Source organism: Phenylobacterium sp., from assembly GCF_035944335.1.
GTDB lineage: Bacteria > Pseudomonadota > Alphaproteobacteria > Caulobacterales > Caulobacteraceae > Phenylobacterium.
Genome location: NZ_DASZBG010000086.1, coordinates 1 through 48529 on the forward strand (window position 1 = coordinate 1; position 48529 = coordinate 48529).

General features: G+C 70.5%; 44 protein-coding genes and 3 tRNA genes. 19 read left to right on the forward strand and 28 right to left on the reverse strand.

The features are described from left to right. Positions 1–271 precede the first annotated feature (271 nt). Positions 272–1099, forward strand: coding sequence for a transglycosylase SLT domain-containing protein (locus VGT80_RS14515; protein WP_327457002.1), 828 nt, complete (start codon positions 272–274; stop codon positions 1097–1099). Between the two features lie 21 nt (positions 1100–1120). On the opposite strand, the gene VGT80_RS14520 is transcribed toward VGT80_RS14515, so the two are convergent. From VGT80_RS14520 to VGT80_RS14535, 4 genes are all read right to left on the reverse strand, one after another. After that, entirely contained in the window at positions 1121–2104 is a 984-nt protein-coding gene (locus VGT80_RS14520; protein WP_327457003.1) for a hypothetical protein, read from the reverse strand. A 161-nt stretch (positions 2105–2265) separates the two neighbouring features. Then, positions 2266–3162 carry an SDR family oxidoreductase gene (locus VGT80_RS14525; RefSeq protein ID WP_327457004.1) on the reverse strand — a complete coding sequence of 299 codons (897 nt, stop codon included), beginning with the start codon at positions 3160–3162 and terminating at the stop codon, positions 2266–2268. A 42-nt stretch (positions 3163–3204) separates the two neighbouring features. Next, positions 3205–4407, reverse strand: a complete 1203-nt coding sequence (locus tag VGT80_RS14530; RefSeq protein ID WP_327457005.1) for a CoA transferase — start codon at positions 4405–4407, stop codon at positions 3205–3207. Positions 4408–4479: 72 nt separating this feature from the next. After that, the gene (locus VGT80_RS14535; protein ID WP_327457006.1) at positions 4480–6282 is read right to left on the reverse strand and encodes an ATP-binding response regulator; all 1803 of its coding nucleotides are present in this window, start codon (positions 6280–6282) and stop codon (positions 4480–4482) included. A gap of 181 nt (positions 6283–6463) precedes the next feature. On the opposite strand from VGT80_RS14535, the gene VGT80_RS14540 reads away from it, so the two are divergent. Beyond that, complete coding sequence (locus VGT80_RS14540) at positions 6464–7609, forward strand: DUF2336 domain-containing protein (protein WP_327457008.1); 1146 nt, start codon at positions 6464–6466, stop codon at positions 7607–7609. A gap of 26 nt (positions 7610–7635) precedes the next feature. Here VGT80_RS14540 and VGT80_RS14545 read toward each other — a convergent pair whose 3' ends face one another. Further along, on the reverse strand, positions 7636–8709 hold the full coding sequence (locus VGT80_RS14545) for a sensor histidine kinase (RefSeq protein ID WP_327457010.1): 1074 nt from the start codon (positions 8707–8709) through the stop codon (positions 7636–7638). A gap of 136 nt (positions 8710–8845) precedes the next feature. Between VGT80_RS14545 and VGT80_RS14550 the strand changes: the two genes are divergently transcribed. Then, entirely contained in the window at positions 8846–9643 is a 798-nt protein-coding gene (locus tag VGT80_RS14550; protein WP_327457012.1) for an NUDIX hydrolase, read from the forward strand. 19 nt (positions 9644–9662) lie between these two features. Here the strand turns inward: VGT80_RS14550 and VGT80_RS14555 are convergent, their stop codons facing one another. The 3 genes from VGT80_RS14555 to VGT80_RS14565 form a co-directional block, all read right to left on the reverse strand. After that, positions 9663–10166, reverse strand: a complete 504-nt coding sequence (locus VGT80_RS14555; RefSeq protein WP_414693912.1) for an Hpt domain-containing protein — start codon at positions 10164–10166, stop codon at positions 9663–9665. A gap of 89 nt (positions 10167–10255) precedes the next feature. Beyond that, the gene (locus VGT80_RS14560) at positions 10256–11035 is read right to left on the reverse strand and encodes an NAD kinase (RefSeq protein WP_327457016.1); all 780 of its coding nucleotides are present in this window, start codon (positions 11033–11035) and stop codon (positions 10256–10258) included. Positions 11036–11091: 56 nt separating this feature from the next. Then, positions 11092–12210, reverse strand: coding sequence for a DUF2336 domain-containing protein (locus tag VGT80_RS14565; RefSeq protein ID WP_327457018.1), 1119 nt, complete (start codon positions 12208–12210; stop codon positions 11092–11094). Between the two features lie 160 nt (positions 12211–12370). On the opposite strand from VGT80_RS14565, the gene glpK reads away from it, so the two are divergent. The 4 genes from glpK (at position 12371) to VGT80_RS14585 (ending at position 19403) form a co-directional block, all read left to right on the forward strand. Continuing rightward, complete coding sequence (gene glpK / locus VGT80_RS14570) at positions 12371–13864, forward strand: glycerol kinase GlpK (protein ID WP_327457020.1); 1494 nt, start codon at positions 12371–12373, stop codon at positions 13862–13864. A 63-nt stretch (positions 13865–13927) separates the two neighbouring features. Continuing rightward, on the forward strand, positions 13928–14698 hold the full coding sequence (locus VGT80_RS14575; protein WP_327457022.1) for a class II aldolase/adducin family protein: 771 nt from the start codon (positions 13928–13930) through the stop codon (positions 14696–14698). Between the two features lie 401 nt (positions 14699–15099). After that, positions 15100–16152, forward strand: a complete 1053-nt coding sequence (locus VGT80_RS14580; RefSeq protein ID WP_327457024.1) for an efflux RND transporter periplasmic adaptor subunit — start codon at positions 15100–15102, stop codon at positions 16150–16152. Then, a complete protein-coding gene (locus VGT80_RS14585; protein ID WP_327457075.1) occupies positions 16152–19403 on the forward strand; it encodes an efflux RND transporter permease subunit in 3252 nt (1083 codons plus the stop codon). Before VGT80_RS14580 ends, VGT80_RS14585 begins: the two co-directional genes overlap by 1 nt. Positions 19404–19643: 240 nt before the next feature. Here the strand turns inward: VGT80_RS14585 and VGT80_RS14590 are convergent, their stop codons facing one another. Continuing rightward, positions 19644–20159, reverse strand: coding sequence for a cytochrome c family protein (locus VGT80_RS14590; RefSeq protein ID WP_327457026.1), 516 nt, complete (start codon positions 20157–20159; stop codon positions 19644–19646). A gap of 128 nt (positions 20160–20287) precedes the next feature. Here VGT80_RS14590 and VGT80_RS14595 point away from each other — a divergent pair, with 128 nt between their 5' ends. Both VGT80_RS14595 and VGT80_RS14600 read left to right on the forward strand, forming a co-directional pair. After that, the gene (locus tag VGT80_RS14595; RefSeq protein ID WP_327457028.1) at positions 20288–20755 is read left to right on the forward strand and encodes a hypothetical protein; all 468 of its coding nucleotides are present in this window, start codon (positions 20288–20290) and stop codon (positions 20753–20755) included. Further along, complete coding sequence (locus VGT80_RS14600) at positions 20748–20951, forward strand: helix-turn-helix transcriptional regulator (RefSeq protein ID WP_327457030.1); 204 nt, start codon at positions 20748–20750, stop codon at positions 20949–20951. The genes VGT80_RS14595 and VGT80_RS14600 overlap by 8 nt, the downstream gene beginning before the upstream one ends. A gap of 13 nt (positions 20952–20964) precedes the next feature. Here VGT80_RS14600 and VGT80_RS14605 read toward each other — a convergent pair whose 3' ends face one another. Further along, the gene (locus tag VGT80_RS14605; protein ID WP_327457032.1) at positions 20965–21417 is read right to left on the reverse strand and encodes a YaiI/YqxD family protein; all 453 of its coding nucleotides are present in this window, start codon (positions 21415–21417) and stop codon (positions 20965–20967) included. Between the two features lie 13 nt (positions 21418–21430). Continuing rightward, the gene (locus VGT80_RS14610) at positions 21431–22843 is read right to left on the reverse strand and encodes a M20/M25/M40 family metallo-hydrolase (RefSeq protein ID WP_327457034.1); all 1413 of its coding nucleotides are present in this window, start codon (positions 22841–22843) and stop codon (positions 21431–21433) included. A gap of 143 nt (positions 22844–22986) precedes the next feature. On the opposite strand from VGT80_RS14610, the gene VGT80_RS14615 reads away from it, so the two are divergent. From VGT80_RS14615 to VGT80_RS14625, 3 genes are all read left to right on the forward strand, one after another. Further along, a complete protein-coding gene (locus tag VGT80_RS14615) occupies positions 22987–24240 on the forward strand; it encodes a TetR/AcrR family transcriptional regulator (RefSeq protein ID WP_327457036.1) in 1254 nt (417 codons plus the stop codon). Positions 24241–24351: 111 nt separating this feature from the next. Next, the gene (locus tag VGT80_RS14620; protein WP_327457038.1) at positions 24352–26253 is read left to right on the forward strand and encodes a di-heme-cytochrome C peroxidase; all 1902 of its coding nucleotides are present in this window, start codon (positions 24352–24354) and stop codon (positions 26251–26253) included. A 5-nt stretch (positions 26254–26258) separates the two neighbouring features. Then, positions 26259–27920: a hypothetical protein gene (locus tag VGT80_RS14625; protein WP_327457040.1), complete on the forward strand. Its 1662-nt coding sequence runs from the start codon at positions 26259–26261 to the stop codon at positions 27918–27920. A gap of 4 nt (positions 27921–27924) precedes the next feature. On the opposite strand, the gene VGT80_RS14630 is transcribed toward VGT80_RS14625, so the two are convergent. From VGT80_RS14630 to VGT80_RS14665, 8 genes are all read right to left on the reverse strand, one after another. Beyond that, positions 27925–29850: a TIR domain-containing protein gene (locus VGT80_RS14630; RefSeq protein ID WP_327457042.1), complete on the reverse strand. Its 1926-nt coding sequence runs from the start codon at positions 29848–29850 to the stop codon at positions 27925–27927. Between the two features lie 63 nt (positions 29851–29913). Beyond that, positions 29914–30339, reverse strand: a complete 426-nt coding sequence (locus VGT80_RS14635) for a hypothetical protein (RefSeq protein ID WP_327457044.1) — start codon at positions 30337–30339, stop codon at positions 29914–29916. Continuing rightward, positions 30336–31949, reverse strand: a complete 1614-nt coding sequence (locus VGT80_RS14640; protein WP_327457045.1) for a hypothetical protein — start codon at positions 31947–31949, stop codon at positions 30336–30338. Before VGT80_RS14640 ends, VGT80_RS14635 begins: the two co-directional genes overlap by 4 nt. Further along, the gene (locus VGT80_RS14645) at positions 31946–32989 is read right to left on the reverse strand and encodes a hypothetical protein (protein WP_327457046.1); all 1044 of its coding nucleotides are present in this window, start codon (positions 32987–32989) and stop codon (positions 31946–31948) included. Before VGT80_RS14645 ends, VGT80_RS14640 begins: the two co-directional genes overlap by 4 nt. Next, positions 32982–33650 carry a hypothetical protein gene (locus tag VGT80_RS14650; protein ID WP_327457047.1) on the reverse strand — a complete coding sequence of 223 codons (669 nt, stop codon included), beginning with the start codon at positions 33648–33650 and terminating at the stop codon, positions 32982–32984. Before VGT80_RS14650 ends, VGT80_RS14645 begins: the two co-directional genes overlap by 8 nt. Before the next feature lie 68 nt (positions 33651–33718). Then, positions 33719–34579 carry a hypothetical protein gene (locus VGT80_RS14655; RefSeq protein ID WP_327457048.1) on the reverse strand — a complete coding sequence of 287 codons (861 nt, stop codon included), beginning with the start codon at positions 34577–34579 and terminating at the stop codon, positions 33719–33721. A 61-nt stretch (positions 34580–34640) separates the two neighbouring features. Further along, positions 34641–34838, reverse strand: a complete 198-nt coding sequence (locus VGT80_RS14660) for a hypothetical protein (RefSeq protein WP_327457049.1) — start codon at positions 34836–34838, stop codon at positions 34641–34643. A gap of 79 nt (positions 34839–34917) precedes the next feature. Continuing rightward, positions 34918–34993: transfer RNA gene (locus VGT80_RS14665), tRNA-Thr, on the reverse strand. Positions 34994–35091: 98 nt separating this feature from the next. Here VGT80_RS14665 and VGT80_RS14670 point away from each other — a divergent pair. Continuing rightward, positions 35092–36498, forward strand: coding sequence for an amidase (locus VGT80_RS14670; RefSeq protein ID WP_327457050.1), 1407 nt, complete (start codon positions 35092–35094; stop codon positions 36496–36498). A 9-nt stretch (positions 36499–36507) separates the two neighbouring features. Here the strand turns inward: VGT80_RS14670 and VGT80_RS14675 are convergent, their stop codons facing one another. The 6 genes from VGT80_RS14675 to VGT80_RS14700 all read right to left on the reverse strand — a co-directional run bounded on the left by VGT80_RS14675 (position 36508) and on the right by VGT80_RS14700 (position 41986). Then, positions 36508–36903, reverse strand: a complete 396-nt coding sequence (locus tag VGT80_RS14675; RefSeq protein ID WP_327457051.1) for a hypothetical protein — start codon at positions 36901–36903, stop codon at positions 36508–36510. 84 nt (positions 36904–36987) lie between these two features. Then, positions 36988–37785: an ABC transporter permease gene (locus tag VGT80_RS14680; protein WP_327457053.1), complete on the reverse strand. Its 798-nt coding sequence runs from the start codon at positions 37783–37785 to the stop codon at positions 36988–36990. Then, entirely contained in the window at positions 37782–38657 is an 876-nt protein-coding gene (locus VGT80_RS14685; protein ID WP_327457055.1) for an ABC transporter permease, read from the reverse strand. The genes VGT80_RS14680 and VGT80_RS14685 overlap by 4 nt, the downstream gene beginning before the upstream one ends. Beyond that, complete coding sequence (locus VGT80_RS14690; protein WP_327457057.1) at positions 38654–39634, reverse strand: ABC transporter ATP-binding protein; 981 nt, start codon at positions 39632–39634, stop codon at positions 38654–38656. The genes VGT80_RS14685 and VGT80_RS14690 overlap by 4 nt, the downstream gene beginning before the upstream one ends. Then, positions 39631–40728, reverse strand: coding sequence for a polyamine ABC transporter substrate-binding protein (locus VGT80_RS14695; RefSeq protein ID WP_327457059.1), 1098 nt, complete (start codon positions 40726–40728; stop codon positions 39631–39633). Before VGT80_RS14695 ends, VGT80_RS14690 begins: the two co-directional genes overlap by 4 nt. Before the next feature lie 67 nt (positions 40729–40795). Beyond that, on the reverse strand, positions 40796–41986 hold the full coding sequence (locus VGT80_RS14700) for a glycosyltransferase family 4 protein (RefSeq protein ID WP_327457061.1): 1191 nt from the start codon (positions 41984–41986) through the stop codon (positions 40796–40798). A 78-nt stretch (positions 41987–42064) separates the two neighbouring features. Between VGT80_RS14700 and VGT80_RS14705 the strand changes: the two genes are divergently transcribed. After that, positions 42065–42682: a class I SAM-dependent methyltransferase gene (locus VGT80_RS14705; RefSeq protein WP_327457063.1), complete on the forward strand. Its 618-nt coding sequence runs from the start codon at positions 42065–42067 to the stop codon at positions 42680–42682. A 33-nt stretch (positions 42683–42715) separates the two neighbouring features. Here VGT80_RS14705 and VGT80_RS14710 read toward each other — a convergent pair whose 3' ends face one another. After that, complete coding sequence (locus tag VGT80_RS14710) at positions 42716–43144, reverse strand: DUF1761 domain-containing protein (protein ID WP_327457065.1); 429 nt, start codon at positions 43142–43144, stop codon at positions 42716–42718. A gap of 224 nt (positions 43145–43368) precedes the next feature. On the opposite strand from VGT80_RS14710, the gene VGT80_RS14715 reads away from it, so the two are divergent. Beyond that, the gene (locus VGT80_RS14715) at positions 43369–44526 is read left to right on the forward strand and encodes a glycosyltransferase family 9 protein (RefSeq protein ID WP_327457067.1); all 1158 of its coding nucleotides are present in this window, start codon (positions 43369–43371) and stop codon (positions 44524–44526) included. Between the two features lie 104 nt (positions 44527–44630). Continuing rightward, complete coding sequence (gene metG, locus VGT80_RS14720) at positions 44631–46445, forward strand: methionine--tRNA ligase (protein ID WP_327457069.1); 1815 nt, start codon at positions 44631–44633, stop codon at positions 46443–46445. 4 nt (positions 46446–46449) lie between these two features. Here the strand turns inward: metG and VGT80_RS14725 are convergent, their stop codons facing one another. Together VGT80_RS14725 and rlmB are read right to left on the reverse strand one after the other, a co-directional pair. Further along, complete coding sequence (locus VGT80_RS14725) at positions 46450–47175, reverse strand: TerC family protein (RefSeq protein ID WP_327457071.1); 726 nt, start codon at positions 47173–47175, stop codon at positions 46450–46452. Between the two features lie 9 nt (positions 47176–47184). Continuing rightward, a complete protein-coding gene (gene rlmB, locus VGT80_RS14730) occupies positions 47185–47991 on the reverse strand; it encodes a 23S rRNA (guanosine(2251)-2'-O)-methyltransferase RlmB (RefSeq protein WP_327457073.1) in 807 nt (268 codons plus the stop codon). Between the two features lie 135 nt (positions 47992–48126). Here rlmB and VGT80_RS14735 point away from each other — a divergent pair. The 3 genes from VGT80_RS14735 to VGT80_RS14745 form a co-directional block, all read left to right on the forward strand. Beyond that, positions 48127–48212: transfer RNA gene (locus VGT80_RS14735), tRNA-Tyr, on the forward strand. A gap of 60 nt (positions 48213–48272) precedes the next feature. After that, positions 48273–48346: transfer RNA gene (locus tag VGT80_RS14740), tRNA-Gly, on the forward strand. Positions 48347–48388: 42 nt separating this feature from the next. Continuing rightward, positions 48389–48529 (forward strand): GTP-binding protein (locus tag VGT80_RS14745; protein ID WP_327457077.1); only part of this gene is annotated, 141 nt, incomplete at its 3' end.

Sequence of the window (48529 nt, forward strand, 5' to 3'; positions counted from 1 at the left end):
GGCGCCGGCGGGGCGAAGCGCATGTAGGCGAGGTAGAGACCGGCGGCCAGGTGGACGGCTAGACTTACGCCCACCGCCATCCGCAAGTGCGAGGACTTTGGCTTTCCCCTGCCGGTCTCGAAGCCGATGGGAAGGCTCTCGCGGATGACCATGACTGGCTTCCTACGCTCAGGCTACACGCGTAAGATATTACACGCGTCACAGAGAAGATCAAGCGGGCTGCAATCATGGTTAGCGACACGTTAACCATGCCGGACCGACTCCTAGCGCCATGGCGGCGATTCAGGGCATCCGGGGCGTGGTGGAGGCGGCGATCGAGCGCGCCTCCAAGGCGACGGGCGTCGACTTCTCGTTCCTGATGAAGACCGCCGGTCGCGAAAGCGGCATGAACCCCGGCGCCAAGGCCGGCGGATCGTCGGCGGCCGGGCTCTTCCAGTTCGTCGAGCAGACCTGGCTTTCCACCCTCAAGCAGCATGGCAGCAAATATGGCTACGCCCGCTACGCCGAGCTGATCTCCAAGGGCTCCGACGGCCACTATCACGTGAGCGGCGACGAGGCGAAGAAGGCGGTGATGGACCTGCGGCTCGACCCGCACGCCGCCTCCCTGATGGCCGGCGAGCTGGCGTCCGACTCGGCGGCCTATCTGAAGGGCCGCATGGGCCGCTCGCCCACCGCCGGCGAACTCTACGCCGCCCATTTCCTGGGCCCCCAGGGTTCGGCCAAGCTGATCGAGGCCAAGCAGACCACCCCCGGCGCCACCGCCGCGCACCTGTTCCCCGACGCCGCGCGGGCCAACAAGGCGATCTTCTTCTCCGAGGGCCGAGCCAAATCGGTGGCCGAGGTCTACGAAAACCTGACCAAGGCCGGCGGGCCGGGCGGGGCGGTGGATCACACAACGCCGGCCAGCGACGACGGCTTCCTGCAATATGCCTCGGCCCGGCGCGAGGACCGCATGCGCGCGCAGGACGAGCTCGTGGCGATGATCCTGCGCGGCTCCCAGCCGGCCGACGAGATCGGGGTCGGCACGCGGCTGACCGGGTCGATGTTCACCTCGGAGATGCTGAAGCTGCTCTCCGACGCCCGGGGCGGCCAGAGCTGAGGTCGATGCGGCCGCGGCCGGCTACCGCTCGCGGACGGCCTCGGCGGTCGCCGCCTTCAGCTGTTCGATGCGCCTCAGGTATAGCCGCGCGAGCTGGTCCGGGCTGGAGACAGCGTTGCGGCCGTCGCGCCACGCGAGCTGGCGCTGGCGCAGCAGGCCGCGATCCTCATGCGCGGCCAGGGCCTCGGCGTAGGCGCGCCGAAGTTCCGCCTGCAGACGCCGCAGCCGCGGTTCACGACAGATGACCGTGTCCGCCGGGGTCGGCTCGCCGCTGCACGCCGTCTCGCTGGCCGACGCGGCCTCGGCGACCCGCTCCTGCGATCCTGGGACCACGGCATGGGCCTCGGTTGCGGCGGTGCGGGATGGCGCGGATTCCGCGGCGACAGGGGCCGGCTCGGGGGGTGACGCGGTCGCGGCGGCGGTGGTCGACGCGTCGGCCGGGCCCGCCGCTGAGGCAAGCTGGGTTTCGGCGACGACAGGCCCCGCCACGGCGGGCGCCGCAGCGATGGCGGGCTCGGAGCCGACGACCACGGGCAAGGGCCGCCGCGGCGTGGCGTGAGCCGCCGAGGCGAGCGCGGGCTGCGGCGGCGCCCACGAGCCGCCTCCGGCCGCCCACCAGCCGGCGGCGACCCCGCCCGCGAGACCCATGGCGAAACACAGCGCGCCCCAGTGGCCCCAGCGCGACCGCGCCGGCGCGGGCGCCGCCGCCGCCAAGGTCGGTTGCGCAGTCTCGTGCCCGAGGGTCAGCGGCGGCTCGTCATCCGGTGACAGAAACACCTCGTCGGGCGCCGCCAGCGGGTCGCCAAGTTGCAGCTCGACGAGGCGGGGTTCGCGGCGCGAGGACCGCCGCCACGCCTTGGCCTTCGCCGGCGCAGGCCGCGCCCGCCGCGCGTCCATCTCCCGCAGTATCTCATACGACTGAGCCGCCTGCCCACGGTTGCGCGCGCTGTCGAGCAATTGCCGGAGCTCCTGCGCGGGCAGGGTGGATAGATCGATCTTCGACATCACGAGCTTCTCGGGCGCCTCTAACACATTCGCGCGAGCGCCCGTCACCTCACTCGCCCCGCCAGACTGACCCGTCCGGGCCGCCAAGGGAACACCCATTGTTGTCGCAGCAGCGTTGGGACGTTCTTCAGGTTGGGTCAGGACGGCGTCGCAACGGCCTCTCAGTACTTGCTGCCGCTCTGGTAGTAGGCGTCGGTGGCCAGGCCCGCGAGCAGGCCGGGCTCGCGAGGCGCCCAGCCCAGTTCGGCATGGGTGACGTGGGCGGTGGCCGGCGCGTCGATGCCGAAGAACATGCCGAGGAAGCCGAAGTGCTCGGCGGCCTTTTCGGCGGGCAGGCTCTGCACCGGTAGGTTCAGATGCCGGCCGATGGCCTCGGCGATCTGGCGCGTCGGCACGCCTTCGTCGCCGACCGCGTGGTAGCGGGCCCCGGGCGATCCCTTCTCGAGCGCCAGACGATAGAGGCGCGCCGCGTCGAGGCGGTGCACGGCCGGCCAGCGGTTGGCGCCGTCACCGATGTAGGCCGCCACGCCGCTGCGGCGCGCGACGTCGATCAGGCGCGGCGTGAAGCCCCGGTCGTCCTTGCTGTGCACCGTGGGCGCCAGGCGGATGGCGGCGGTTCGCACCCCGCGCTGGGCCGCGGCCGCCACGAGGTTTTCGGTGCCGCCACGCCCGAAGTCCGCCCCGACGTCGGTTTCGGTGAGGACCGCCCCCGGCCGCATCATCAGGAGCCCGGAGCTGATCACCAGGGGCTTGTCCGAGCCCGCCAGGGCCTCGAGAATCGCTTCCACGGCGACGCGCTCGATCTGGGCGTTCTCGGCGAAGCGGGAGAAATCGTGGATGAAGGCCGTGTGGACGACGCCGTCGCAGGCTCGCGCCGCCTCGGCCAGCGCCTCCGGCTCGGTCAGATCGCCGCGGCGGACTTCGATCCCTCGCGACGCCAGCGCGTTGGCGCCCTCGTCGGAGCGCGCGACACCCAGCACGGTGTGCCCCGCCGCGACCAATTCGGCGATCACGGCCGTGCCGATGTAGCCCGTGGCGCCGGTGACCAGAACGCGCATGCGAGACAATCCTCTTGCGTGAAAGCAGCCTTGCAGACGGCCCTAGGCTGCCGCGCCGGCCTCGAACATGGCCTCGATGGTCTGGGCGTCGTAGCCCAGTTCGCCGAGCACCTGGCGGGTGTGTTCGCCCAGCGTCGGCGAGCGGGGGCGGACGGCGACGTCGGCGCCGGGGAAGCGCATGGGGGCGGCGGGCGAGGGGTAGGAGCCGCCTTCGCCGTCCTCCACCTGCACCAGGGCCCCGGAGGCGGCCACCTGTGGGTCGGCGGCGACGTCGGCCGGAGTCTGCAGCGGCGACCAGACAAGGTCCGCCGCGTCGAGGCGGCGGGCGATCTCCTCATAGGGCAGCTCGGCGAAGGCGACGTCGAGCTCGGCGATCAGGGCCGGGCTGTTGGCGCGGCGGTCCTTGCCGGTCGCGAAGCGCTCGTCCTCCGCCAGGTCCGGACGGCCGGCCACGTCGCAGAACTTGATCCAGTCGCCACCGCCCCCGCCACCGCGCGGGTTGTGCAGGAACCAGCGGCCCTCGGCGCTCTTGAACATGTTGCCGATCGGGTTGATCGACTGGTCCCGCGTGCGCATGGAGGCGACGCGGCCGAACTTCAGCTGCACCGAGAGGTCCGAGCCCATGGTGTAGACGCCGCTGGCCAGTAGGGAGGTGGCGACGAGGCGGCCCTGACCGGTGCGCTCCCGGTCGAACAGACCGGCCATGATCGCCGCGACGGTCGAGAGCGCGGTGATGTGGTCGCCGAAGCCCGAGCGGATCATGAACGGATCCATGCCCTTGGGCGTGGTCATGCTGGCGACGCCCGAGCGCGCCCAGAAGGCGGTGACGTCGAAGCCCGGCTTGTGGGCGTCCGGCCCCTCCAGCCCGTAGCCGGTGACCATGGCGTAGACCAGTCGCGGATTGGCCGCGCGCAGCGTATCGGCGTCGAGGCCTGCGCGCTTCAGGGCGCCGGCGCGCACATTGGTGATGAACACATCGGCGTCGGCGGCCAGTTTGGCCAGCGCGTCGCGGCCCTCGGGCTTGCCGATATCGAGCACGACGGCGCGCTTGCCGCGGTTGTCCATGTCGAAGGTCGGGTTGCCTTTTAGCTCGGACTTTACGTCGGCGAAGGCCGCGCGCATGGCGTCGCCACCCGGCCGCTCGACCTTGATGACGTCGGCGCCCCAGTCGCCCAGCATGCAGGCCGCGGCGGGGGCTGCGATGTAGGACGCGAATTCGACGACCTTGACGCCTCTCAGCAGCACGCGCGTTTCCCCGCTCCGGTTTAGCGCGCCACCTTAAACAGCTGTTTGGTCGGCGTCTAAGGGCTTGGGGACCTAGGCCACGTCGCGGTCGTTGGCGCAGGCCTTTACGGCGAGCGCATCGGCGAGCGCGCGGGCCAGCGCCGGCATGGTGAAGGGCTTGCGCAGCACCGCGCTGGCGCCGGCCGCCAGGCTCTCCTCCGCCTCGCCGGGATCACCGCCGATCAGGGCCACCAGCGGCGTGCGGCCCGCGGCGCCGTCCAGCTTGCGGATCTGGGCCATGATGTGCGGACCGTCCGAAGCCGCGGAAGCGGCGACCATCAGCACGTCGAAGTCGCAGACCCGGTTCAGCTCCACGGCGCGGCCGCCGTCGGCGGCGTGGGCCACCTTGTGACCGAGCTGTTCGAGGTGGCTGCGCAGCGTCGCGGCCGAAAGGCCGTCGTCCTCGGCCACCAGGATGCGCAGCCGCGGGCGGTCGGCGGCCAGCGCCTGGTCCTCCGCGGAGAGCGGCGGCGGGATGGACGCCTGCGCCTCGTAGGGCAGCTCGATGGTGAAGCAGGAGCCGACGCCGGCGGCGGAGTGTGCGCTCAAGCCGCCGCCCATCAGGCGCGCCAGCTGCCGGGCGAGCGTCAGGCCGAGCCCCGCGCCCGAGGTCCCGGCGCTGGTGCGCGCGATGCGCTGGAAGGGCTGGAAGGCGAGCGCCAGCTCGTCTTCGGAGAGCCCCGGTCCGGTGTCGGCGATCTCGATGGCGAGGCGCCCGCCGGCCGGCAGGCCGATCCGCACCTCCACCCGGCCGCGCAGGGTGAACCTCACCGCGTTGCCGATCAGGGCGGCCAGCACCTGGCGCACCCGCGCCGGATCGCCGATCGCCGCCCCGAGATCGGCGGACGGGTGGAGGGTTGGGGCCAGGTCGGCGCCCAGGTGCAGCGAGATCTCCAGTCCCTTGGCGGCCGCCGCCAGTCGGTGGGCCGAGACGAGGTCGCGGGCGATGGCCACGACGTCGATGGGCTCCAGCTGTACGGAGAGGCGGCCCGCCTCGGCGGTTTCGGCGTCGAGCGTGGTGTTGAGCACGCTCAGCAGGTCGTTGACCGCGTCGAGGCCGGCGGCGAGCTGTTCGCGCGACGGCGCGGCGCGGCCGCCCCGGCCCGCGGCGGCGGCCAAGACATGGGCGACCCCGGTCAGGCCGTTGCGGATCTCGTCGGAGAGCGTCGCCACCAGATCGGACTTCGAGCGCGCGAGGCGGCGGGCGGCCTCCGCCTGCTCGGCGCGCTCGGCCATCAGCCCCTCGCGCTCGGCGGCCAGGGCGAACTGGCTCCTGAGGATGCGGTTGACCATCAGGGCCAGCGCGAAGGCCAGCGCCGTGCCACCCCAGGCGAGGTGCATCGCATCGGCGTTGGTCGCGCGCCAGGTCAGGGCGAACAGCGGTCCGGCGACCGCGGCCGTACCCACCACCAGCAGCGAGGGCAACCAGGGCGCGGTGAACACCAGGCACATCACGCCGGCCGCCAGCGAGATCATCAGCAGAGTCTCGCGCGCCGGCCCCGCGGCCTCGGCGAAGGCGGCGAGCTGCAGGGGGGCGGCGGCCCAGATCAGGCCGGCCAGCAGCTGCACCCGGGCGCGGCGGCGAAGGTCCTGCGCCGCCGGCTCCTTCAGCCAGTTGACCACCGCATAGAACATCCCCCAGGCAATGGCGAAGACCACGAAGGAGGCGCTCATCCAGGCCGCGTTCGGCGCATGGCCGCCCGCCCAGACATAGATCGGCAGCGACACGGCAAAGGCCATCAGGGCGTAGGGCAGCAGGCCGGTCTGCGCCTGCAGCGCCTGCTGGCTGAGCGACGCACCGCCGCGGGCGGTCTCGGGAGGGGGAACTGCGGTCACCTCGGCCTCGCGACTGTTCGGGCCAAGCCTAGGCTCCGACCCATTGGCGCGGAGTTAGGAGAAATCGTTAATCCACAGCTTCACCGTAAAGCCCTCGTTAAGCATGACGGCGCAAAGTCAGACTCGTGGGACTCTGAATCCCTGAGGATTCGGGGCTGAGTTTGGGGGGTTTCGCTTAGCCATGGCGACGACGCGCGCGGCGTTGACGGACGAGGACATCCGTACGCTGCTCAAGGGCGTGACCGCCGACGAGCGGGCCGCGGCCGCGCAGAAGCTCTGCCAGACCATTGAGCGCGCGCCGCTCACCGATGACGACCGCGCCATGGCCGCCGAGATCGTGCGCGTCATGGCCGCCGACGCCTCCGAGCTGGTCCGCCGGGCGCTGGCCACCACCCTGAAGGCCTCCCCGCTGCTGCCGCGCGACGTCGCCCTGAAGCTGGCCCGCGACGTCGAGAGCATCTGCCTGCCGGTGCTGGCCTTCTCGCCGGCCTTCACCGACGACGACCTGACCGACATCGTGCGGCTCGGCGGGCCGGTGCGGCAGCTGGCCATCGCGCGCCGTCCGACGCTCGCCAGGCCGGTGACCGACGCCTTGGCCCGGCACGGCTCCGAGAAGGCGGTGGCGGCGGCCTGCACCAACGACAAGGCCGACTTCGGCGAAGCCGCGCTGCAGCGCATCGTCGACCGGTTCGAGGAATCCGAGCGGGTGCTGACGGCCGTGGCCTACCGCGCGGTGCTGCCGTTGTCGGTGACCGAGCGGCTGGTGGCCCTGGTGAGCGAGCAGGTCCGCGAACACCTGGTCGCCAAGCATGCGATCTCGCCCGAGGTGGCGATGGAGCTGGCCTTCGGGGCCGCCGAGCGGGCGACGGTGGACCTGGTCGACCAGGCCGGCCGGACGGCCGACGTCAAGGGGTTCGTGGCCCACCTGCACAAGGCCAAGCGGCTGACGGCGTCCGTGCTGCTGCGCGCGCTCGCCCAGGGGCACATGACCTTCTTCGAGTGGGGCGTCGCGGAGCTGGCCGGGGTGCCGCACCACCGCACCTGGCTGATGATCCACGACGCCGGGCCGCTGGGCCTGAAGGCGATCTATGAGCGGGCGGGCCTGCCGGCGCGGCTGTTCACCGCTTTCCGGGCCGCCGTGGACACCTACCACTCCATGGAATTCGACGGCGGGGCCCGCGACCGCGAGCGATTCCAGCAGAAGATGCTGCAGCGGTTCCTGACCAGCCCGCAGCCGGCCGCGCGCGAGGACGTCGACTATCTGGTCGAAAAAATGGACGAGGTCGCCAAGGTGCTCCGCGAAGAGGACATGGCGCAGAGCGCCTGAGGCGCCGGGATCCCCGGATCCAGGCGTCAGTCGGTCGGCCGGACGGAGCCGTCTGTCTCGGACAGCACCATGGTGGCGACCGGCGCGCGGAATTCGAAGATCAGGCCGCTGGACGCCCAACCATAGGTCACACGACCTTCGAGCTGGGCCGCGGCGCGTTCGATCACGGTGGATCCGACGCCGCGCCGGTCGGGCGGCGAAACCTCCGGGCCGCCTTCTTCGCGCCAGCGGATCAGGATGTCCTCCTTGCCGCGACGCCATTCGATCTGGACCCGACCGCCGCTATTGGAGAGCGCGCCGTACTTGGCGGCGTTGGTGACCAGTTCGTGGACGATCAGGGCGACGGACTGCGCCGCCGAGGGCCGCAGGGGCAGCATGGTGCCGCTCACCCAGGCACGGGCCTCCTCGCCCATGTAGGGGGCCAGTTCTTCGCTGACGAGGCGCTGCAGGTCGGCGCCCAGCCAGCGGCTCTTGGCCAGCAGGCTGTGGGCGCGGGCCAGCGCCTGGATGCGGCCGTTGATGGAATCGCGCAGGCTGTCGACGTCGTCGCTGCGCGTCAGGCGCACGATCGACTGCACCACCGAGAGCAGGTTGTTGGCGCGGTGGTTCACCTCGTTGGTGAGCAGCTCCTGCCGTTCCTCGGCGTTCTTCCGGTCGGTGATGTCGACCAGCATGTTGACCGCGCCGACCACGGCGCCGGCCTGGTCGTAGAGCGGGGTCGGATAGGGGGCGAACGCCACGCGCGAGCCGTCGGGCCGCTCGGCGATCGCCTCGGCGCCGCGCACCGCACGGCCTTCCTTGAGCGCCACGGCCATGGGGCATTCGTCGTGCGGCAGCGGCGAGCCGTCGAGGTGGAAGAGCTTCCAGGTGACGCACCACATGTCGCCGAGCGCCGGGCGGCGGCCGGCGAACTGGACCGCGGCCTCGTTGTAGAAGGTGATCCGGCCCTCGGCGTCGGTCGTATAGATGGCGGCGGGCAGGGCGTTCAGCAGGTCGCGATACCAGACCTCGCGTCCGAAGAACTCCTCCTGCGCCGCCGAGAGCTCGACGACCTGGGCTTCCGCGGAGCGGCGGCGGGGTGTTTCGGCGCGTTCGGACATTCGAGATTCTCCGCGGCGGGCTTCCCTCGGGGCCCGACGCCAACTGGTCCTAACGCGCCAAAACGTCATCCGGCTATCGCAAATCTCGGAAAATCATTGGCTTGCCCAGGCCCGACCCACGTCCCAAGCTGGCGCCATGACCGACGTCCGCCCTGCGCCAAAGACCGATCCCGAGATCAAACCGGCCGCCACCATCCTCCTGCTGCGCGACCAGCCCGGCCTCGAGGTGCTGATGGTCAAGCGCCATCACCAGATCGACTTCGCCTCGGGCGCCCTGGTGTTCCCGGGCGGCAAGAGCCACGCCGGCGACCACGATCCGGCCTGGGCCGAGCACTCGCTGGGCTGGGACGAGCACGACGCCGAGCAGCGGGGCCTGCGCATCGCGGCCATCCGCGAGGTGTTCGAGGAGGCCGGCATCCTGCTCGCCAAGCGCCGCAACGGCGAGCCGATCGGCGGCGAGGCTTGCCCGCTCTCCGTGCGCCAGGCGGTGGACGCCGGGACCACGCATTTTCTCGATGTGGTGAGCGGGCTCCAGGCGCGGCTGGACCTGTCCATGCTGACCACCTTCGCGCGCTGGATCACCCCGCCGCTGACGCCGAAGCGGTTCGACACCTGGTTCTATGTGGTCAAGGCGCCCGACGACCAGCTGGCCGCCTGCGACGGCCGCGAGACGGTGGACGCGGAATGGATCGCGCCCGGGGAAGCCCTGCGGCTGGCCGAATCCGGCGAGCGCAAGGTGATCTTCCCGACGCGGATGAACCTGAAACTGCTGGCCGAGGCGGGCCATGCGGCCGACGCGGTGGCCCGCGCGGCGGCCCGCAGCCTGGTCACCGTCCAGCCGCAGATCCAGGAGCGCCCGCACGGCCGCGTACTGGTCCTGCCGCCCGACGCCGGCTACGGCGCGGTGGAGGAGAAGCTGGAAAACGTGATGTAGGAGCCTGGGAGGGGCCGGATTAGCAGCCCATCTCCTTCACGCGGCGCTCGAGTTCGGAGATCAGGGCGGCGCCGAGCGGATGGTCGTCGGCCTTCATGTCTTCGCGGACGGCGGCCTTGATGGCGTCGATATGGGCGTCCACCAGGGTCATCGGGGCGCTGAGGCGCTTGTCCTTCTCGTCGATCAGCCGGCACAGCGAGCCGGCGATGCGGGTGATCAGCTGATAGCCGTAGGTGGTGCCCAGGCCCTTCAGGTCGTGCGAGCGGAGATAGAGGTTCTCCATGGTCTCGGGGGTCAGGCCGGCGGTCTTCACCTGCAGGCGGGCGGCTTCGAGCTTGCTGATCTCGTCCTGCAGCCACTGGCCGAAGTTGCCGGAGAGGCTTTTCAGGGCGGCTTCGGCCTTGGCGATCGCCGCGGCGTCGATGGAGCCCAGGCGGCCCCCGCCGACCTTCAGGCGCAGCTGGCTCGGCGCCGGGATCATCTGGCTCGGATTTTGTTGGCTCACGGAAGCCCCCTTCCTCATGCGGAGCGAAGTCGTAAACCCAACCCGTTAATAAGCGGTGAGCCGCAACCTCCGGTTTCCAGAGGCTTTTCCGCAATCAGCGATCGCGCCTAGCCGGAAAACTGCTCGGCCAGGACGCGTTCTTCCAGGCTGCGGCCGGCGTCGAACAGCATGGTCAGGCCGATCTCCCGATCCTCGGCGATGTCCACCCGGACGACGTCGCGCACCTCGTAGTTGTCGGCCACGGCGCTGACCGGGCGCTTGTCGGCCTCGAGGATCTCGAAGGCGACCTTCGAGGAGTGCGGCAGGAGGGCGCCGCGCCAGCGCCGGGGGCGGAAGGCGCTGATCGGGGTGAGCGCCAGGACGCGGGCGTCGAGCGGGATGATCGGTCCGTGCGCCGAGAGGTTGTAGGCGGTGGAGCCGGCCGGCGTGGAGACCAGCGCCCCGTCGCAGACCAGTTCCGCCAGCCTGACCTTGCGGTCGATGGAGATGCGCAGCTTGGCGGTCTGGCGCGTCTGGCGGAGCAAGGAGACCTCGTTGAAGGCCAGCGCGTCGTGGGTCTCGCCGCCGGCGTCCGTGGCGTGCATGCGCAGCGGATGGATCACGGCGCGCTCCGCGGCGGTGATCCGCTCCAGGAGGTCGTCCTCGGAATATTCGTTCATCAGGAAGCCGACGGAGCCGCGGTTCATGCCGTAGATCGGCGCGCCGTCGGCCATGCGGCTGTGCAGGGTCTCCAGCATGAAGCCGTCGCCGCCCAGGGCCACCACGACCTGGGCCCTGTCGCGGGCGTCGCCATAGCGTTCGGCGAGCCGCGCGCAGGCCTCCTGCGCCTCGGGCCGGTCGCTGGCCACGAAGGCGATGCGCGTCACGATGGGCTCGGCCTTGGACATGGCTTGCGAGAAGCAGGCGCCGAACGGCGGTTGTCAAACCCGGCCGGTCGCCGAGCCTAGATGGATTGCGCCGCCTGGCGGAAGGCGATGCCGGCCACCTGGGGACTGACCGGGCCGAAGGCGCCGGTGGCGCGGCGCGCGCTCTCAGCGCCGCCCGAGGGCCGGCCGCCGTTCAGCTCGCGCACCATGATCAGGATGGTGGGGAAGACGCTGCGGTCGATGCCGACGGCCGCGCAGGCGAGCCCCAGCAATTCGGGGCGGTCGGAATCGATGGCGCGGCGGATGTGGTCGGCCTCGAAGCGGCCCAGCATGGCCAGGGTCGTGCAGAACAGCGACAGCCGGCCTTCGCGGAGCGCGCGGATCAGGTATCCCGGGCGCAGTTGGCCGGCGGCGTGCAACTTGTCGACCAGCCGCCGCTCCATGGCCACGCGCTCGTCCTCGCGCGCCACCACCACAAGGCCGCCGTTCTCGGCCCCGCCGGCGTGGGCTTCGGCCACCGCGCCGGAAAGGACGCCGGCCAGCACCTCGGGGTCGAGGCGGAAGCGCTCGGCGAGCGACTGGCGCAGCGCCTGGCCGACCCAGACGTAGAGTTGCAGGGCGAGCTCGCTGGTCAGCTTGGGGTGCCGCGACAGGGGTGAGCGCAGGGCGGCGACCTGGCGAGCCGTGTCCACCAGCCGAGCCATGTCCGCTGGCGAGAGCTCGGCTGTCGGATTGCCGCAGAGGGCGGCGAGCACCGCCGGCTCGGATTGCTTCAGGATCGCGGCGACCACCGGGGCGCCCAGTTGCGGCCGGCGCGCCACCTCGATCTGGTGCTCGATGGTGGCTTCGGCGAGGAGGCGGATGAGATCATGGTCGCGTAGCACAGGGCTGGCGGCGATGATCGGCCGGGCGATCTCGATCTCATCCAGCGCCAGCACATTGATCAGCGCGGGCGGCGCCCAGTCGGCATGGGTCAGCTTCTCGGCGAGGCGCTGGCGGATGTCGCGCTCGGCCTCGACCACCAGGCTCAGGAAGATGGAGTTGAGCAGCGCCTGGATCTCGGGCTGGCTCATGGCCGCGCCCTCGCCGCCGGCCTCGCACAGCTCGACGATCCCCAAGAGCAGGCGCTCGCGGTCCGCGGGCGAACGGCTCTTGGCCAGGTCGAGCAGGCTGTCGCGGTTGGCTGCGAAGGTCACGCTCCCCTCCCAAGGGGCAAAGACTGGGGCGCAAAGACTGGGGCGCAAAGACTGGGCGTCGTGGAATCAGCGGGCTGAATGTGCTGGGTCCCGATGAAAACATGCTTAAACAATCCTCGCCGCCCGTCGTCGCGGCCAAGATTTTGGGGAGGGACGTTGAATGGCCGAACCGCTGTTGCTCGCGCTCGACCAGGGCACCACCAGCACCCGCGCCATCCTGTTCGACGCCGAGGGCCACGCGCTCGCCGAGGCCGGCCGGCCGCTGCAACAGCTCTATCCGCACGACGGCTGGGTCGAGCACGACGCCGAGGAGATCTACCAAGCCTGCGTCGCGGTGCTGCGCGAAGCGGTCGAGACCGCCGGGCGACGGCTGGAGGAGGTGGCGGCCATCGGCATCACCAACCAGCGCGAGACGGTGGTGATCTGGGACAAGGCCACGGGCAAGCCGATCCACAAGGCGGTGGTCTGGCAGGACCGGCGCACGGCCGAGGCCTGCGAGCGGCTGCGCGGCGAGGGGCGCGAGGCGCGGGTGACCGAGATCACCGGCCTGCTGCTGGACCCTTATTTTTCGGGCACCAAGATCGCCTGGCTGCTGGACCAGGTGGCCGGCGCGCGGGCGGCCGCCAAGGCGGGCGAACTGCTGGCCGGGACCATCGACGCCTGGGTCATCTGGAAGCTGACCGGCGGCCGGGTCCATGCCACCGACGCCACCAACGCCTCGCGCACCCTGCTGTTCGACATCCGCCGCCAGGAATGGTCGCAGGAGATGGGCGACATGCTGGGCGCGCCGTTGAATATATTGCCCCAAGTCCTAGATTGCGCGGGTGATTTCGGCGAGACGGACGCCGCGATCCTCGGCCGCGCCATCCCGATCCGCGGTGTGGCCGGCGACCAGCAGGCCGCGCTCATGGGCCAGGGCTGCATCGCGCCCGGCGAGATGAAGGCCACCTACGGCACCGGCTGCTTCATGCTGATCAACACCGGCGAAACCGCGCCGGTCTCGCAGGCGCGGCTGCTGACCACCGTGGCGGCGCGGGTCGAGGGCCGCACGACCTATGCTCTGGAGGGCGCGATCTTCATCGCCGGCGCGGCGATCCAGTGGCTAGGCGAGGAGCTGAGCGTTCAGGGCGGGCCCCAGGCGGCGGAGCGGCTGGCCGCCTCGGCGCGGGAGGATCATGGGGTGGTGCTGGTTCCGGCTTTCACGGGCCTGGGCGCCCCCTGGTGGGACGCCAATGCGCGCGGCGCGATCTTCGGCCTGACCCGCGACGCGGGCCTGGCGGAAATCAGCCAAGCCGCCTTCGACGCGTGCGCCCTGCAGACGCGCGACCTTATCGAGGCCATGCGGGCCGATGCGCCGCAGGCCTTCAAGGGCGCGGTGGAGATGCGCATCGACGGGGGCATGTCGCGCAGCGCCTGGTTCGCCCAGCGGCTCGCCGACCTGACGGGCGTCAGCGTCTCCCGCGCCACCTACCAGGAGACCACGGCGCTGGGCGCGGCGCTGTTCGCGGGCCTGGGCGCGGGCATCTACAAAAGCCTGGAGGAGGCCGCCGGCTCGCGGCCCAACACCGAGGGCTATGCCCCGGCCATGGACGAGCGGCGCCGCGAGGCCGCCTACGCTCGCTGGCTCGACGCGGTCGCCCGCGTGCGCACCTGAACTTGACGCGCCAGTCCGCTGAGAGGACCCTAGAGACACAAATCTGGAACCAGGAGACGGGCCATGGCGGACGGATCGGTCGTCGACGTCACATCCCTCAAGGGCAAGGTGAGCGCCGAGGAGTGGCAGGCGCGGGTGGATCTCGCCGCGCTCTACCGGCTCGTCGCCCTGCACGGGTGGGACGACCTCATCTACACCCACATCTCCGCCCGCATCCCCGGGCCGGAGCACCATTTCCTGATCAATCCCTACGGGCTGCTGTTCGACGAGATGACCGCCTCGTCGCTGGTGAAGATCGACCTCGAGGGGAACATCCTCCAGGAGACGCCCTACTTCATCAATCCGGCGGGCTTCACCATCCACTCGGCGATCCACGCCGCGCGCGAGGACGCCAAATTCGTGATGCACCTGCACTCCGACCAGGGCGTGGCCGTGGCGGCGCAGAAAGAGGGGCTGCTGCCCCTGTCGCAGCATGCGCTGATCGTGCTGCCTCAGCTGGCCTATCACGACTATGAGGGCATCGCGCTCAACCTCGATGAACGCGAGCGGCTGGTGGCCGATATCGGGACCAAGAACCTGATGTTGCTGCGCAACCACGGCACGCTGTCGGTGGGCGAGACCGCCGCCAACTGCTGGGTCGGGATGTTCTACCTGGAGCGGGCCTGCAAGCAGCAGGTGATGGCCTTGTCGGCCGGCCGCGAGAACGTGCTGTTTGCCCCGCAGGCCTCGCAAAACGAGGTGAAGGGCCAGACCGGGCGCGGGATTGGCGGCCAGCTCGCCTGGCCCGGCTGCCTGCGTAAGCTCGATCGAGAGCTGCCCGGCTACGACGCCTGAGGGCGTCTCCCGGCCTGATTTTCCACGGCCGTCGCCCGGGAGGCGGCCGCATTCGCCGCGCGTCTTGTTTCAGCCGAGAAACTTAGAGTCATCGCGGTGTCACTGGACCACGTATATGCGACCGCCTAAGAGCGCCCCTGATCGGCCTCAATCCAGGGCCGGTCGCGGCCTGGGCGACGGAGCACAGCGGATTGTTTAGACGCCACTTTTTCCTTGTAGCCGCGCTGCTCGTGCTGGTGGTCATGGTCGTGGCCGGCGGCCTGAAGCTGGCGACGGGGAAGTCCGGCGGCGCGCCGGGCGGCCCAGGCGGACCCGCTGCGGGTGCGGGACCGGGTGGCGGCGCGGGCGGGGGGCGCGGCGGCGGCCCCGGTGGTCGCGGCGGTGGCTTGGGCGCGCCGACCATGGTTTCCGTGACGACGCCGCAGTCGCGGGTGTTCCAGGACGACCTCGAGGTGCTGGGCGTGGCCAAGGGCCGCCGCTCGGTGACCCTGACGGCGGCGACCACCCAGCTGATCGACAAGGTGCGCTTCTCCGACGGCCAGTCGGTGCGCCAGGGCGCGGTGCTGGTCGAGCTCAAGAACACCGAGCAGGACGCCGGCGTCGCCCAGGCCCAGGCCAAGCTGCTGCAGGCCGAGCGCGAGTATCAGCGGTGGAAGACCCTGGCGGACAAGGGCTTCGCATCGCGCTCTGCGGTCGACCAGTACCAGGCCGCCTGGCTGTCGGCGAAGGCCGACCTGGACGCCGCCAAGGCCCGCTCGGCCGACCGCATGATCCGCGCGCCGTTCGCCGGCGTCGTCGGCCTTTCGGATGTCGCCCCGGGCGCCCTGGTCAATCCGGGCGCGCCGATCGTGACCCTGGACGACCTGACCTCGGTCCGCGTGGATTTCCAGGTGCCCGAGCAATCCATGTCGCAGATCCACGAGGGCCAGGCCATCGACGCCTCGGTGGACGCCTATCCCGGCCAGAAGGTGCGCGGCCGCATCCAGCGCATCGACACCCGCGTCGACGAGCGCACGCGGGCCATCACGGCGCGCGCCGAGTTCCCCAATCCCGACCGCCGGCTGAAGCCCGGCATGCTGATCCGCGTGGCCATCTCGCGCGGCCAGCGCCAGGCGCTCGCCGCGCCGGAGTCGGCGGTGTCGGTGCAGGGCGACTCAGCCTTCGTCTATGTGATCCACGCCGCGGGGCCGCGCACCGTGGTCGAGCAGCGGCCGGTGGTCACCGGCCTTCGCCAGGATGACTTCGTCGAGATCCTCGACGGCGTGAAGCCGGGCGAACGGATCGTCGCCGACGGCCTGAACAAGGTGCAGCCCGGCCAGCCGGTGCGTATCGCGGGCGGCCGGCCCGGCGGCCTGGGCGGCCCGCCCGGCGCCTTGGGCCCCGGTGCGCCGCACGCAGGCCCCGCCGGACATGTTGGGAGAGGACGCCCGCCCGGCGGCCAGCCCGCCGCATGATGCTCTCCGATCTTTCGGTCCGCAGGCCCGTCTTCGCCGCCGTCGCGGCGATCATCCTGTGCGTGGTGGGCCTCGCCTCGTTCTTCTCCCTGCCGGTGCGCGAGCTGCCGAGCGTGGACCCGCCGGTGGTGTCGATCCAGACCAACTACCGCGGCGCCTCGGCCGAGGTCGTCGAGGAGCGCATCACCCAGGTGATCGAGCGCCAGGTGGCGGGCATCCAGGGCGTCGACCGGGTGCAGTCGTCGTCGCGCGACGGCAATTCGCGGATCAACATCTCCTTCACCCTGGACCGCAACCTCGACCAGGCGGCCAACGACGTGCGCGACGCGGTCAGCCGGGTGACCAGCCAGCTGCCGCTGCAGGCCGATCCGCCGCAGATCGCCAAGGCCAACGCCGACAGCCAGCCGATCCTGTTCCTGAGCCTGGTCTCGACCACGCTGAACCGCATGCAGCTGTCGGACTACGCCAACCGCTACATCGTGGAGCGGCTGTCGACGGTGGACGGCGTGGCCCAGGTAAACCTGGCCGGCCAGCAGCTCTATTCCATGCGCATCTGGCTCGACCCCAACGCCATGGCCGCGCGCGGCGTGACGGTGGGCGACGTCGAGGCGGCGCTCAACAGCCAGAACCTGGAATTGCCGGCGGGCGCCCTGGAGGCGCCGGCCAAGGACTTCACCATCCGCGTGGCGCGCGCCTATTCGAACCCGGCCGACTTCGAGCGCATGCCGATCACCCCGGTGGGCGCGGCGGCGATCTCGCGCAGCCCGACCCCGGCGCAGAGTTCGGCGGCGGTCGGCGGCGCCTCGTCCGGCGCCGGGGCGGCGCAAGGCGCCCGCAACACCGTGGCGAACGCGTCCAACACCAACGAATATGTCACCCGGCTGGGCGACATCGCCCGCGTCGAGGAGGCGCCCGACGAACGCCGCCGCCTGTTCCGCTCCAACGGCCAGGACCAGGTCGGCATCGCCGTCACCCGCCAGTCGCAGGCCAACGACCTGGAGATCGCCAAGGGCACCTACAAGGCGGTGGACGAGATCAACCGCGTCCTGCCCCGGGGCACCCGGCTGATCGTGGCCATCGACTTCTCGGAGTTCACCCGCCAGGCGATCCAGGAGGTGTGGATCACCATGTCCCTGTCGCTGGCCATCGTGGCGCTGGTGAATTTCGTCTTCCTGGGCACCGGGCGGGCGGCGCTGATCCCGACCATCGTGGCCCCGATCTGCATCCTGTCGACCTTCATCGTGCTCGCCCCGCTGGGGTTCTCGATCAACCTCTTGACCCTCCTGGCGCTGGTGCTGGCTATCGGCCTGGTGGTCGACGACGCCATCGTGGTGGTGGAGAACATCCAGCGACGGATCGACGAGGGCGAGCCGCCCATCGTCGCGGCCCAGCGCGGCGCGCGGCAGGTGTTCTTCGCGGTCGTCGCCACCACCATCGTGCTGATCTCGGTCTTCGCGCCCTTGATGTTCATGCCCGGCTACATCGGGCGGCTGTTCCGCGAGCTCGCGGTGGCGGTGGCCGCGGCGGTGTTCTTCTCCGCGGTCCTGGCGCTCAGCCTGTCGCCGATGCTGGCCTCGCGCCTGCTGCGCCCGGCCGCAGGCGAGGGCTGGCTGGCGCGCGGCGTGGACAAGGCGATGCGCGCCCTGCGCAATTCCTACCACGCCTCGCTGGACGGCCTGCTTGGGCGGCGCACCGCGACCATCGCGGCCGGCGCCTTGGTGCTGGCGCTGGGCCTCGCGGCGTTCGGCCTGTTCCAGGTGCTGCCCCGCGAGCTGGTGCCCAACGAGGACCGCGGCCGGGTCGACGTGGCGATCCTGTCGCCGGAGGGCGCGGGGTACGACTACACGCTCGCCATCGCCAAGCGGGTCGAGACGCGCATGCAGCAGCTGCAAAGCGACGGCACGATCTCGCGCTACACGGTCTCGCTGCCGGGCTTCGGCGGGGTGTCCTACAACAGCGGCAACGCCAACGCGGTGCTGCCCAATGCGCACCGCAAGATCGGCTCCCAGGAGCTGGCGGCCCAGCTGAACCGCGAGTTTTCCTCGATCACCGGAGCCCGCGTCATCGCCTCGGTTCGGCCGAGCCTGCAACGGGGCGGCGCCGGCGGCGGGGGCGGCGGCAGCAACATGGACCTGATCCTGCTGGGCAACGAGTACGCGGAGATCAACGCCAAGATCCAGCCGCTGCTGGCGGCCGCGCAGGCCAACCCCGGCATGGCGCGTCCGCGCATCGAATACGAGCCCACCAGCCCCCGCCTGCTGGTCGATATCGACCGCGAGAAGGCCGCCACCATGGGCGTCACGCCGCAGGCGGTGGGCGACGCCCTGCAGGCCCTGTTCGGCTCCGAACGGATCACCACCTACATCAAGTCCGGCCAGGAATATGACGTCATCGTCCAGAGCGACCGCCCGCAGCGGATGAACCAGCGCGACCTGTCCAAGGTCTATGTGCGGGCGGCCTCCGGCTCGCTGGTGCCGCTGACGTCGCTGACCAAGGCCAAGGTCAGCGGCGACACGCCGAGCCGCAACCGCGTGGATCGCGAGCGCGCGATTACGCTCTCGGTGCAGCTGAACCCCGGATACTCGGTCGGCGAGGCGGTGAACTTCTTCGAGGCCAAGCTCAAGGACATGCCCGGCGTCAGCTACAAGTGGGGCGGCACGGCGCGCGACTATCTGGAGGCCGGCGGCTCGGTCGGACTGGCGTTCGGCATGGCGCTCCTGCTGGTGTTCCTGGTGCTGGCGGCGCAGTTCGAGAGCTGGATCCACCCGGCGGTGATCATGCTGACCGTGCCGATCGCCGCGCTCGGCGGCCTGTTCGGCCTGCTGATCGCCGGCTCGACCATGAACACCTACAGCCAGATCGGGCTGATCATCCTGGTGGGCATCGCGGCGAAGAACGGCATCCTGATCGTGGAGTTCGCCAACCAGCTGCGCGACCAGGGCCTGTCGATCCGCGAGGCGGTGATCGAAAGCGCCTCGCTGCGCCTGCGGCCGATCATCATGACCTCGATCTCCGCGGCGTTCGGCGCCATCCCGCTGATCGTCTGGGGCGGGGCCGGCGGCGAGAGCCGCAAGACCATCGGGGTGACCATCTTCTTCGGAGCGATCTTCGCGACGCTGGTCACCCTGTTCGTGGTGCCGGTGTTCTACAACCTGCTGGCCCGCTTCACGAAGTCGCCGCAGCACACCGCCCGCCGCATCGAGGCCTTCGAAGAGGCCGAGGCCGCGCGCGTCGCCAACGCCGCCGAATAGCTGATCCCAGAAAAGGGCCCTCCCGAAAGCCGGGAGGGCCAGATGGGTTTGGGACGCGGGCTTCCCGCGGGGGGAGCGGTCAGCACGCGCGCCGCGCGGGGACCGGGGGCGGCGCCCCACGCGGAGGGGATGTCGATCTCACAGACTTGGGTCGACCAGCCGACCATGCGCCGCCCGGAAATGCGCGTCAAGGTTGTCAAATTTCAGAGTACGCCCCGGAGACGCTGTGGACCTCCAGCTCTACGAATGCGGGCTGGTTTCGGCCTTCAAATAGGCGATGACGTCGATCCGGTCCTTGGGATCCTTGAAACCCGGGAAGGTCATCTTGGTGTTGGGGACCATCGCCTTGGGATCGGTCAGCCAGGTGTCCAGGTGGGCCGCGTCCCAGGTGAAGCTCTGGGCCTTCAGCGGATCGGAATAGGCATAGCCGGCCTTGGTCGCGACCTTGCGGCCGAACAGGCCGCCCAGGTTGGGGCCGGTCATGTCGGGGCCGCCGGGCGCGAGCGTATGGCAGGATTTGCAGACCGCGAACTTGGCCTCGCCGTTGTCCAGGTCGCCGGTGTTGTAGGGCGCGGGCAATTGGGCCACGGCCTGCTTCTTCTGCTCCGGCGTCGGCTCGGCCGGCTGGCTGGAGGCTGAGGTGGCGGAGGGCTGGCTCGCCTGGGACTGGTCCGAACTGGTGGTCGAGGACTTGCCGCAGCCGCAAAGGGCGGCGGCCACGGCCGCGGCGGCGACAGTCAGGCCCAGGTGGCGCATCGGGTAGGTCTCCTCGGGGGCTAAAAAAAGGTGCGGCAAGCTAGCGCAGAGAGTCCGCGATGCAAGCGGCTTGACCGGCGTGAAACCTATAGGTTACATGTCACCTATAGGTGACTAGGAAAACCGCCATGCCCCCCGAGCCCGAGCATCCCTCCGCCGAGCGGATCGAACACCTGCAGCGCCGCCGCACCCGGCTGATGTTCGTGCAGGGTCTGTTCTTCCTGTTGTGGCAGGTGAACTACTTCGCCACCTCGCCCAGCGAGCTCAACGTCGGCAATAGCGCCAACCACGTGAAGGTCGCCGCCTACCTGGTCTGGGCGCTGGTGCTGCTGGCGTTCCTGGCGACCGGCGGAGGCTGGTGGGCCCCGCGGCGGGTGCGCGAGATCCTCAACGACGAGGTCACCCGCGACCATCGCCGCCGCGGGCTGGAGGCGGGCTTCTGGGGCGCCATGGCCGCGACGGTCATCTGCTACGCGATCAATCTCTTCGAGCCGCTCAGCACGCGGGTGGTGATCCACGCGGTGCTCAGCGCGGGCGTCACCGTAGCGCTGCTCGTCTTCGGCATGCTGGAGCGCCGCGCGCAGGCCTATGGCTGAGGGTCTGACCAACCGTCTGCGCGAGGCCCGCGCCGAACGCGGCTGGACCCAGGCGGAACTGGCCGAACGGGTCGGCGTCACGCGCAAGACCATCAACACGGTGGAGAACGGCGTCTTCGTCCCCTCGACGACTCTGGCCCTGAAGCTCGCCCGCGCGCTGGAGACCACGGTCGAGGCCCTGTTCCAGCTCGTTTGATGGCGCCCCCCGCTCAGCGCCGCTTGCGCCGCTCGCGGTTCACCGCCTCGTCCAGCGCCTGCAGGAAGCGGGAGCGATCGCCGGCCGCGAAGGGCCTGGGCCCGCCGGTGATCTCGCCGGTGGAGCGGATGTGCTCGCCGATGGCGCGGCCGGCCAGCGCCGAGCCGATACTGTCGACTGTGAACGCCCGGCCGTTCGGCGCGATCGCCGCCGCGCCCTTCTTCAGCGCCCGATCGGCCAGGGGGATGTCGTTCGTGACCACGAGGTCGCCCGGCTCGGCGCGCTCGGCGATCCAGTCGTCGGCGATGTCGGGCCCGGCGTCGACCAGCACGAACTCGATGGCGGGCGAGAGGGGCGTGCGGATGAAGCCGTTGGAAACGACGAAGGTCTTCAGTCCGTAGCGCGCGGCCACCTTGTAGACCTCGTCCTTCACCGGACAGGCGTCGGCGTCGATGAAGATGCGCACGGCGCGCGCCTGGTCAGCTTTCGCCGACGTAGGTCTTCACCAGGTCGAACAGATAGTCGCGGCCTTCGTAGAGCGAGCGCACGCGCAGCCGCTCGTTCAGGCCATGCACGCCATTGCCGTCGGGATCGCCCATGATGCCGGGCACGCCGTAGATCGGCATGTGGATCTGGCCGAAATAGACCGCGTCGCTGGCGCCGGCGGCCATGGAGGGGACCAGCGGCACACCGGGGAAGTGCTTGGCCGCGATGGCCTTCATGGGTCCGATCACCCTGGGATCCAGCGGCGGCGGCACGGCCAGCGGCTTGTTCGGGTCCGTCGCCTCGACCTTGACGGCCGGATCGGCGATGACGCCGACCAGGACCTGGCGGGTCTGTTCCACGCTCTCGCCGGGGAAGATGCGGCAGTTGACGTTGGCCGTGGCCCGCTGCGGCAGCGCGTTGGGCGCGTGGCCCGCCGACAGCAGGGTCGCCACGCAGTTGGTGTGCAGGACGGCGTTGATGCTGGGGTCGGCGGCCGCGAGCTTGGCGGCCTCGATGTCCTGCGGATTGGCGAGGAAGCGCTTCAGCGCCTGGCCGGGCGCATCGGCCCGCTCGGCGCGGGGAGCCAGGGCGGCGCGGGTGGTGTCGTTGAGCTTCATCGGGAAGACATGGCCGCGCACCTTCAAGAGCGCCTCGGCAAGCTGATAGATGGCGTTGTCGGGCCGCGGCCTCGATGAGTGCCCGCCCGGGTTGGTCACGGTCAGGCGATAGTCCTGGTAGGCCTTCTCGCCCACCTGCACCGCCAGCGTCTCGCGCCGGCCCTGGTCGTCCAGGCGGCCGCCGCCGCCCTCGTTGAGGCCGAAGTCGGCGCGCACCAGGTCTGACCGGTTCTTGGCCAGCCAGTCGGCGCCGTTGAAGGCGCCGTCGGACTCCTCGCCGCAGGTCAGCGCCATCTTCAGCGTGCCCCGGGGCGGCTTGGGCGCCTTCTTCAGGCGGATCATGGTGTCGACCCAGACCGCGTCGATGGACTTCATGTCGCTCGTGCCGCGGCCGAAGAAGTAGCCGTCCTCCTCCACCAGGACGAAGGGATCGCGGGTCCAGTCCTCGCGATGGGCTTCGACGACATCGATGTGGCCCAAGAGCAGCAGGCTTCTGGCCTTGGGGTCGGAGCCGTGCAGCACGGCGACCAGGCCGCCGTCCTTGGGGTGCTTGGGATCGGCGAAATAGGTGAGGTCGCTGTCCGGATATCCCGCCGCCTTCAGGCGCGCGCCCATCTTGGCGGCGGCCTCGGTGCAGCTGCCGGCCGAGAGCGTGGTGTTGGTCTCCACCAGCTCCTTGTAGATGCCGCGGAACTCGACCTGGTCGGGTCTGAGCTGGGGCGCCTGGGCCGAGGCGGCGGCGGGCGCAAGCACGAGAAGCGCGGCGAGCGCGGTACGGAACCGATGCATGGAATCCCCTGACTGATCGCGCCGACTTTAAAGCATGCGGCGGCAAGCATCGGAAGATCGGGCCGCCTTTCGCGGCAAGGACCTGGCGCGCTATCCTGCGCCGGAGCCCGTGGCGTACGCTCGCCGGCGGGCGGAGCGGTTTGATGAGTCAGGAAGCCTTGGAAGACGGTGAGGCGATCGCGCCGCGGCCTCGCGCGCCGACCCGGCGTTTCGAACGCCGGCGCAGCGCCATCATCGCCTCGGCGGTCGAGGAACTGAACCGCAAGGGCATCCGCGGCATGACGCTCGGCGAGGTGGCCGCCCGCCTCGATCTCGTGCCGACCGGGGTCATCTACTATTTCAGGAACAAGGAGGAGCTGGCGTCGGCCTGCTTCCTGCAGGCCCTGCAACGCTTCGAAGGGCTGATCGGGGAGGCGCGGGGCGCGGCCGACCCGCGCGAGGCCATCCTGCGATTCCTCGCGCTGTTCTTCGAGCTCAAGCACCAGGCGGCGGTGGGTGCGGCCGATCAGATCGCCGTCTTCAACGACGTGCGGGCGCTGAATGCGCCCGCGGTGAACGACGCCTATGTCACCATGTTCCGTAGCGCGCGGCGGCTGCTGGACCGGCCGGGCGGTCCACGCCTGCCGCCCCTGCAGCGCAACGCCCGCGCGCACCTGCTGTTGTCCGAAGCCTTCTGGGCCGTGGCCTGGCTGCGCGACTTCGAGCCGGTCGACTACGCGCGGGCGGCCGATCGCGCCGGCTCGATCCTGCTCGACGGCGTCGCCGCGCCCGGAACGCCCTGGCCGCGCGCCCGCAAGCTCGATCTCACCCACGCCAACGATCCGCGCGCCGACGCCTCGTCGGAGCTGTTCCTGCGGGCGGCCACCGAACTGATCAACGCCGAGGGCTATCACGGCGCCTCGGTGGAGCGGATCTCGGCGAAGCTCAACGTCTCCAAGGGCGCCTTCTACCATCACAACGAGACCAAGGATGAGCTGGTCGCCGCCTGTTTCCAGCGCACCTTCGACGTCATGTGGCGGGCGATCCGCGCGGCGGAGGCCGGCGGCGGTTCGGGGCTCGAGGTGCTGGTCTCCGCGGCCACCGCCCTGGTGGAACATCAATGGGGCGGGGCCTCGCCCCTGCTGCGGACTTCGGCGCTGACCACCGTGCCGGAATCGATGCAGCCGGAGCTGATCCGCCGCTTCGACCGCCTCTCGCTGAGGTTCGCCTCCGTCCTCTGCGACGGGGTCGCCGACGGCTCGGTCCGGCCGCTCGACGTCAGTGTGGGCGCCCAGATGATCACCGGCATGATCAACGCCGCCGCCGAACTGCAATTCTGGGCGCCGGGGCTGACCACCGGCAATGTCGCCGACCACTATGTGCGGCCCTTCTTCACGGGACTGCTCATCGACGCCTAGCAGCGCCGACCGACATGCGACGGTTGACCTTGGGCGGGGCTGTGCGAACCTCCCGAACGGCTCGGGGGGCCAGACATGGGGAAAGCCGCGCGTCTTTGGCCCTGGGCGGCCGTGGCCTGCGCTATCTTGTTGGCCGGCGCGGCCTGCACTGTCCCCGGCCGGGGGAGCCCCGACAAGACGGACCTCGAACAGGGCTGGACAGGCCGGCAGCTCGCCGACTGGTACGGCGGCGATCAGGGATCGCGGCTGATTCCGAAGGTCTGGTTCCTGGCGCTCGAACAGCCGGACGGCGGCGGCCTGTTCCTCGACAAGGCCTATATGCAGCGGTTCGGCTTCCTGCCCCAGCCAGGGGCCCTGCCGATCGGCTTCACCATCGATATTCAGGACGACACCGAGCTGAACCACACCCGCCTGCGCTGGCCGCCGGGGCAGGGGCTGAAGGCGCCGTGGGTCGGGATGACCTGCGCAGCCTGCCACACCGCCGACCTGACCTGGCGCGGCCACAGCCGGCGCGTGGAGGGCGGCGCGAGCCTGATCGATTTCCAGAGCTTCGAGGCGGCCTTCACGGGCGCGCTGCGCCAGACCGTTCAGGATCCCGCCAAGTTCAAGCGCTTCGCCGACCGGGTGCTGGGCGCGGGCGCATCCGACGTCAACCGCCAGACCCTGCATGCGGCGCTGGCCTCGCTCAGCGACTATCACGGCACGATCGCGGGGATGAACGAGACCCAGTCCGAGTATGGATTCGGCCGGCTCGACGCCATCGGGCACATCTTCAACAAGGTGGCGTTCGTGGCGAATCAGGGGGCGGCGCAGCAGAACCGCAACGAGCCCGACGCCCCGGTCAGCTATCCGTTCCTGTGGAATCTTGGCCAGCAGTCGCAGGTGGAATGGAACGGCATGGCCGCGGCCCATCGCTGGCCGGGCCTGACCTCGCAGGTCTTCGACCTGGGCGCACTGGGCCGCAACATGGGCGAGGTGACCGGCGTCTACGGCGACGTGACGGCCCCGCACGGGACGGTGAAGACCTATCAGGCGAGCCAGCAGATCAGCAGCCTGGTCGCCATCGAACAGCAGATCGACCAGCTCAAGCCGCCACGCTGGCCGCGCGACCTGTTCCCCATCGACACCGCCAAGGCCGCCCACGGCAAGGCGCTGTACGGGCAATACTGCGCGGCCTGCCACTATGAGGTGAAGCGCGACGACCTGAAGACCCGCGTGCGGGCCGGCGGCGCGGGGCCACTGGACTGCATGAGCTATTTCGCCGACGACCTGTTGCCAGCCAACCCGGAAAGCGGGGCCCGCGACTGCCGGACCTACCTGCCGGCGGCGCAGCAGGGGCCGCTGGCGAGCACCGATCGGCTGATGGCCTGCAACGCGGTTCTGGACGAGGCGCAGACCGGCGCCATGGAGGGCCAGCGCCTCGGCGCGCCAGGCCATGAAACCCTGGGGGCGCGGGAGCCGGTGTCAGCCATGCTGGTGTCGATGGTCTCGGCCATCCTCACCGAGCGGAAGGGGCAGATCCTCGTCAACGCGGCGCAGAGCGCCATCGGCATCCACCCGCCGCCGCGGGTTTTCGCCCATGCGGTGATGAGCGCCATGACGCCCCCCAGCGCGGCCGAGCTGCGTCGTCGGATGCTGCAGGCGAGGCTGCGCGCCTGCCAGCCGAAGATCTCGGCGGGCGACCTGACCCTGGGCTACAGGGCCCGGCCGCTGAGCGGCGTCTGGGCGACCGCGCCCTACCTGCACAATGGCTCGGTCCCGACGCTCTACGACCTTCTCCTGCCGCCGGATCGCCGGCCCAGGAGCTTCTATGTGGGCTCGCGCGAGTTCGATCCCGACAAGGTTGGCTACGTCACGACCGCCGGGCGGCAGAGTTCGCTCTTCCGGGTGATGGACGATGAGGGCAAGGTCATCATCGGCAACTCCAACGAAGGCCATGACTACCTGCCAGCTTCGGTGAGCGAGGCCGATCGGCGCGCCTTGCTGGAATATCTCAAAATCTTGGGCGAATAGACCGCGTGATTCCATTTCTCCAGGTCGCGTTCGCAGGCCACGCCAGGGCCGAAGACCTCGGTCGAGCCGCGCCCGTCCGCAAGGCGCTCGACGGCGCGTTCGCCCTGCTGAAGGCCGCGGGCGTCGGCGAGGGGCGGCTGCTCTCCGGCGATGCGGCTGGAGCCGACCGGCTGGCGGCGACCGCCTGGGAGGCCGCGGGCCTCGGCGCGATACATCTGGTCCACCCGTTCCTGCCACGGCCCAGGCAGCCGCGAGTGCCCAGCCACTGGACCGAGACCTGGCTCGACGGCGCGGCCGCGGAGGCCGCGGGGCGAAGCGCCCACCTGGCGCAAACCAGTTGGATGATCGAGGCGGCGGACCTGCTGGTGGCCGTCTGGAACGGCCGGGCGGGACGCGGCGCGGGCGGCACCGCCGACGCCGTTCGCCTGGCGCTGGAACGGGGCGTGCCGGTCCTGTGGCTGAAACCCGGCGAGGTGCGGCCGCAGCTGATCCGGCCCGACCGATTCGCCCACGACTATGGCTTCCAGGAATTCCTCGAACGTCTGGACCAGGCTCCCGCCAGCCTGCTGCCCGCGACGCCAGAGGCGATCGCCGCGGTCTTGCCCGCCGCTGTTGAAGACCCCGAGGCGCTGTGGACGGAGCGGGAGCGACGGGGACCGGCCCGGGCCTTCGACGACTGGCTCCACCGCAGCCTGTGGAGCGCCTATCGCCATTTCCGGCGGTCCGTGGGCGGCCGCCCCGCGGGCGCATCCTCGCCGGCGCCGGCGCCGCCGGCCGATCTCGCCGCCCAGCCGGGTTTCGCGCGGCTCGACGAGGCCTATCGCGCCGCGGATCGTCGCGCCGACCGGATCGGGGCGGTGCACCGTTCGCAGCAGCTGCTGCTGCTGGCGGTCGCGGTGCTGGCGGCCGCGGTGGGCTCCTCGCCGGCGGTCTGGCCGGACTTCAAGATCTACGCCGTCGCGCTGGAACTGGCCCTGGGGCTGGCCGCGTTGCTGCTGTGGTCGCGGGCCGCCCAGTCGGCGCGGCACCACGCCTGGGGCGGGGCGCGGCGGCTGGCCGAGCAGTTCCGGTTCGAGCGCGTGGGCTGGGCCTTCGGGCTCGGCGGATCCGGCGGCGGCACGGTGGCGGGGCCGGCGCGCGAGGTTCGCCGCCGCGCCGGGATGGTCGAGGGCGCCTTCGACCCCGAGCGCGTGGCCCGCTGGGGTCGCTGGGCCGTGGCGGAGCTGATCGCCGGACAGGCCGCCTATCACCGCGAGCAGGCGCGCGCGAGCGGCCACATCGCCCACCGCCTGCACCTGGTGGAAAACGGCAGCTTCCTGCTGCTGCTGGCGGCGCTCGCGGGCTATCTGGTGGCGCGCGGCGCCGAGGTCGCGACCGGCTATGAACTCCCCCACTGGATCGCCGGGGCCGTGCTGATGACCGGCGCCATCGTGCCGGCGATCGGGGCGGCGTGCCTGGCCATGGAGGCCACCCTGTCGTTCCGCGAGGAGGCCTATCGCAGCGCCGCCCTCGAGGAGGCCCTGAAGGGGGTGCTGGAAGCCCTGCCCCCGGCCGCCAAGCTGGCGGACTACCGCCACGCGCTGACCGCCGCGGCGGCCCTGGAAGTGGCGCAGGAGGATCGCTGGGCGGAAGCCGCAGAGCGCAGGCGCCTGTTCCGCGGCGGTTGAGCGCTCAGGCGGGCGCCGGGGCGTCCACCAGCCGGCGGGCCTCGGCCTTGAAATCGTAGTGCTCGGACAGCGCCTGCGCGCAGTCGGGCCAGCGGTCCGCCTGCACCCAATAGCGGCAGAGGCCGAGCTTGGCGCAGAGACCGACGAAGCGGACGTCGCGCATCATGGCGCTGTTGTAGGTCGGATCGAAGATGATCCCGGGGTTGTAGACGCCGGCCGGCACGGCGCCGCTTTCCTCGAAGATGAAGGCGTAGGACGACGCATCGATCATCTCGAAGCTCTCCTTCGTCAGCCCGAGCGCGGACGCCGTGACCAGGCTGTGCAGGGGCACGGCGCCGGTCTGGGCGAGCTGGTCGTGCATGCGGTCCAGGAGCCGCGCCTTGACCGTCTCGTCGCCATGGCGCAGCGCATCGCCGATGCGCAGGGTGGACCTCAGGCTGGCGTCGTCGGAGCCGCTGGCGTGGGCGATCTCCACGAGCTGGTCGTAGAGCGGCCAGTCGCCCCGCAGCGCCGCATAGTTGAGCGGACCGACGATAAAGACCTCGTGCTCGGGCCAGCGGGCGCGGAAGCCTTCGTAGAGCGCCAGGCCCTCGGCATGGCGGCCCGAAGCGGCCATCACCGCGCCATAGACATTGGCCGCCTCCGGATAGAGCGGGTCGAGCTCCCAGGCGCGCTGCACATAGCCCAGCGCCTCCTGGACGAAGCCCACGTGGTTGCAGAAGGCCCCCAGGGCGGTGAGCGTGTCGGGCTCGTCGGGGGACAGGGCCTGGGCCTGGCGCAGCAGCGCCTCGCGCCGGGCGTATTCGCCCATAGCCTCCAGCCGGCTCAGGGCGGCGTAGGGGAGACCCGCATGCGGATTGAGATCGAGCGCGATCCTGGCGGCCGCCTCGACCCCGGCCCTCAGCTGCGCATAGGGCTTGGGGCGCGGTCCCCAGCGGGCCTGCGTCGCGCGGGCGTCGCAGAGGGCGGCCCAGGCCGCGGCGAACTTCGGCGCGTGGGCCACCGCCTGTTCGAGCAGCTCGATGGTCGCCGTGGCGTCCTGATCCACCGACAGGGTGCGGGCGCGCAGATAGAGGTCGTAGGCCGTGGGATCGACGCGCTGAACCGAGGCGGACGGCGCGAAGGCCACCTTCAGGGCCTCGGCCACGGCGGCGGCGATCTCGTCCTGCAGGGCGAAGACGTCGGAGAGCTCGCGGTCGAGGCGGTCGGTCCACAGGGTGGTCTCGGTGGCGCAGTCGACCAGCTGGGCGGAGATGCGCACCCGCTGGCCACTGCGCCGCACGGAGCCGTCCAGCAGGTGGGTGGCGTTGAGCTCCTGAGCGATGCGGCGCGTGGACTTCGAGGCGCCGCGGAACTGGAAGCTGGAGGACCGGGCGATCACCGTCAGGTCCGAGGTGCGTGAGACCGTCTGCAGGATTTCGTCCGACACACCGTCGGAGAAATAGGTCATCTCCGGATCGCCGGAGAGGTTGTCGAAGGCCAGCACCGCGAGCGTCGGGCGCCCCGGCGGCGCCAGGCTGCCGGTGGCCTTCGCTGACGCCGCGCCGGCCAGGGTTGCGACGCTGGCCACGATCTTGCGCCAGCCCGGCGCATCGGCCTCGCCGCGCCATCCCGAGAGGTCGGCGGACTGGATCTGGTTGAAGGGCATGGGCGGGACCGCGCCCTCCAGCGTGGCCTGCACCAGCGTGCCGGCGTTGCGCGCCAGGTCGGCCTCGGCGCGCACCCAGTGGGACTTCACCGCCTCCGTGGACCACAGCACGACGACCGCGCGGGCCGTGCGCAGCCGCTGTTCGATCTCGTCGGCATAGGTGCGGTGCGGCGACAGCTGATCGTCGCGCCAGACCTCATAGCCGAGCGCCCGCAGCGCCGCTGAGACGCGCTCGGCGGTGGCCTCGGTGGCCCGCGCATAGGAGATGAAGACGTCCGGCAACCCGCGGCCCCGTGCCCGAAAAGCTGAATTCGACCGGCATGTTACACGCGCTGGCGCGTCGCGTCACAAGGGGGCTGAACCCGTTCTGGGGACGATTGCCCGGCAAAGCGCGCCCAGCAGGCCGACTGCCGACGCGGCGAGCATGTTGAAGCTGGCGATCGGCATGCCGTGATTGGCGACATTCAGGACGCCGAGCGCGGCGGGGATCACGGCCAGCAGGGCGATCACACCGGCCGACGCGGCGCCGGTCCGCGCCGCGGACCAGAGCCAGGCCAGGCCCACGGTCCAGAGGGTGGCCACGTCGGCGACCCAGAAGGTCTGGTAGTTCGCCTTCATGTAGCCGGTGAGGTCGGAGGCCCCGATCGCCGCCAGGCCCGGACGGCCATAGAGGGCCCAGTGCAGAGCTCCGTCGACGACGAGGCCCGCGCCGGCAAGGCCCAGCAGCCCGCGCGAAGCCAGCATCCATCGGGAAGCGGCGGCGAGGGTCATGTGGGGTCGATCACGCCCATGGCGATCGCGCGGATCGCCGTCAGGCTGGGGATGAAGAAGTAGTCGCCGCCGCGCGTCGTCACGAACTGGGGCATCTGGGCGGCGATGAACGGCGTCGCGTTGGCGGGCCCCGCCGGAATGACGTGCTTGTGCGACTGGGCGCGACTGCCGACCAGCGGGCAGGTGTCGTTGCCGCCCTCGAAATCGAGCCCGTAGTTGATCCACTGCTGCTGCACGAACTCGAACTGCCGGAAGATGCTGGCGCAGATGGCGATGAACACCGTGCCGGTCTCGCCATTGGGATCGGTGTAGGTCGCCCCGCGGCGCAGGATGCGGCGGCGGTTGACCAGCGCCGTCGTGCCTTCGGTGGCCGTCAGGTACGGATCCAGCATGTCGCGCGGGTTGGCTCTACGGATATGCGCGCCGAACGGGCACTTGGCGCCCTCCGGATCGTCGCCGTAGCGGAATGACGTCAGGAGCCTGGAATATTGCGCGAGCCGCTGCTGTTCGGCGCTGTCGCGCGGCTTGCGCAGCGAGATCTCGATGCAGTCCTTGTACTGGTCGTAGAGCGTCTGGTGCTCGGCCCAGGTGGGCGCGGCCATCAGCGGGATGCCAGAGCTCCAGCGGCCGACCATCTTGGCCCGGATCGTCTCGCGCGCCTCGGTCTTGTCCGCCACGCCGGTGACGCGCATCCAGAGCTCGGCCTGGGCGTCGACATAGGCGTCGAAGCCCGCGACGTCCTGCTTGAGCTTGCGCCAGACCATGAAGGTGCCGTTGCGGGCGAAGCGGGCCGGCGCGGTGGCGACCGGCAGCTCCTGGCCTTCATCGGGAAGGCCAAGGATGAACTCGCCGGTTTCCAGCGCCGACCAGCTGGTGTCCTCGTGGAACGGGCCCGGCCCGATCTTGCCGCCGCCCATGGCGGCCAGGGCCTCCGCCCCCTTGCCGAACTGGCCGATGAACACCGGGTCGCTGATCGCGTCGGTGAATCCGAACGGCTCGCGGGCGCAGGGGACGGTGGTCCCGTCGGCGAGCTGGGTGGTGAGCGCCGCGGAGTCCTGCCAGGGCTGGTCGCCCTCGGCGCCGTGGCCTTCCAGCAGGGTGACCCCGCCGCAGCTCTTGGCCAGGGCCAGCAGCCAGTTCGTCCACTGCCTGAGCTTGGGGAGGGGCTGGCCGTCCGGGCCGGCGCCGACATTGAGCGCGATCCAGATATGCGCGGCCTGATGGCTGCTGCGCCACGCCGGGTCCCAGGTCTCGGGCGCGCTGCCGCCCACGTCGCCGACGATCTGCGCACGGCACTGCATGCCGTCGATGAATTCGTCGGGGAGCAGGCGCAGGGTGCGGGTGGGAAGCTCGAGCTGCTTCAGGCCCTCGTAGCTGAAGCCGATGTTCAAGGTGATCGGCGGCTTCTTGACGCGCGTTCGTCCGTTGTCGGTCTCCTCCCGATCCCAGGGCTCGGCGGTGGTGACGCGCGGCCGCACGGCCTCGATGAAGCGCCGCCCGGAGGCCGCGTCCCAGATGCTGAAGAACAGGTGTCGCGCGAACGGGAAGCCGAAGCGGCCATAGGGCCGATGGATGTTGCCCTGGATGTCCGGCAGATCGAGGTAGGTCACGCGGTGGGCTCCAGGATGGCGGCGTGGCATTCTCCGGCCACCTGCGCCGGCGCCGCCTGATCGGGCCTCACCGCGGCCAGGAAGTCGCCGAAGCGAGCGTGCAGGGCCGCGTCGTCCAGGCCTTGGGTCTCGATCGCCAGCTCGGTGAAGCGTTGCTGCAGGAACAGGGCTTTCAGGATGGTCCGCAGGTCGCTGCCGGGCGCGGTGGGGAACGGCGGCCGGGCGCGCCGATAGACCCAGGCGACGGCGTACCAGAGCGCGAGCCCGGTCAGGACCGCCAGGATCGGCAGGATCACGACGCCGTCGGCCACCGCGCGGGCGACCCAGCGCGCCAACCAGCCGGCCACCGGCCGGTGCGCGGCGGCGCGCAGCTCGAAGCCGTGAACGATCGCGGCCAGCAGCCAGACGACGAAACCCAGGAGGAAGGCGCCTCCGGCCAGGGCGGCCGGCCAGATCGGCGGCTTGGCCGCCGCCGCGCTGAGCCCGTGGGCCCAGTAGTCGTTGAAGGGGACGGTGGTCTCCACCTGGCAGCGGCGGAGATAGTGGTGGAAACGCTCCGCCGTCTCGATGCCTTCGAAGCCGACGCAATGGCCGAACACGTCCTGCAGGTCCTGGCGCATGGTCGCCCACAGCGCCTCGGCATAGTCGCGCAACGCCGTCGGAGCATCCTTGCCCTGGCCGTCGAACTCGGCGGCGAACAGGAGGTAGGGCGTGGGGAATTGATCCACCGGCTGGGCCTTCAGCGGGTCGAGGCTGGTGGCGGCCGCCACGATGGCGTCGCCGGAGACCCGGCCGTTGAAGTGCGGCCCGGAGATGAAGGCGAAGCGCGCGAAGTGGTTGAGGGTGTTGGCGGCGAACGGTGAGGGCGGCGCGCCGGGCGGCGAGACGGCGGTCTGGCGGCCGGTGGGCAAGAGGGCGAGCTTTTGCACCAGGAGCTGGGCGTGGGAGAGCGAGTGTCCGACGATCCGGTCGACCATGGTGTCGACCCGCACCGGGGCCAGCACGGTCAGGAAATAGTGGCCGCCATCGAGGTTAGGCATGCTGCGCCTCCCGCGGCTCGCCGATCAGTTCGGAGTAGTCGCGGCGCGCCAGGTCGGCCTTGTAGGTGGCGACGGAGGCGACGGGCGCGAAGCCCGGCGCGGCCAGCGAATTGGCCAGGCGCGCAAAGGCCGCCCGATAGGCCGCGGCGAAGGCGGCCACGTCGCCGGCCGCATGGACCTGGGCCAGGGCCAGGATCTCCTCCCGCACGCGCAACGCCGCCTTGATGTCGCGCTGCGCGGCGCCCGGCGTGGCGTTGTAGTAGTAGTTGGTGTCGATCTGGTTGGCGGTGATGTAGTCCTTGAACACCGAGATCGGGATCGAATGCGGGTACTTGGTGCTGCCCCACCAGAGCAGGTCGAGGCCGCCCGGCAGGCCGTCGGCGAAGGCGTCGATATACTGGTCCCAGGTGCCGTTGAAGTTCGAGATGAACAGCACGTAGTCGTTGTTGAGCGCCGGCCTGGGCTGTCCGAGGTCGGGCCACTGGTCGCGGCGGATCATCACCCAGCGGGCGAAATGGATCAGCTTCAGCCCCAGAAGGCCGCGGAGCCGGTCCGGCATGGCGCGGACGGCCATGAAGATGATCATCTGGATCGGTGTTCGCCAGGGCGGCACCGGCGTCAGGACGTTCATCGCATAGGCTTTGCCGGCGATATTCGACATGCCGCGGCCCCCTCAAACCGGGGAACACTGTGAGGGCTTTGGGCTGGCGCGGCAACTCGCCGTTCGCGTCAGGCGAGAATCAGCTCTGGGCGGATGGCCAGGCTCTTGGAGGGCGGCGGGGTCAGCGACTGCCAGCCGTCCCAGCGGCCGGCGAGGCCGCGCTCCACCGGCGAAAGCTCACTTTGGAGCTGCGCCTCGACGCGCAGCGCCAGGTCCGAATAGCGGTCGAGGGCGATGCGCAGGGCCGCGAAATACTCGGGTGAGTTCACCCGGGCGAACTGGGCGCGCTTGTAGGCGAGGAACAGCCCCTGGTAGTCCGCATCCATGGCGTCGACCGGCGGCGCCAGCGGGGCGGGCGGCACCGACTTGGTCTGCGGCGCGGTCGCCAGGTGAAGGATGATGTCGCTGAGGTTCTTGTGGGCCGCGGTCGCCGCGAGCGTCCGGCGCCACGGGGCGAGCGGCCCGTGGGCGGCGCGGATCGCGGCGAGCTCGGCGCGCAGCTTGCGGTAGTTGGCCATGGCGGAATCGTCGTGGTGGTCGTGGCCGCCGCCGATGCCCAGGGAGCCGACGTTGTTGGGCCGCGCCATGCCGACATCGGTCTCGACCGTCATCTCGTGGTCGAAGGCGTGCAGGAAGCCCTGCCGGTCCTTCAGGATCGACTGATAGAGGATCCGATAGCGCGCGCTGTCGGCAGCCGAGAGCGGCCGGCCGGCTTCCACGGCCTGAAAGAGGGCGAGGTTGGCCTGGCGGACGCCGTGCTTGTCCAGCGTGCGATGCGGCGTATCGATCCCGGCCATCTCGTTGAGCCGAACGGTGCGCCGTCGCACCTCGCCGGGCGTCATGGGCCGCCAGGTCAGGGTGGCCGCGGCCGCCACCAGGGCGAGCAGCGCGACGATCACGCCGCCGCCGAGGACTATACGCTTGACCATGGCCCCGCCTTCATTCGTCGGGCGGAAGGTGCACGGTATCGGCGCGGCCTCCAAGCGCCGCCTAAAAGTCGGGCCTCGGTCCGGTGAGGGTGAAGACCAGGCGCTCGCCATCCCAGACAACCACCTCGAGGCAGGCGCTGTGGTCGCGGCGGATCTGGTGGGCGTGGGCCACCGCAGTCTCATCGCAGTCGAAGGCGAGCGCCTTCTCGGACAACGAGGCGCCGTCGTCGGTGATCGGATAAAATGTGTAGAGCCGCATCCAGCGCGTCCCGTTCGGCCGAGACGCTAACACCGTCGCCAGGCCCCGTCACGATCCGGCGCGGAGGGGCCGCGGGCGATGGTGCCGGATGCAGGACTCGAACCCGCGACCTTCGGTTTACAAAACCGCTGCTCTACCAGCTGAGCTAATCCGGCGAACCGCTCCGCGGCGGTTATGCGGGGACCACGCCTGGGCTGGCAAGCGGCTTGGAGCTGTGCTTGCGTGCGGGCCAAGAAGCAGGGAGCGCGTCCAGATGAACTTCGAAGAGTACCGCCGCCACGACGCCGTGGGCCTGGCGGCGCTGGTCGCCAAACGCGAGGTCGCGGCGGGGGAGCTGCTGGACCTGGCGGTCGCGCGGATGACCGAGGTCAATCCGAAGGTCAACGCGGTCACTCTCGACCTGAGCGATCGCGCCCGCAAGGAACCGACCGCCGAGGGACCGCTCGCGGGCGTGCCCTTCCTGCTGAAGGATCTGGGCGCGGCGCTGGGCGGGGTCCCGACCAGCTATGGTTCGCGCATGTTCGCCCAGGTGACGCCGGCCGCCGACAGCGCCATCACGCGGCTCTACAAGGCCGCGGGGCTGTCGATCTTCGGCAAGACCAACACCCCGGAGTTCGGCCTGTGGCCGGTGACGGAATCCGAGCTGCTGGGCGCGGCGCGCAATCCCTGGGACCTGTCGCGGACGCCGGGCGGCTCGTCCGGCGGCGCCTCGGCGGCGGTGGCGGCGGGCATCGTGCCGGCGGCCCATGCTTCGGACGGCGGCGGCTCGATCCGCATTCCGGCCTCCTGCTGCGGCCTGTTCGGCATGAAGCCCTCGCGGGGCCGGGTGTCCTTCGCCCCCAATGGCGAGGGCTGGGCCGGCGCCTCCATCCAGCACGCGGTGACGCGATCGGTGCGCGATAGCGCCGCCCTGCTGGACGCCGTGTGCCAGCCGCAGCCGGGCGACCCCTATTTCCTCGAGCCCCCGGAGCGGCCGTTCGCCGACGAGGCGCGCCGCGACCCCGGCAAACTGCGGATCGCCATGTTCGCGGGCTCGCTGACCGTGGGCCGCACCCTCGATCCGGAGTGTGCGGCGGCGGTGCGCGACGCCGCCAAGCTGTGCGAGTCCCTCGGCCACACGGTCGAGGACGCGAGCCTGCCCGGCGACCACGCCGCCATGCAGGCCGCGGCCGGCGTGGTCATGTCGGCCAGCGTCGCGGCCAACATGGATGCGGAGGCGCAGCGCCGCGGCCGGCCGGTGGACGAGGGCGACGCCGAGGGCCTGACCATGGGCGCCTATCGCCGCGGCAAGGCGACGGCCGCCTCGGAATATGTCCGCGCCGTCCAGACGCTGCACGCCTACGGCCGTGCGGCGGCCGAGCTGTTCGAACGCTACGACATCTTCCTGCTCTCGACGCTGGGCCGGCCGGCGGTGCCGGTGGGCTGGATCTTCGAGGACCCGAAGGAGATCACCGAACGTCTGTTCTCGTTCATGCCCAACACCCAGGCGTTCAACAATTCCGGCCAGCCGGCGATGACCGTGCCGCTGGCCTGGAGCGCCGCGGGCTTGCCGATCGGGGTGCAGTTCGTCGCCAAGATCGGCGAGGAGGGCTTGCTCTTCCGCCTGGCCGGCCAGCTGGAGCAGGCGCAACCCTGGTTCGACAGGATCGCGCCGCTCTAGGCCGGAGCGTCAGTCCCAATCGTGGGCTTCCTGGCGGATGAAGCGTTCGACGCCGTCGAGCCGCTGGGCGATCCGATAGTAGTCGTCGGCCGGCAGCGCCCGGCCATGCTCGCGGATCTCGCGCCAGGTCTGCTGACGGGCTTCGCTCAGCCCGCGCCAGGCTTGGCCGGCTTCCCACCGATTGAACTGCGGACCATCGCTCAGCCGGCGGATCTGGTCGGCCATGCGATCCTCGCGCTGGATCAGGCTGTCGGCGGAATAGACGCGCTCGTAGAACCGACCACCATCGTCGCCGTCGCCGCGTCCGCCGTGCGTCCACCAGGGATCGGCGCTGGCCGCCGTGGCGGTCAGGGAGACAAGAGCAGCGCAGGCCGCCGCCGCGCCGAGGATGATCTTCTTCGTCATGTGCAACTCTCCTTTCGTTGCGCCGAAATCCGGCGTGAGGAGAGCTTGCGACGGTGACGCTGAACGGTCGCCGGGACGGCGACGTCAGCCGGCGTTCATCGGCGCGCCGCGGCGCTGCTGGACCAGGAACGCGGCGACGACGCCCGCCGCCACCACGCCGATCAGCAGGGTCGAGACGGCGTTGATCTCCGGGTTCACGCCGAGCCTCACCAGGCTGTAGAGGCGCATGGGCAGCGTCGTCGCGCCGGGCCCGGAGGTGAAACTGGCGATGACCAGGTCGTCCAGCGACAGGGTGAAGGCCAGCATCCAGGCGGCCGCCACGGCGGGCGCGATGTTGGGCAGGGTCACGGCCACGAACGCCCGGGCGGGTGAGAGGCCGAGATCCTGCGCGGCTTCCTCCAGGCTGCGGTCGAAGCTGGAGAGCCGGGCCTGGATCACCACCGTGGCGTAGCAGAGGGTGACGGTGGCGTGGCTGACCGTCACCGTCCAGAAGCCGCGCGGGACCTTGAGGCTGACGAACAGCAGCAGCAGCGAGAGGCCAAGGATCACCTCGGGCATGACCAGGGGGGCATAGACCATGCCGGAGAAGGTGGTCCGGCCGCGAAAGCCTCCGCCGCGCACCAGGGCCACGGCGGCGAGCAGGCCGAGGCCGGTGGCCAGCGTCGCGGAAATCAGCCCGACCCGCAGCGTCACGCCGATGGCGTCCAGCATCTGGGCGTCGTGGGCGAGGGCGCCGTACCAGCGCAGGGAGGCCCCGCCCCAGACGGTGACCAGCTGGCTGGCGTTGAAGGAGTAGAGGATCAGGAGCGCGATGGGCGCGTAGAGGAAGACCAGCCCCGCGGCGACCGCGACAGCCAGGAAGGGCGACGGGCCACGCCTCATGGCAGCAGCGTCGCGCGGCGGCGCTGGACCAGCACCAGCGGGACCACGAGCGTCACCAGCAGGACGACGGCCACCGCCGAGGCGGCCGGCCAGTCGCGGTCGGCGAAGAACTCGGTCCAGATGGTCCGCCCCAGCATCAGGGTCCGCGAGCCGCCCATCAGGTCGGGGACCACGAACTCGCCGACCATGGGGATGAACGAGAGCAGGGCGCCCGCCGCGACGCCGGGCAGGGACAGCGGCCAGGTGACCCGCCAGAAGGCCTGGCGCGGGGTTAGGCCGAGATCCTGCGCCGCCTCGATCAGGCTCTCGTCCTGCCGCTCCAGCACCGCGTAGAGCGGCAGGACCATGAACGGCAGGTAGGCGTAGACCAGGCCCAGCACCACCCCGGCGTTGGTGTCGAGGAGGACGAGGCTCGGCAGGTGGAGGGCGTGGAGCGCCTGGTTCAGCAGGCCGGCGGGCTTGAGGATGGCGATCCAGGCGTAGATGCGGATCAGGAACGAGGTCCAGAACGGCAGGATGACCGCCAGGATCAGCGCCTGACGCAGGCGACCGGCGCAGCGGGCGATGCCGTAGGCCATGGGATAGCCGATCGCGAGCAGGACGGCGGTCGACAGGCCCGCGAAGCCGAGGCTCGACAGATAGGCGGAGAGGTAGAGGCGGTCCGACCCCAGGCGGCGGTAGGTGGCCAGGTCCAGGCCGTGGACGAAGTCGGCAAGGCCGGCGAGGCCGCGCGTGGGATCGAGCTTCGGTTCGTAGGGTGGGATGGCCAGCGCGCTGTGCGACAGGGAGAGCTTGGCGACCAGCGCGAAGGGCAGGGCGAAGAACAGCGCCAGCCAGAGGTAGGGCAGCAGGACGGCGAGCTTCGGCCTCATGCCTCGAGCCTCATCGCCGCCGCGGCCGGCCAGCTGACCCACACCGAATCGCCGATGCGGAAGGCTTCGCCCCCGGCGGCCTGGGCGATCTTGAGGGTCCGGCCGTCCGCCTCCACCACATAGACGATGCGGTCGCCGAGGTAGCCCGCCTCGGCGACCCGGCCCTGGCGGCGGTTGGCGGCCCTTGGCTCGGCGCGGGCCAGCGCCATCCGCTCGGGCCGCACGCCGAAATCCTCGAACAGGTTCACCTCGCCCAGGAAGCCCGCCACGAAGCGGTCGACGGGCCGCTCATAGACCTGCGCCGGGGCGCCCACCTGGACGATCCTGCCGTCGCGCATCACCGCCAGCCGATCGGCGGTGACCATGGCCTCGTCCTGGTCGTGGGTGACGATCAGGAAGGTGAGGCCGAGCTGGCGCTGCAGGGATTTGAGTTCGAGCTGGGTTTCCTCCCGCAGCTTGCGGTCGAGGGCGGCCATGGGCTCGTCGAGCAGCAGGATCCGCGGGGCGGGCGCCAGCGCGCGGGCGAGCGCCACGCGCTGCTTCTGGCCGCCGGAAAGCTGGTCGGGCCTGCGGTCCCCCAGGCCGTCCAGCTTGACCAGCGCCAGCATCTCCTCGACGCGGGCCGCGATCACCTTGGGGGGCCGACCCCGCGCCCTCAGCCCAAAGGCGATGTTCTGCGCCACGGTCAGGTGCGGGAAGAGGGCATAGGCCTGGAACATCATGTGCACGGGCCGCCGGTGGGGCGGCACGCCAGCCAGGTCCTCGCCGCCCAGCAGGATGCGGCCGGCGTCCGGCGTCTCGAATCCGGCGAGCAGGCGCATCAGGGTGGTCTTGCCGCAGCCCGAGGGACCCAGCAGAGCGAAGAACTCGCCCTCAGCGATCTCCAGGGTCACGTCGTCGACGGCGGCCGCGGCGCCGAAGCGCTTGGAAACGCCTTCGAAGCGGACAAGGGGCGTGCCGTTTGGCGGGCCGCTCATTGGCCGGTCAGCACCCGCGTCCACTGGCGGTTCACTTCGCGCAGCTGGGCCTGGTCCTTGGTCGTGGTGACGAAGAGGCGCTTTTCCACTTCCGGCGGCGGATAGACATTGGGATCGTCGCGGATGGCGGGATCGACCAGCGCCTTGGCCGGGCCATTGGCGTTGGCGTAGTGGGTGCGGTTCGAGGCCCGCGCGATGACCTCGGGCCGCAGCATGAAGTCGAGGAACCGGTGCGCGGCCGCGGCGTGCGGCGCATCGGCCGGGATCACGAACAGGTCGTACCAGACCTGGCTGCCTTCCTTGGGGATGGCGTAGGCGATCTTCACCCCGTTCTTCGCCTCGGCGGCGCGGGCCTTGGCCTGCAGCACGTCCCCGGAGTAGCCGACCGCCAGGCAGATGTCGCCATTGGCCAGCGCATCGATGTATTCCGAGGAGTGGAATTTGCGGACATAGGGCCGCGCCTTCATGAGCAGGCCCGTGGCCGCGGCATAGTCGGCCGGCGCCGTCGAATTGGGGTCCTTGCCCAGATCGTGCAGGGCGACGGCGTACATGTCCTCCGAGGCGTCGAGGAAATAGACGCCGCAGTCCTTGAGCCTGGCGAGGTTTGCGGGGTCGAACACCACCGCCCAGCTGTCGACCGGCTTGCCCAGCCGTTTCGCCACCGCGTCCACGTTGTAGCCGATGCCGATCGTGCCCTGCATGTAGGGGACGGCGTACCTCTCGCCGGGATCGAAGGCCTGCATCCGGGCGACGACGGCGGGGTCGAGGTTCTTCAGATTGGGGAGCCTGGCCTTGTCCAGCGGCTGCACCGCGCCGGCGGTGATATAGCGGGGCAGGTTATGGTTCGACGGGACGACGAGGTCATAGCCCGTGCCGCCCTGCAGCATCTTGGTCTCGAGCACCTCGTTGGAATCGAAGGTGTCGTAGCGGACCTTGATCCCGGTCTCGCGGGTGAACTGGGCGAGCAGGGCCGGGTCGATGTAGTCGGACCAGTTGTAGATGTTGAGCTCGCCGGCCGGGGTTTTCCCGGCGCCGCCGCACGCGGCCAGCACCAACGCCGCCGCCAGCCCCAACGCCGTGCCCCATCGCCGCATGCCGTCCCCCTCTTGGCGCAAGCTTATAGGGCGGCTTGGAGCCGCGTCGAAGCTTCCTGCGGCCGCTTTAGACCAGCCGCATGATCGCGGCCTTCATCTCGGCCGCGGTCCGCGACCAGGGCAGCTTGGCCAGCGCCTTGGCGCCCTTCAGTCCGCGCCGGCGGGCTTCGGCGCGGTCGGCGTAGGCGGCCTCGAGGGCCTCGACCACCTCGTCGATGTCGCTCTCGCCCCAGCCGGACAGGCCGTCGAGGCCGGCTTCGGCGCCCGGCAAGGCGCCCTGCCGCGTCAGCGGATAGCAGTTCCCCGTCTCGATCAGGTCGAAATGGCCGCTGTTGGCCGAGAGGATGGCCGGCACCCCGCAGGCCATGGCCTCCATGGCGACCAGGTTGGTGCCCGGCTCGCAGCGGTTCGGGAACAGCGCCACGTCCATTTCCCGCAGCAGCGGCGGCATGGCGGCGTTGGGCACGAGCCCCAGATCGATCACCTGTCCGCCCGGCACGCCGCTGGCCTGCGCCCAGCCGGCCACGTCGACGTCGCCATCCGGCCGGAACGCCATCGGTGCGGCGAGCCCAGAGACATCCAGCCCCCGCGCCACCTCGGGCCAGGGGCTGTGCCAGGCGGTGACCAGCGCGGCGTCGGGATGCCGCTCGGCGAAGATGCGAAAGGCGGCGAGCACGATATCCTGGCCCTTGCGCCGCTCCAGCTTGCCGCCGCTGAACACCAGGAACCGGTCGCCCAGCAGGCCGAGCCGCGGCGCGGGATGGAAGAGCGCCGGGTCGATGCCCTGCAGCACCGTGGCCACGTGCTCGACGCCGTTGGCGCGCAGCAGCTGTTCGTTCCAGGCGCAGCCCGCCACCACCAGGTCCATGGCTCGCAAGCGCTCCAGCACCTTGGGCTCGAGCCGCGAGGTCACGAAGAAGGCCACGCCCACCGTCGGCTTGCCGCTCAGCATGACGTCGTGCGCCGCCTTGGTCGCCGTGCCGTCGTCGTCGAGGCTGAGCAGCACCGGGCCGGTGCTTTGGGCCGCCTGGCCGGCATGGCCCTCGAAGGATTTCACCAGCTCGGCCGTGTCGCGGAAGAACGGCTGCAGGACGAGCGCGCTCAAGGGATCGAGGCTGAGCAGCTGCGGCTTGATCGGGTGCGCGCAGGCCAGCTTCAGGTCGGGGTCGCGCGCCCAGTGCAGGGCCAGGTTGAGCCCGTAGACCCCCCAGCCGTGATAGCTGGAGAGGTTCCAGGTAATCATCACTGAGCGACGCAAGGACCTGGCTCCCCGAACGAACGACGTTCCGGCCTTGTGGCTAGCACGCCGCGCGGCTAACCGGGAACAGGAGCCGCGATGACCACGCCCGACCACCACCGCCGCCTCGACGCCTTCCTCGAGAAGCTGCGCGGCGACATCTATCCCGAGGGCCCCACCGAGGGGCACACGATGATCACCCGCGAGATGTTCAAGCGGCTGAACGAGGCGCACGCCTTTGCGCCCGGCGCCAAGGTGCTCGACGTGGGCTGCGGCCAGGGCGTGGGACTGGAGGTGTTCAAGGCCGCCGGCCTCGATCCGCTGGGGATCACCCTGGGCCCCGACGCCGAGGCCTGCCGCGCCAAGGGGTTCGCGGTCGTCGAGATGGACCTGTCGTTCCTGGATTTCGAGGACGCGCGCTTCGATCTCGTCTGGTGCCGCCATGCTCTGGAGCACAGCGTCTTCCCGTTCTTCACCCTGTCGGAGATGCACCGGGTGCTGAAGCCGGGCGGGGTGCTCTACGTCGAAGTTCCGGCGCCGGACACCGCCTGCGCCCACCAGGCCAATCCCAATCACTACAGCGTACTGGGCAAGTCCATGTGGATCGAGCTGATCCGGCGGACGGGCTTTCCCGAGATCTCCGCGGCGGACCTCAACTTCTCGACCCCGCGCGGCCCCGACACCTATTGGGCCTTCGTCACCAAGCGGCCGGCGTAGAGTCCCCGCCGGCGGCGGGGACTCCGACGCGGACTAGGCTGCGGCGGCGGGGGCCGGCGCGCCGAACTTCACGAGGTTCAGCGTGACCCCGGCGAGCACGAATGAGACCAGCAGATAGCCGGCGTTGAGCTCCAGCAGCTGCAGGCTCATGCCCATGTAGATGTACTCCAGCGCCGAGGTCGTCAGGCTGAAGAAGAACCAGGCCGCCACCGAGGTCGTGACGGCCGCGCCGAGCGTGACCGCGCCGACCTTGTTGATCAGCCAAGACAGCCCGGTCACGCAGACGAGGGTGTTCACAGCGCCAAGCGCCATGAGCATGTTCGAGCCGCCGGACATGTCTCCGGTCTTGCCCATGGCCGCGATCCAGGCTTTCCCGAAGACCGGCCCGAACCATAGGAAGCCCAGGACTTGCAGCAATACCGCGGCGATGACCACGGCGATCCAGTTGACGCCCTTCAACATTGCGTTTCCTCCCCGAATGAGACGGCGTTCTACTCTTGACGACTCAAGGGCTGCCGCCTTCGCCCTGGGCGGAAGGTCGCGCCGATAACGCGGGTTGGCGAGAAAATATTGCGCGAACCTCCGGCCTGGCGGGTGGAAAGCACCGGGCCGGCCGGCGGTCGGCGCAGACCTTGGGCGTGCGGCGGCGCATTTACCCGCCCCCGGAAACATGGCACGGCGCGGCGATGCCGGACCTCGTCCCAGAGCTGCATGAAGGAGGCGACGCGCACGTCCAGGCGGGACGCTTCGAGGACGCTCTGGCCGCTTATCGGGCCGCGGTCGCGCTGGAGCCGGCCAGCGCGCCGCTGCACTACAACATCGGCAACATGCTCAGGCTGCTGCGGCGTTTCGAGGAGGCGATCGCCAGCTACGGCGAGGCCATTGCGCTGCGGCCCGACTTCGCCATGGCGCACCACAACCGCGCCCATTGCCGGCTGCAGATCGGCGCCCTGGCCGAAGGCTTCGGGGAATACGAGTGGCGCAAGGCCTGCCCTACCTTCGACGATCCGCGCTACGCCTTGCCCGACCAATGGGCCGGGCAGGACCTCGCCGGCAAGACGCTGTTCATCTATCCCGAACTGTTCATGGGCGATCTGATCCAGTTCTGCCGCTACGCCCTGATGGCCGAACGGCTGGGGGCCAAGGTGCGGCTGGGGGCGCCCGCCGCGATGCACGCGCTGCTGCGGACCCTCAGCCGCGGCGTCGAGCTGCTGCCGGACGACGCCAGTCCCGAGGTCGACGGCTACCGCTGCGCCCTGATGAGCCTGCCGGCCCTCTTCGGCACGACGCTCGAGACCGTCCCCTGGGCGCCGGCCTATCTCCGCGCCGAGCCGGCGCGCGTCGAGCGCTGGCGGTCGCGGATCGGCGAGGGGGGATTCAAGATCGGCGTGGCCTGGCAGGGCAGCATTCAGCCGCACGCCCTGCCGCTGCAGCGATCCTACCCGCTGGCCGCCCTGGACGAGATTTCCCGGCTGCCCGGCGTACGCCTGATCAGCCTGCAGAAGCAGAACGGCCTCGACCAGCTGGCGAACCTGCCGCCCGGCATGGCCGTGGAGACGCTGGGCGAGGACTTCGATCCGGGCCCGGACCTGTTCCTCGACACGGCGGCGGCGATGATGGGCTGCGACCTCTTCATCACGCCGGATACCAGCGTCGCCCATCTGGCCGGCGCGCTGGGGGTCCCGACCTGGGTGGCGTTGCCCTGGCTGGCCGACTGGCGCTGGCTGAACGATCGCCGGGGCAGCCCGTGGTACCCGTCGCTGCGGCTCTTCCGGCAGCAAAGGCGCGGCGAGTGGGGCGAGGTGTTCGCCGAGATGGCCGCGAGGCTCCGGGCGCTGGGCTGAACCGCCGCCCGCCGGAAAATAGCTGCGGGCGCTTTTGAGAAGCGGCGGCTTCAGCCTATATGCCCGGCTTCCGCTTTTCGCCGCGCCAAGGCCCAAGTTCTCCTATGTCCCGCATCCTCATCACCTCGGCTCTGCCCTACATCAACGGGATCAAGCACCTGGGGACGCTGGCGGGCTCGATGCTGCCGGCCGATGTCTATGCGCGCTTCCAGCGCTCGCGGGGGAACGAGACCCTCTATATCTGCGCGACCGACGAGCACGGCACGCCCACCGAGCTGGCCGCCGCCGAGGCCGGCGTCGCGCCGGCCGACTACTGCGCCGACATGCACCGCGTCCAGTACGACCTCGGCCGCCGGTTCGGCCTGTCGTGGGACCACTTCGGCCGCTCGTCCTCGCCGCAGAACCACCGCCTGACCCAGCGCTTCGCCCAGACCCTTTGGGAGTCGGGCTTCATCGAGGAGCGGGTGACCCAGCAGGTCTATTCCCTGGCCGACAAGCGCTTCCTGCCCGACCGCTACGTGATCGGGACCTGCCCGCACTGCGGCTACACCGCCGCGCGCGGCGACCAGTGCGAGAACTGCACCCGCGTGCTCGATCCCGCCGACCTGATCGAGCCGCGCTCGGCGATCTCCGGCTCGACCGACATCGAGATCCGCCCGTCGAAGCACCTGTTCCTGCGCCAGAGCCTGTTCGCCCCCAAGCTGCGCGAATGGATCGAGGCGAAGAAGGGCGACTGGCCGCTGCTGGTCACTTCCATCGCGCTCAAGTGGCTGGACGAGGGGTTGCAGGATCGCGGCATCACCCGCGACCTCGCCTGGGGCGTGCCGGTCAACGCCATGGAATGGGGTGCGAACCCGGATGGCGTGCTGCCGGACGCCGCCGGCCTGGCGGAGAAGGTGTTCTACGTCTGGTTCGACGCGCCCATCGAATATATCGCCGCCACCTGGGAGTGGGCCGACGCGGTCGCCGCCGAAGCCGGCCGGCAGCCGAAGGACGCCGACTGGGAGCGCTGGTGGCGGCTGCCGCAGGCGGCCGACGTCACCTATGTGGAGTTCATGGGCAAGGACAACGTGCCCTTCCACACCGTGGGCTTTCCCTGCACCTTGATCGGCAGCAATGAGCGCCGCGACGCCGACGGCCGCTGGGGCGTCACCAACAACAGCCCCTGGAAGCTGGTCGACGAGCTCAAGGGCTTCAACTGGCTCGACTACTATGGCGGCCGGTTCTCCACCTCGCAGGGCCGCGGGGTGTTCATGGACCACGCCCTGGAGCTGCTGCCCGCCGACTACTGGCGCTGGTGGATCGTGGCCAATGTCCCGGAAACCTCCGATAGCAGCTTCGTCTGGGAGCAGTTCCAGGCGCAGGTGAACGCCGACCTCGCCGACGTGTTGGGCAACTTCGTCAACCGCATCCTGAAGTTCACCGAGACGCGGTTCGACGGCGCCGTTCCGGCAGGTGGGCTCGACGGTCCGCTGGAGGCCAAGCTGAAGGCCGACGTGGCGGCCAAGCTCACCGAACTCACCCAGCACATGGAGGCCCGCGAGTTCCGCAAGTCGGCGACGGCGCTGCGCCAGCTGTGGGTGCTCGGCAACCAGTACCTGACCGAGGCGGCGCCCTGGACGGCGATGAAGATCGATCCGGCGCGCGCGGCCGTGGCGGTCCGCACCGGCCTCAACCTCGTGGCCCTGTTCGCCAAGGTCGCCGAGCCCTTCATCCCGTTCACGGCCGACATCATCGCCCGCTCGGTGGGCGAGAGCGTCCCGGGCCAGTGGCCGGAGCCCGCCAGGGCGCTCGACATCCTTGAGCCTGGCCGCCCGGTGAAGGCGCCCGAGGTGCTGTTCCGCAAGATCGAGGACGCCCAGGTGGCCGACTGGATCGCCCGCTTCGGCGGGGCCGAGGCGGTGGCCGAGCCCGCCTGAGCGGCTACTTCCGCTTCGCCGCTTCCTGCGGGCTGATGTCCAGCGGGCCGGGCATGACGTTGTTGTAAGTCGCCGTGTGGCCGGTCGCGACGGCGACGTTGCGTGTACCCTCCCAGATCATGTGGCCCGCCACATAGATCACGATCGCCAGGCCGAGGTAGCCGATCCAGCGGAAGCGATGCAGCAGGCGTGCGATCCAGCTGGCGGCCACCCCCATCAGGGTAATGGAGAGCAGCAGGCCGCCGATCAGCACCATCGGGTGCTCGCGGGCCGCCCCGGCGACGGCCAGGACATTGTCCAGCGACATGGTGAGATCTGCGGCCAGGATCTGCACCAGCGCCTGGGCCATGGTCCGGGGCTTGGCGTGGTGCGGCGCAGCCGTCTGGCCCTCGACGCCCTCGAGGACAGCCTCGCCCTCGGCCTCCTCGGCGCGGCCTTCTGCGCGCAGCTGGCGCCACATCTTCCAGCAGACCCACAGCAGCAGGAAGCCGCCCGCCAGCGTCAGCCCGACCAGTTTCAGGAGCTGGGTGGCGACCAGGGCCAGGCCGATCAGCATCACCACGGCCGCGGCCAGGCCGAGCGCGATCGCCCGCCGGCGCTGGGCCTGCGGCAGGCCCGCGGCGACCAGACCCACGGCGACGGCGTTGTCACCCGCCAGGGCCACGTCGATCAGCACCACCTGGAAGAAGGCGGTGACGGCGCCGGCGTCGATCATCGAAGAGAGGGACATGCCTTCGGGCTACCGCGTCCGGGCCGCTTCATAAAGCGCCACCGCGGCGGCGGCGGAGACATTCAGGCTCTCGAAGCCGCCGGGCATGGGAATTTTCGCCAGTTCGTCGCAGTGCTCGCCGACCAGTCGCCGCAAGCCTTCGCCTTCGGAGCCCAGCACCAGAACGGTCGGCCGGGCGTCCAGCACCGCCGCCAGCGGCTGCTCCGCCTCGCCGCTCAGGCCGATCGTGCGCCAGCCGGATTCGGACAGCTCCTCAAGGGCGCGCGAAAGATTGACCACCCGGGCCACGGGCACCCGTTCCAGCGCGCCGGCGGCGGCCTTGGCGAGCGCGCCGGTGAAACGCGGCGCATGACGGTCCTGCAGGATCACGCCCTGGGCGCCGAACGCCGCGGCCGAGCGCAGGATGGCGCCCACGTTCTGCGGATCGGTCACCTGGTCGAGCATCAGCACCACCGCGCCCGGCCCGCCGGCGAAGTCCTCCAGCCCGACGGTCTCCAGCGGACCGGCCCGCATGGCCACGCCCTGGTGGCTGGCGCCCTGCGGCAGGGTCCGCGCGATCAGGTTGTTGTCGGCGATCTCGAGGAGCTTCGAGCGGCCGAACGCGGCCTCGATCTGGCGTGCGCGCTCCGGCGTCGCCAGCAACCGCACCGGTGGCTCGCGCCGGGGATTTCCGAGCGCCGCCTCGACCGCGTGCCAGCCCCAGATCCAGTCGTCGGAGGGGGTCTCGGGACGCCGCGCGAACCGCCCGTGACCTGGGGCTTTTTGGGGGCCTTTTCCGCCTCGCCGGGCGTCGTTGCGTTCGAAGGTCGAGGCCACTATAAGACGCGCTCCAAATTGGGGCCCCGGACGGGCCTTCCCCGATCAGGACCATGCGTTCGGCGGCCTTTAAGCCCTTTCGCATCCTGCGGCGGAAGTCTTTTGTTCGAGGCCCCGATCGAGCTCCGCGCGCGAGGGGGAATGTCCCGAGTGGCAAAGGGGGCGGACTGTAAATCCGCTGGCGTACGCCTTCGCAGGTTCGAGTCCTGCTTCCCCCACCACGCGCCGGTTCATGAGGAGGCCGGTTTACGAGAAGACGGGGCGACCCCGCTCTAAGCTCGGCGGGTATAGCACAATGGTAGTGCAGCAGCCTTCCAAGCTGAATATGCGGGTTCGATTCCCGCTACCCGCTCCAGCTTCCTCATCCACCAATTGAAACAACGCCGGCAGGATCCCGATGGCCAAGGAAAAGTTCGAACGCAACAAGCCGCACTGCAACATCGGCACGATTGGTCACGTTGACCATGGCAAGACGACGCTGACGGCGGCGATCACCATGACGCTGGCCAAGGTCGGCGGGGCCAAGGCGATGGCCTAT

Coding starts and splice junctions, on each gene's coding strand:
- VGT80_RS14515 (WP_327457002.1), top strand. CDS start 272: ATGGCGGCGATTCAGGGCATCCGGGGCGTGGTGGAGGCGGCGATCGAG.
- VGT80_RS14520 (WP_327457003.1), bottom strand. CDS start 2,104: ATGTCGAAGATCGATCTATCCACCCTGCCCGCGCAGGAGCTCCGGCAA.
- VGT80_RS14525 (WP_327457004.1), bottom strand. CDS start 3,162: ATGCGCGTTCTGGTCACCGGCGCCACGGGCTACATCGGCACGGCCGTG.
- VGT80_RS14540 (WP_327457008.1), top strand. CDS start 6,464: ATGGCGACGACGCGCGCGGCGTTGACGGACGAGGACATCCGTACGCTG.
- VGT80_RS14545 (WP_327457010.1), bottom strand. CDS start 8,709: ATGTCCGAACGCGCCGAAACACCCCGCCGCCGCTCCGCGGAAGCCCAG.
- VGT80_RS14550 (WP_327457012.1), top strand. CDS start 8,846: ATGACCGACGTCCGCCCTGCGCCAAAGACCGATCCCGAGATCAAACCG.
- VGT80_RS14555 (WP_414693912.1), bottom strand. CDS start 10,166: ATGAGGAAGGGGGCTTCCGTGAGCCAACAAAATCCGAGCCAGATGATC.
- VGT80_RS14560 (WP_327457016.1), bottom strand. CDS start 11,035: ATGTCCAAGGCCGAGCCCATCGTGACGCGCATCGCCTTCGTGGCCAGC.
- glpK (WP_327457020.1), top strand. CDS start 12,371: ATGGCCGAACCGCTGTTGCTCGCGCTCGACCAGGGCACCACCAGCACC.
- VGT80_RS14575 (WP_327457022.1), top strand. CDS start 13,928: ATGGCGGACGGATCGGTCGTCGACGTCACATCCCTCAAGGGCAAGGTG.
- VGT80_RS14580 (WP_327457024.1), top strand. CDS start 15,100: ATGGTTTCCGTGACGACGCCGCAGTCGCGGGTGTTCCAGGACGACCTC.
- VGT80_RS14585 (WP_327457075.1), top strand. CDS start 16,152: ATGCTCTCCGATCTTTCGGTCCGCAGGCCCGTCTTCGCCGCCGTCGCG.
- VGT80_RS14590 (WP_327457026.1), bottom strand. CDS start 20,159: ATGCGCCACCTGGGCCTGACTGTCGCCGCCGCGGCCGTGGCCGCCGCC.
- VGT80_RS14595 (WP_327457028.1), top strand. CDS start 20,288: ATGCCCCCCGAGCCCGAGCATCCCTCCGCCGAGCGGATCGAACACCTG.
- VGT80_RS14600 (WP_327457030.1), top strand. CDS start 20,748: ATGGCTGAGGGTCTGACCAACCGTCTGCGCGAGGCCCGCGCCGAACGC.
- VGT80_RS14610 (WP_327457034.1), bottom strand. CDS start 22,843: ATGCATCGGTTCCGTACCGCGCTCGCCGCGCTTCTCGTGCTTGCGCCC.
- VGT80_RS14615 (WP_327457036.1), top strand. CDS start 22,987: ATGAGTCAGGAAGCCTTGGAAGACGGTGAGGCGATCGCGCCGCGGCCT.
- VGT80_RS14635 (WP_327457044.1), bottom strand. CDS start 30,339: ATGACCCTCGCCGCCGCTTCCCGATGGATGCTGGCTTCGCGCGGGCTG.
- VGT80_RS14645 (WP_327457046.1), bottom strand. CDS start 32,989: ATGCCTAACCTCGATGGCGGCCACTATTTCCTGACCGTGCTGGCCCCG.
- VGT80_RS14650 (WP_327457047.1), bottom strand. CDS start 33,650: ATGTCGAATATCGCCGGCAAAGCCTATGCGATGAACGTCCTGACGCCG.
- VGT80_RS14655 (WP_327457048.1), bottom strand. CDS start 34,579: ATGGTCAAGCGTATAGTCCTCGGCGGCGGCGTGATCGTCGCGCTGCTC.
- VGT80_RS14660 (WP_327457049.1), bottom strand. CDS start 34,838: ATGCGGCTCTACACATTTTATCCGATCACCGACGACGGCGCCTCGTTG.
- VGT80_RS14670 (WP_327457050.1), top strand. CDS start 35,092: ATGAACTTCGAAGAGTACCGCCGCCACGACGCCGTGGGCCTGGCGGCG.
- VGT80_RS14675 (WP_327457051.1), bottom strand. CDS start 36,903: ATGACGAAGAAGATCATCCTCGGCGCGGCGGCGGCCTGCGCTGCTCTT.
- VGT80_RS14680 (WP_327457053.1), bottom strand. CDS start 37,785: ATGAGGCGTGGCCCGTCGCCCTTCCTGGCTGTCGCGGTCGCCGCGGGG.
- VGT80_RS14685 (WP_327457055.1), bottom strand. CDS start 38,657: ATGAGGCCGAAGCTCGCCGTCCTGCTGCCCTACCTCTGGCTGGCGCTG.
- VGT80_RS14690 (WP_327457057.1), bottom strand. CDS start 39,634: ATGAGCGGCCCGCCAAACGGCACGCCCCTTGTCCGCTTCGAAGGCGTT.
- VGT80_RS14695 (WP_327457059.1), bottom strand. CDS start 40,728: ATGCGGCGATGGGGCACGGCGTTGGGGCTGGCGGCGGCGTTGGTGCTG.
- VGT80_RS14705 (WP_327457063.1), top strand. CDS start 42,065: ATGACCACGCCCGACCACCACCGCCGCCTCGACGCCTTCCTCGAGAAG.
- VGT80_RS14710 (WP_327457065.1), bottom strand. CDS start 43,144: ATGTTGAAGGGCGTCAACTGGATCGCCGTGGTCATCGCCGCGGTATTG.
- VGT80_RS14715 (WP_327457067.1), top strand. CDS start 43,369: ATGCCGGACCTCGTCCCAGAGCTGCATGAAGGAGGCGACGCGCACGTC.
- metG (WP_327457069.1), top strand. CDS start 44,631: ATGTCCCGCATCCTCATCACCTCGGCTCTGCCCTACATCAACGGGATC.
- VGT80_RS14725 (WP_327457071.1), bottom strand. CDS start 47,175: ATGTCCCTCTCTTCGATGATCGACGCCGGCGCCGTCACCGCCTTCTTC.